Here is a 43,775-nt window from a genome sequence, read left to right on the forward strand (position 1 = left end):
CGATCGGCAGCGCGTCCATGTCGGCGCGCAGCCCGATGGTCTTTCCCGAGCCGTTCTTGCGGCCGCGGATCACGCCGACCACGCCGGTGCGCCCGATCCCCGTCACCACCTCGTCGCAACCGAACTCGCGCAGTCTGTCGGCGACGATGCCGGCGGTGCGGTGGACCTCGTAGAGCAATTCGGGGTTCTCGTGGAAGTCATGGCGCCAGGCGGCCATTTCATCCGAGAGGGCGGCAACGCGATTGACGATGGGCATGGGGAGCGTCCGTTTCTTGTGAGCTTTGTAAGGCGGGTCAGCGTAGCGTAACCCGCCGCGATGTCACGCGGGAATGGCGGCCTCCCTCAGGCCTCCCCGAACACCCGCTTGAAGATCGTGTCGACATGCTTGAGGTGATAGCCGAGGTCGAACTTCTCCTCGATCTCGGCATCGCTCATGTACTTCTTCACGTCGGGGTCGTTCTTCAGCAGCGTCTGGAAGTCGCCTTCGCCGCGCCAGACCGGCATCGCGTTGCGCTGCACGAATTTGTAGGCGTCCTCGCGGCTGGCGCCCTTCTGGGTCAGCGCGATCAGCACGCGCTGCGAATGCACCAGGCCGCCGAGCCGGTCGAGGTTCTTCTGCATGTTCTGCGGATAGACCAAAAGCTTCTCGATCAAGCCGGCGAGCCGGACCAGCGCGAAGTCGAGCGTGACGGTGGCATCAGGGCCCATCATACGCTCGGCCGAGGAGTGCGAGATATCGCGCTCGTGCCAGAGCGCGACGTTCTCCAACGCCGGCGTCACATAAGCGCGCACCATGCGCGACAGGCCGGAGAGGTTTTCCGACAGCACCGGGTTGCGCTTGTGCGGCATCGCCGACGAGCCCTTCTGGCCCTCGGAGAAGAATTCCTCCGCTTCCAGCACTTCGGTGCGCTGCAGATGGCGCACCTCGACCGCGAGCCGTTCGACCGAGGCGGCGATCACGCCGAGCGTGGCAAAATACATCGCGTGGCGGTCGCGCGGGATCACCTGGGTCGAGACCGGCTCCGGCCGCAGGCCCATCGCTTTCGCGACGTGCTCTTCGACCCGCGGATCGATCTGCGCGAAGGTGCCGACCGCGCCCGAAATCGCGCAAGTCGAAATCTCGTCGCGCGCGGCGACCAGGCGGGCGCGGGCACGGGCGAATTCGGCATGGGCATAGGCGAGCTTGAGCCCGAAGGTGACCGGCTCGGCATGGATGCCGTGCGAGCGGCCGATGGTCGGCGTCATCTTGTGCTCGAAGGCGCGGGTCTTCAGCGCCGCCAGCACCCGGTCGAGATCGGCGATCAGGAGGTCGGCGGCGCGCTTGAGCTGGACGTTGAGGCAGGTGTCGAGCACGTCGGAGGAGGTCATGCCCTGGTGCACGAAGCGCGCCTCGGGGCCGACGATCTCGGCGAGATGGGTCAGGAAGGCGATGACGTCGTGCTTGGTCTCACGCTCGATTTCGTCGATCCGCGCGACGTCGAAGGTGGCATCCTTGCCCTTGGCCCAGATCGTCCTGGCGGCTTCCTTGGGGATCACGCCGAGCTCGGCCAGCGCGTCGGCGGCATGCGCCTCGATCTCGAACCAGATCTTGAAACGCGTCTGCGGCTCCCAGATGGAGGCCATTTCCGGGCGGGTATAACGGGGGATCATCGAGAACTCCGAATCGAGCGGGGCGGGGCGCGCAAAACGCGCTCCGGCCAATTTGTTTTTACGCTGCGCTTTAGCAAATCAGGCCGGGCGAAGCCACCCATTCGGGGCATTTGGCAGGGAAAACCGGGTGAAATCGGCGGTCCGGAGCCGGATGAGCAAGCCAATATCCGGGGTCTTGCGACCGGTCCCGGTGTCGCTCCGCTCACCCGGGCTACGCGGCTGGGAAGGCGGCGCCTACAGGTTCGCCAGGCCGCATTCGACGGCCAGGCGGACCAACTGGGCGTCGGTCCGCATGCCGGTCTTGGCCTTGATCAGGTAGTGGTAGTTCTGCACGGTCTTGGTGCTGAGGTTGAGGTTGGCTGCGATCTGCTCCTTGGTGCTGCCGGCAGCGAACTGCCGGAGGATTTCGATCTCCCGCTCGCCGAGCTGGTCGAGCGCCGATTGGGTCGGCACCAGGCTCTCCAGCGCGAGCACCCGCGCGACGTCGTCGCTCATCGCATGCTCGCCGCGCGCCACCGAGCGGATCGCCGCGATCAGCTCTGCCGGCTCGCTGCCCTTGGTGACGAAGCCGGAGGCGCCGGCGCCGAACGCCGCCTTCACCTGGCCGGCCTCGCTGTGCATGCTGAAGACCAGGATGCGGGCGTCGGGATCGCGCGCGCGGATGTTGCGGATCGCCTCCAGCCCGCTGGCACCCGGCATCGAGATGTCCATCACCACCACATCTGGCCCGTGCGACTTGAAGGCCCGGTAGGCGTTGGCGGCGTTGTCGGCTTCGGCGACCACGCTGAAATCGTCCTGATGCTCGAGCACGCGCCGATAGCCCTGGCGGACGACCGGATGATCGTCCACCAGCAGGATCGAGATTCCCCGAGTCTTCACTGCTGTCATCTTCACGGCTGTCATCTTCGCGGTCGTCATCTCAGGCGGCGAGCGGGATCGTTGCGGCGACGGAGAGGCCGCGGCTGGCGCGCGCGATCGACAGCGAACCGCCAAGCGCGGCGACGCGCTCGCTGACGCCGGTGAGGCCGAAGCCCGCCGACTGCGCCACCTTGGCGGCATCGCCGCCGCCGTCATCCTCGACCCGCACCAGCAGCGCGTTCTCGGTTCCACTGCGCCGTTCGATCCGCAGCACGATCTCGCGCGCCGAGCTGTGGCGCAGCGCGTTGGTCAGGCATTCCTGCGCGACCCGATAGGCCGTTACCGCAACCGTGCCGCTGATGTCGGCGAGGTCGCCCTGCAAATCGAGCTGGATCATCGGCTGCGTCGTGCGCGACCGCCAGCTGGCGACGAGGTCGACCAGGCTTGCCTCAAGCCCGAGCTCCTCGGCCGGCGGATGGCGCAGCCGGTTCAACGTGTCGCGCAGGCAGGCGATGATGCGGCGCGTGGCCTGCGAGATCATCCGTGCGTCCTGCGCAATTTCGGTCCCGGCGGCGTATTTGTCGCCGGCGCTCGCCTCGATCGTGTTGGCGAAGGCCAGGATCGCGGTGAGATTCTGGCCGAACTCGTCATGCAGCTCGCGAGCCAGCGCGCGGCGTTCGTCGCTGCGGATTTCGAGCAGGCGCCGCGTCAGCGTCGTGCGTTCCTCCTCGGCCTGTGCGAGGCGATCGCCGAGATCGCCGACGGCGCGTCCGATCATGGCAAGCTCCATCGAGCGCACGCGCGGCAATGGCGTGCGGTACTCGCCGTCGGCCATGCGGCGCAGCGCCGACACGATCGAGTGGGCGGGCGCCAGCGTATGTGCGATCGCAAGCGAAGCGAGCAGCGCGATGGCGAGCGCCATCAGCAGCGCGACATGGATGTTGTTCAGAATGTGCTGCCAGGCGAGCGCAATCGCGGCGTCCGGATCGGCGATGGCGCGGACGGTTCCCGCGGTCGCGGCGCGGGCGCTGATTGGCCGCTCGACGGTGGCGTGCTCGCCGAGCACCGCCTGCACGGTGGCCGCGAACCAGCGCGGCGGCGCCTTGCCGATCCCCTTGCTCTGGCCGCAGAGCGGCTTCTCGAAGGCGCCGGCGGGTTCGAACTGCACGCAGATCCCCGGCGCGATCAGGCCCATGGTTTCGATGGTGCGCCAGTCCGGCGCCGGCAGCAGTTGCTCGCGCATCCGGTTGCTGCGCAGCAGCAATTCGCGCCAATACAGCGCCTCGAGCGACTGCGAGACCCGCGCAGCGGAGGCATCGGTGGCGCGATCGACGCTGCGATAGGCGTCGATCGTGGCCCAAACGGTGGCTGCGCCAAGGCATAGCGCGACGATGACGAGCAGGCGGGCGACCAGTTGAAGCACGAGGCGCATGCGATCACTCCACGGCCGGAGCATGAGCCGAACGAGCGTGATGCGGCTTCATGCTGAAACGGGCGACGTGATGGTAACAGCGCCGCTGTTCCCCGCCAATCGCAAGCGTGCCAGGCTATGCAGGTCGGGAAAATTGCCCGACGAAACTTGGGCAGAAGTCTTTGGACGGCGCCCGCCGGCTCTGCTCTAACCATCAGCGAGGTTCTCACGCAGGCCTCGCGGAACAACCGTTACAGGGAGCTAGCGCAGCATGGACGCCAAGGTCGAGGCTGCGGCCGCACCGGCCGGCACGGACGCGGCGGAGCGCAGCGTCCTGCTGCTCTGGATGATCTTCACCGGCCTTTCGATCTTCGCTGCCTTCCTGCTGTGGCGCTACGGGCTGATCCGCCTGATGGTCAGTTCCGACCGCACCTACATTTCCAGCGTCATCGCCGTGCTCTACATCGTCACCTGCATCCATTGCTTCTGGCGGACGCGGGCGATCGCGCGGGAAGGCGAGGTGGCGCGGTCCTGCCGCACCATCCTCGCCGCTCCCGATGGCGCCAAGGCGCTCGCTGCTGATGCGCGCGGCCTGCCGCGTGGTCTCGTCACCGATCACATCAAGAGCCTGGTGCAGAAGGCCGACGCGCAGGCCAAGGGCCGCATCGACCAGACCCTGCTGTTGCGGACGCTAGCCGACCGGCTGCGCGGCTCGAACGGTTTCGGCGCCTTCGTCTCCGACACGCTGATGAAGCTCGGCCTGCTCGGCACCATCATCGGCTTCATCATCATGCTGGCGCCGATCGCCTCGCTCGATGCCGCCGACAAGGTCGCGATGAAATCGTCGATGGGCCTGATGAGCGACGGCATGGCGGTTGCGATGTATACGACGCTGGCCGGGTTGATCGGGTCGATCCTGGTCCGCATCCAGTATTACATGCTGGATTCCGCGACCCAGCGGGTGTTCTCCGATGCGGTCGTGCTGACCGAGACGCACGTCACGCCGGCCCTCGAACGTCGCCTTGATACGTCCCTTGGTACGCCGCCATGATGGACGAGTTCGGGCTCTATCCGCGCGAGGAACCGTTCGATCCGCTCGGCGTCATGCTGTTCAAGGCGCTGCAGGTGATCGCCTTCCTGTTCTTCCTGGCGCTGCTTGCGGTGTCGCCGGACTCCAAGGACGGCAAGATCGAATCCAAGGCGGAGTTCATCATCACGATGGACTGGCCCGACAACCACCCCGACGATCTCGACCTGTTCGTGCAGGACCCGGCCGGTAATATCGCCTGGTACCGGCATCGCGAGGCCGGTTTCCTGACGCTCGACCGCGACGATCGCGGCGGCGCCAACGACTTCATCGTGGTCAACGGCAAGAAGATTGCATCGCCGATCCGCGAGGAGATCGTCACCTTGCGCGGCGTCGTCGCCGGCGAATACACCGTCAACGTCTCGCACTTCCAGGCGACGACCGGCGAGCCGGTGCAGGCGAACGTCAAGGTGCAGAAGCTCAATCCGACGGCGCAGGTGATCTTCGACGACAAGCTGACCGTCGATCACACCGGCGACGAGAAGACCGCGGTCCGGTTTCGTCTCGACGCCGAGGGCAAGGTGATCAACGTCGACCGGCGGCCGAAATCGCTGCTCGAGACCTTCCGCAGCAGCTGGCGCAACGGCGCCGACCTCGATCCGAACACCGGCGTTCCGAGATCCGGCGTCAGGGTGCTCCGCAATGATTAGCTTGCAGTCAGTGATCCTCACCATTGCGGTCGCCTACGCAGTGATGGGTGCGCTGCTCTTGATCGTGCTGGTCTATGCGCGGCTGCACTGGTCGTTGAAGGCGGTCGTCATCGTCGTGACCAGCGCCTTCTATTTCGTCAGCTTCGGCGGGATGCGCGGCCTGCTCGGCTGGGCCTCCGCGGAGAAGCTGCCGGCGAATTTCAAGCTGCTGTCGACGCGGATCGTGGAGCCGCATTCGCTGGAGGGCGATCCGGGTTCGATCTATCTCTGGGTCGAGGAGCTCGACGAGGACAACCGGCCGAGCGCCGTGCCGCGCGCCTTCCGCATTCCCTACAGCGACGCCTTGGCCGAGCAGACCCACACCGCCGACAACGAGATCAAGGCCGGGCATCCGCAAGGTGGGCGGGCGGCGGATTTCGGCGGCGGCGACGGCACCATCATGGATTTCGTCAGGGAGTACATCACGCCGAAGACGATCGTGGAGACATCAGGCGGCGATTCCACCACGGGGACGTTCGTGGCCCCGCCGGCGGGCGCGCAGGGATCGGTCTTCACGCCGCTGCCGCCGCCCCGGATGCCGCCCAAGGACGAGCAACAGTAAGACGGGGCGCACCGACCAGAGGATGGCATAAAAATAGGGATCGCCAATAATCAGTCAGCGGGGTGGACAGTAGTGATCCGGAATCCCGCCAACCGTCAGCTCGGTGTAATCTAACTCCTAACCGGGGCTAGATTTTATCCCGAAGCCATTTTCCCGGCAAAGGGGCCGCTGCGTGAAGCGGCCCCTTTCGATTCCGGCGCCGCGTTCCGGCGCTGCCAAGCGATCCTCACACCGACAGGAATGCGATCGCGACAACCATCAGCCATCCGACAATGACGAGCGAGGCCGCCGCGCCGGCGGTGATCTTGGCGATCTCCTTGAAGGTGATTGGGCGGTCCATGCAAACCTCTCCTGGCAACCTTTTTTTGGGCTGGTCTCGGGCTGGCTTTGGGCTGGCCGTATCGAGACATATGCACGCCCCGGCGGATCGCCCCGCTGCTCACGGAACGGTGTAGGGCCCCGACGTCGGGGGGCGGGGCCGGTCCGGTCCCCGGCTGTCATTTCACAAAATATTGTCTGACAGATATTGAAATCTGTCAGCGAGATGGTGTATATACTCACTAGCCCAAGGGAGGAGGGCGCCCAGTGGCTGTTCCGGCGTTTTGGCCGGGGGAGCCGAACCTGATTTGATTACCTCGAAGGACTACCTCCATGACGATAGAAATCTTCCAATTGACCGCCCAGATTCAACAGTGGCTCAACCTTCGCGTCGCCCGCCACTTGGCAGCCCAGGCCGCCAAGTTCAGCCGCGGGCAGGACAGCGATAACCAGACGGTAAACGCATGAACGAGGCGGTGGTTTTGACACCCGAGCGGATCCTTGAGGCGACTGAGGATGTCTTGAGGCGCTTTGGGCTTTCCAAGGCCACCGTTGTCGACGTTGCCCGTGCGCTCGATGTCAGCCACGGCAGCGTCTACCGTCACTTCCCCAGCAAGGCCTCGCTGCGCGACGCGGTCGCCAAGCGCTGGCTCGACCGCGCCAACGAGCCGCTGTGCAGGATCGCAGCCGGCTCGGGCCCGGCGCCGGAACGGCTGGAGAAATGGCTGCGCACCGCCTTCTCGATCAAGCAGAAGAAGGTCTGCGACGATCCGGAGATGTTCGCGACCTACCTCGCGCTGGCGCAGGACGCGCGCGAGGTGGTGGAAGCCTACAAGGACAAGCAGGTCGATCTGATCGCGAAAATCCTGTCCGACGGTGTCGCGCAGGGTGTGTTCGAGATCGACAACGTCAAGGCGACGGCGCGGGCCGTGTTCGACGCAACCGTCCGCTACCATCACCCGGCGCATGCCGAGGAATGGGCCAAGCCGGAATGCCCGTCGCGGATCGACGCCCTGATCGCCCTGCTGCTGCGCGGCGTGCGGGTGTGCAAGCCCTAAGCCGGTCTTTCTTCCAGCAACCCTGATCGATTGATGCCTTTGGCCCGATTGCGAGCCCGGGGCTGCGTGTGCTTGATATCGTCTAGGGATCAGCGGCGCGGACCACGATGCGGCTTGCACTCTTTGCCGATATTCATGCCAACCGGCAGGCCTTCGCCGCCTGCCTCGATGCCGCGCGTGCGCGCGGCGCGGAGCGGCTGATCTGCCTCGGCGACATCGTCGGCTATGGCGCCGATCCCGAATGGGCCGTCGACACGGTGATGGATCTCGTCGCCAAGGGCGCGATCGCGGTGCGCGGCAATCATGACAATGCGATCGGCGAGCCCAGCGACAGTATGAACGCCGATGCGCAGGCCGCCATCGACTGGACCCGCAGCCGGCTCAGCGGCGAGCAGAAGGCCTTCCTCGCGGGCCTGCCGATCCTGCACGAGGAGGACAACCGTCTCTACGTGCATTCCGAGGCCTCGGATCCGGCGAAGTGGCGCTATGTCCGCGACACGTTGGATGCCGCGCGCAGCATGATGGCGACCGAATTGCAGATCACCTTCTGCGGCCACATCCACCGTCCCGGCCTCTACTCGATGTCCTCGACGGCGAAGATGACGAGCTTCGTCCCGACCGCGGGCGTCGCGGTGCAGTTGCTGACCGGGCGGCGCTGGCTTGCGGTGCTCGGCTCGGTCGGCCAGCCGCGCGATGGCGATCCCGCGGCCTCGTTCGCGATGTTCGACACAGTGAGCCGCGAGATCACCTATCACCGCGTGCCCTACGACGTCGCGACCGCCGCGGCGCGGATCAAGGCGAACGGCCTGCCGCTCTGGCTCGCTGATCGCCTGCCGCTCGGCAGGTGACTGACATGGCGGCGCTGACGATGCAGGCCGGCGCCGAAATCGATGGCTTCACCATCGGCGAGCGCGTGCACCGCGGCGGCATGGCGACGCTGTGGAGCGTTACCCACCCGGGCATCGACGTGCCGCTCTTGATGAAGGTGCCGCTCACCTCGGAGGGCGAGGATCCGGCCGCGATCGTCAGCTTCGAGATGGAGCAGATGATCCTGCCGCGGCTGTCGGGGCCGCACGTGCCGGCCTGTTTCGGCACCGGCGATTTCGAGCGCCAGGCCTATGTGGTGATGGAGCGCATCCCGGGCCAAACCCTCTACAAGCAGATCGACAATCTGCCGTTGCCGTATGACGAGGTGAGGGTGATCGGCGGCAAGGTCGCCACAGCGCTCGCCAGCCTGCATCGGCAGAACGTCATCCATCACGACATCAAGCCGAGCAGCATCATGTTCCGCGAGCGCGGCGAGGCGCTGCTGATCGACTACGGCCTCTCGCATCACCAGCATCTGCCCGACCTGCTGCAGGAGGAGTTTCGGCTGCCTTACGGAACCGCGCCCTACATGGCGCCGGAGCGCCTCAACGGCGTGCGCGACGATCCGCGCAGCGACCTGTTTTCGCTCGGCGTGCTGCTCTATTTCTTCACCACTGGCGTCCGCCCGTTCGGCGAGACCGAGACGCTGCGCGGCATGCGCCGGCGGCTGTGGCGCGACCCGTATCCGCCGCGCAAGCTCAAGCCCGACTATCCGCCTTGGCTGCAGGAGATCGTGCTGCGGTGTCTCGAGATCGATCCGGCCGCGCGCTATCCGACCGCGGCGCAGCTGGCGTTCGATCTCGGCCATCCCGAACAGGTCAAGCTGACGGCGCGGGCGCAGCGGCTCGATCGCGACCCGCTCGGCACGGTCTGGCGCCGCCGCTTCAATCTCGGTGCGGTGCCGCCGCAGCCGAAATCTGATGTCGCGGCCCAGCTCGCATCGAGCCCGATCGTTGCCGTTGCACTCGATCTTGGCGAGGGCACCGAGGCGCTGAGCGAGACCATCCGCGTCACCGCCGAGCAGGTGCTATCGACCTCGCCATCCGCGCGGCTCGCCTGCGTGAATGTGCTGAAGCTCAATCGGCTGGCGATCGACCGCAGCCATGACGAGCAGGGCCAGAACAAGCATGTCGACCGCCTGGTCGCGCTGCAGCACTGGGCGCGGCCGTTCCGGCTCGAGGAGGGACGGCTGACCGTGCATGTCCTGGAGGCGATCGATCCGGCAGCGGCCATTCTGGAATTCGCCGCGGTCAACCTGGTCGACCACATCATCATCGGCGCGCGGCAGAACTCGATGCGGCGCGCGCTGCTCGGCAGCGTGTCCGCCAAGGTCGCCGGGGAAGCGCCGTGCACGGTGACCGTGGTGCGGCCGTCGCGGCTCACGCCGCAAGCCGACGACGATCAGGCGGCGGGCCAGGCGGCCAATGCCCCGGTCACGCCGCCCGGGTTGTTTTGAACGGCTAACCGATCAGATCGCTTCGCCGCGCGCGTCGGCCGCGGCATTGCGGATCGCGGCGATGTTGGTCTTGTAGGCATCGAGCGTGCCGCCCTTGAACACCGCGGAGCCCGCGACGAAGGCGTTGGCGCCGGCGGCGGCGAGCTGGCCTGCGACGTCGGGCGCAACGCCGCCGTCGACCTCGATGTCGATCGGGCGGCCCGCGACCATCGCCCTGACGTCAGAGATCTTGCCGATCGCCGAGCGGATGAAGGCCTGGCCGCCGAAGCCGGGATTGACCGACATGACCAGCACGAGGTCGATCAGGTCGAGCACATATTCGATCGCGCTCGCCGGCGTCGCCGGATTGATCGAGACGCCGGCCTTCTTGCCGAGCGCGCGGATCGCCTGCAGTGAGCGATGCAAATGCGGGCCGGCCTCGGCATGCACCGTGATGTGGTCGCAGCCCGCCTTGGCGAAGGATTCGAGATAGAGGTCGCAGGGCGAGATCATCAGATGCGCGTCGAAGATCTTCTTGGTGTGCGGCCGCATCGCCTTGATGACATCAGGGCCGTACGAGATGTTGGGCACAAAGTGCCCGTCCATCACGTCGAGATGGATCCAGTCGGCGCCGGCCTGGTCGACGGCGCGGACCTCCTCGCCGAGCTTTGAGAAATCCGACGCCAGGATCGACGGAGCAATAACGAGGGGACGCGGGGTGAATGACTGAGTCATAGCGCAGTTCCGAAAGACTTCAGGGGGCGACGGGTGTTCCCGCCTAACATGCGGACGCGTGGCGGGCAATGCGAGCGGACGGCGGCCGGAAGCCGGAAGATTCTGCCGCCGGCGGCAGGTCTTGCCGGGTGCGTGGAACCGGTCTGGATGCGCCAAGGCCTGGTTTTATTGGGTTTTTGCCATGGCACGCCGCTTGCTGCGCCTTTGGCAAGCGTTTGAGCCGCCTGGCGCGGCCTTGTTGGAGTATTGCCATGTTATTTGCCATTGGCGCTGCGTCATCCGCCGTCGATCTTTTGAGCTCGCTGATGTCGTCGAAATCGACGACGCAGACCGGCAGCTCCACGCAGGGAAATCAGACCACCGGGCTGTTCGACCTCTCGACCGCGACATCGACGTCGAGCAGCACCAGCGCCGGGTCGGGCGGCAGCACCCCGCAGATTTCGCCGCAGACCATGAGCGCGCTGCTCGACGCGCAGAGCCAGACCACGGCTTCAACCAACTCGGCTTCAACCAGCACAACGCCGACCAGCCGGTCGGACGCGCTTAAGGACCTGTTCTCGCTGATCGATGCCGACGGCAACGGCCAGATCACCAAGACCGAATTCGAGAACGCGCTCGGCGCCGGCGGCACCAACATCGCGCAGGCCGACGATGTGTTCTCCAAGCTCGATAAGAATGGCGACGGCAGCGTCAGCCTCGGCGAGATGTCGCAGGCCTTGCGGGGCCACAAGGGCGGCGGCCATCATCACCACCACATGGAGAGCGGCGCGACCGATGGATCCGGCTCCAGCAACGGCTCGGGCGGATCGAGCTCCGATCCCCTGATGCAGGCGCTTGATGGCGCGACCTCGACCTCGGTGACCAACAGCGACGGCTCGACCACGACGACCACGACCTATGCCGACGGCTCCAAGGTGTCGATGACGACGCCGGCCACGGCCTCAGCCAGCAGCAGCACGAATTCGTCCTCCGCCGGCAACAACGCCACCTCGTCCTACAATTTCATCGAGCAGCTGATCCAGCGCCAGTCGCAGGCGATCTCGGCGAAGGCCTCGTCGTCGCTGTCGGTCAGCGCCTAGCCGAACCGGTCCTGCCAGCTCGGCAGCGCGCCGGGGAAGGGCAGCGCGGTCGCTGAATGGACGCCGCGGGCGATCGCGCGCGCCACCGTGTTGGCTGCGATGGCGCCGAGCTGGGTCAGGCCGAACAGCGGATCGACCGGCTTGGCGCCGGTCGCGGCGGCAAACACGACATCGCCATCGAGCGGGGCGTGCACCGGATAGATCGCGCGCGCCATGCCGGTCTGCGCGATCATCGCAAGCCGCCGCGCCTGCGGTTTTGTCAATTGCGCATCGGTCACGACCACGACCAGCGTCGTGTTCTCGGCGGCGGTGGCGTCCGCGCCGCCCTTCAGCCGCGGCTTCAGCATGTCCTGGGTGAACGCGGGCGGCAGGCCGCGCCCGCCGAATTCGCCGTTCACCTCGAACGGCGCCGCCCAGAACCAGGGGCCGCCGCCGACCGTGACGCTGCCGACCGCGTTGACCACCGCAAGCGCTGCGACCTTGATGCCGTCGTCGGTCACGGCGGACGCCGAGCCGAGGCCGCCCTTGAGATTGGCGGTGGTCGCGCCCATGCCGGCGCCGACGCTGCCGAGTTCAAAGTCATCGGAGGCGGCATTCGCCGCGGCATAGCCGAGATCGCGATAGGGCGGAAAGCGGCCCCACGCCTTGTTGCCGCCGTTGAGCAGGTCGAAGCAGATCGCGCCGGGAACGATCGGGATCACCGCATCGCGGATGCGAAAGCCACGGCCGCGCTCGGCGAGCCAGGCCTGCACGCCGCCGGCGGAATCGAGCCCGAGCGCGGAGCCACCGGACAGCGTGATGGCGTCGATCGCCTCGACGACGTTGTGCGGGGCAAGCAGCGCGTCCTCGCGGGTGCCGGGGCCGCCGCCGCGGACATCGATCGAGGCCACCGCCGGCCGCTCGAACAGGATCGCGGTGACGCCCGAGGCGATCACCGCGTCGTCGGCGTGGCCGACGGCAACGCCGGCAATATCGGTGAGAAGGTTTTTCACGATGCGTCCGTCCCTGCTGTCCGATCGATCCGGTATAGCAGCCGTGGTGTCAAAGCAAAACGCCCCGGCTGACCGGGGCGGTTTGTAACTCTATCGACGTCATTGCGAGCGAAGCGAAGCAATCCATTTCACCGTTCGCGGAGACGTGGATTGCTTCGTCGCTTCGCTTCTCGCAATGACGGAAGGGGTCTCTCAGGAGCCCTTTGGGTTGATCTCGGTGTAGTTGCCCTTGGCGTCCCACTTGTAGACGACGTAGTCGATCGCCTTGATGTCGCCCTTGGCGTCGAAGCCCATCTTGCCGAGCACGGTGTCCCAGTCGCCGGCCTTGATGGTGGCCATCACCTTCTTGGCGTCGGTGGTGCCCGCCTTGGCGACGGCCTGCGTCCACACCTGCATCGCGGCGTAGGTGTAGAGCGTGTAGCCTTCGGGATCGATGTTCTTCGCCTTGAACTTCTCGACGATCGCCTTCGCGGTCGGCTTGTTGCGCGGATCGGGGCCGAAGGTGAACAGCGTGCCCTCGGCGGCCGGGCCGGTAATCGAGGCGAATTCCTTGTCGTTCATGGCATCGCCCGCCATCAGAATGGTCTGCAGGCCCTGATCGCGCATCTGGCGCAGGATCAGGCCGGCTTCCTGATGGTAGCCGCCGACATAGACCAGATCGATGTTGTCGCGCTTCAGGCGCGAGACGATCGAGTTGAAGTCCTTGTCGCCCTTGTTGTAGGACTCGAACATCTTCTCCTGGAAGCCGGCCTTGTTCAGCGCCTTCTTGGTCTCGTCGGCGAGGCCTTTGCCGTAGGTGGTCTTGTCGTTCAGGATCGCGACGTTCTTGCCCTTGAAGTTCTTCATGATGTAGTCGGCGGCGACCAGGCCCTGCTGGTCGTCACGGCCGCAGACGCGCGCCACGTTCCAGAGCTTGCGCTCGGTGAACAGCGGGTTGGTCGAGGCCGGGGTGATCTGCAGCACGTTGGCGTCGGCATAGGCCTCGGAGGCCGGGATCGACGACGACGAGCAGAAATGGCCGGCCACGAACGGGATCTTCGACGAGCCGATCTTTTCCGCGATCGAGCGCGCCTGCTTCGGATCGCAGGCATCGTCGTCGGCTTCCAGCGCGAGCTTCTTGCCGAGCACGCCGCCGGCGGCGTTGATGTCGGCGATTGCCTGCTCGGCGCCGTTCTTCATCTGCCGGCCGAAAGCGGATTCGGAGCCCGTCATCGGGCCCGCGACTGCGATGGTGATATCTTGCGCGAATGCGCTCGCCGAGAATGCGAACGAAGCGCCCAATGCCAGGCCGATCAGCTTCAGTGATTTCATGAGACGTCCCTCGTGGTCGTTGCCTCTTGCGGAAGGGCCCGGCACGCCGGGCCCCAAAACCGCGGGCATTCTCGGCTGGTTTCGCGGCGAAGTCACCGGCAATTTTCAGGCAATTCGACGCTGCATCAGCCTGCATCCTGCTGCAGGCGCGGCACGAAACGTGCAGCTACCCGCGGCGGCCGCCTTCCAGATAGGCGGCGCGGATTTCCGGGCGCTGCAGCAAATCGGCGCCGGTTCCGGCCAGCGTGATCAGGCCGTTGACCATGACGTAGCCGCGATGAGCGAGCTTCAGCGCATGGTTGGCGTTCTGCTCGACGATCAGCACGGTGAGGCCGTCCTGCCGGTTCAGCGTGCGGATGGCGTCGAAGATCTGGCGCGCGATCAGCGGCGCAAGGCCGAGCGAGGGCTCGTCCAGCATCAACAGGCGGGGCCGGCTCATCAGGGCACGGCCGATCGCGAGCATCTGCTGCTCGCCGCCCGACAGCGTGCCGCCGCGTTGTGCGACGCGTTCCTTCAGCCGCGGGAACAGCGCGAACACGCGCTCCAGCCCGGCCTCGCGTTCGGCTTCGCTGCATTCGGTGGAGTCGGCGCCCATCTGCAGGTTTTCCGCGACGCTCATGCGCGGAAAGATCCGCCGGCCTTCGGGCGATTGTGCGATGCGCAGCCGCGCGATCTCGTGGGTCGGCACGCCGGTGATGTCATTCCCGTCGAATTCGATCCGGCCGGCGCGGGCGCGCGGCCTGCCGAAGATCGTCATCATCAGCGTCGACTTGCCGGCGCCGTTGGCGCCGATCAGGGCGACGATCTCCCCTCGATTGATCTCGATGTCGACGCCTTTCAGCGCCTCGATCTTGCCATACGCCGCACGCACGCCGCGCACCGCGAGCAGGGGTGTGGTTGCCGCTAGCGCGCTCACGTGCCGCTCTCCATCACGGCGATCGCCTCTTCCTCGTCGGCGCCGAGATAGGCGGCGATCACCTTGGGGTCGTCGCGCACGGCCTGCGGCGTGCCTTCGGCGATCTTGACGCCATAGTCCATCACCACGACGTGGTCGGAGATCTCCATCACGACCGACATGTCATGCTCGATCAGCAGGATCGAGGTGCCCTGTTCGTTGCGGATCGACAGCAGCAGCTCGTTGAGCCCGCCGCTCTCGCGCGCGTTGAGGCCAGCCGCCGGCTCGTCGAGACAGAGCAGCGCAGGCTCGGTGCACATCGCGCGCGCGATCTCGAGCCGCCGCTGGTCGCCATAGGGCAGATTGCCCGCGGCATCGTCGGCACGGTCGAGCAGGCCGACGCGGTCGAGCCAGGTCCGCGCCAGCTCGATGGCGCGCTGTTCGGCCTCGCGCCAGGACGGCAGGCCGAGCAGCCCGAGCAGGGTTAGGCCCGAGGCGCGCATCAGCGCGTTGTGCTGGGCGACCATCAGATTCTCCAGCGCGGTCATGCCGGGAAACAGCCGGATGTTCTGGAAGGTGCGCGCCACTTTGGCCTGCTTGGAGATACGGAAATCGTTCAGCCGCTCGAGCTGGATGCTGCGGCCGTCGTCATGGGCGAGGCGGATCGCGCCGCCGCTCGGCCGGTAGAAGCCGGTGATGCAGTTGAACACGGTGGTCTTGCCGGCGCCGTTCGGTCCGATCAGCGCGGTGATCTTGCGCCGCTCGGCCGCGAACGAGAGCTCGTTGACCGCGACGATACCGCCGAAGCGCATCATCAGGCGGTCGACGGTGAGGATGGGATCGCCGCTCATCCGTGGCCCTCCTTGACGAGGTCGGACGAGATCGCCTGGTTGCGCTCCAGGAACACGGTCGGCGCGCGATGGCCGATCAGCCCGCGCGGCCGCCAGATCATCAACAGCACCATCGCGATGCCGAACACCAGCATGCGGTACTGATCGAAACCGCGGAACAATTCGAAGCCGCCGATCATGGTGAGCGCGGCAAGCGCGACGCCGAGCTGCGAGCCCATGCCGCCGAGCACGACGATCGCCAGCACCAGCGCCGATTCCTGGAAGGTGAAGGATTCCGGACTGATGAAGCCCTGCCGCGTCGCGAAGAAGGCGCCCGCGAGGCCGCCGAACATCGCACCCGTCGCGAACGCGGTGAGCTTGGTCGTGGTGACGTTGATGCCGAGCGCGCGGCAGGCCACCTCGTCCTCGCGCAGCGCTTCCCAGGCGCGGCCGATCGGCAGCCGGCGCAACCGGATCGTCACCCAGTTGGTGAGCAGCGCCATCGCCAGGATCAGGTAGAACAGGAACACGATGCGATGGGTCGGCGAGAACTCGATGCCGAGTTTGGCGGCAAGCCCGTCATCGCTGTTGTCGAGCGGAATGCCGAACAGGGTCGGGCGCGGGATGCCGGAGACGCCGTTGGGTCCGCCGGTCAGGCTTTGCCAGTTGATGATCACGAGGCGGATGATCTCGCCGAAGGCGAGCGTGACGATCGCGAGATAATCGCCGCGCAGCCGCAGCACCGGGAAGCCGAGCAGCACGCCCCAAAACGCCGCCAGGATGCCGGCGAGCGGCAGGCAGACCCAGAACGACAATCCGAAATTGGTGGCAAGCAGCGCGTAGGAATAGGCGCCGACCGCATAGAAGGCGACATAGCCGAGGTCGAGCAGGCCGGCGAGCCCGACCACGACGTTCAAGCCCCATCCCAGCATCACATAGGTCAGCACCAGGATCGACAGATCGAGAATATAGCGCTGGTTGTAGAAGATCACCGGCACCAGGAAGGCGAACACCAGGAGCGCCGGTGCCAGCCAACGCCCGGCGAACGACATCGCGGCCTGCACCGGCTTTGGGACGATGCGGTCCTTGTCGACCGGTCCCCACCATTGCCGCAGCAGCTCGATGATGATGCTGCCGCCGAACACGGTGCCGACCATGGCGGCGAGGTCGCCGAACCGCGTCCAGTAGATCAGGCCGCCCTGCGGCCCGGCCTCGGTGCGGACGCCGATCATCAGCGAGAACAGCACCAGCGCGACGGCGGCGCTGATCAGGGCTTTCTTGAGAATGAAGGCGCTGCCCGAAGGCTGCGCAGCGTGCGAGGGGCGGGCTGAGGTCGCGCTCACGAAGTGCCTGTCAGACTTTTTCGACTTCGGGACGGCCAAGCAGGCCGGTCGGCATGAAGATCAGCACCACGATCAGGATCGAGAACGCGGCGACGTCCTTGTACTCCACCGAGAAATAGGCCGACCAGAACGTCTCGATCAGGCCGATCGCGAGCCCGCCGAGCATCGCGCCAGGCAGCGAGCCGATGCCGCCGAGCACCGCGGCGGTGAACGCCTTGATGCCGGCGACGAAGCCCATGAAGAAATCGACCAGGCCGTAATAGAGCAGGTACATCATGCCGGCGACGGCGGCGAGCGCGGCACCGATCACGAAGGTCATCGAGATGGTGCGGTCGACATCGACGCCGAGCAGTGAGGCCATCGTCTGGTCCTGCTCGCAGGCGCGCATGTCGCGCCCGAGCCGGGTGCGCGAGACCAGCCAGGTGAACACCGCGAGCAGCACGATGGTCGCGAGCACGACCACGATCTGGATGTTGGAGAGCTGCACGGCGAAGCCTTCGGAGCCCTCATGCAGCGTGTAGCCGCCGGTGATGATCGGCGGCACCGGCTTGACCCGCGCGCCCTGCGACACCTGCGAGAAATTGGTCAGCACGAACGACATGCCGATCGCCGACAGCATCGGCGCGAGGCGGAACGAGTGGCGCAGCGGCCGGTAGGCGATGCGTTCGATGGTCCAGCCATAGAGCGCCGTGATCACCATCGAGACCAGCAGCACGATCAGCAGGATCAGCGGGATCGCGGTGAGGCCGAGCGACACCAGCACCAGGAACGAGATCATCGCGATGAAGCCGCCGATCATGAAGATGTCGCCATGGGCGAAGTTGATCATGCCGACGATGCCGTAGACCATCGTGTAGCCGATGGCGATCAGGCCATAGATCGAACCGAGCACGAGGCCGTTGATCAATTGCTGGGCGAAATAATCCATGCGCTGCCGTCAGAGCCTGTTCGGTTGAGAACCGAACGGGCTCTCGGTTTGATTTGGACGCGGCGTCTTCACGCGAACCGGTCTCCACTTCGCTCGAAACGCTACGTCGCGGGTGACGCGGCGAGGGCCCCCGGCAGCCTGGTCCGTCGCGTCGCGGTATTTTCTAACAGCGGAACCCCGGCGGCGGCAACAGCATGGCAGCAGCAGAAAGGGCCTTGTACATAACTACTTTGGCGGGTGCGCTTCCGATGTCACAGGGACCGAGACCCCGTTGCCTTGCAATGATCGCGCCGGAACCCGTGTTCCCCGAGCAACTGCGGTCCCGATGCGCGCGTTGTCCCCAGCTTGACGAGAGAATGACCAACCGGAGCCCAGATCGGAAGCTCAGCGCCGCAGGATCCGGGCCGATGTGATGCCGGGCAATTGAGCAGTTGCAACAAAAAGGGTCTCGCCGCGTTGCGAGGCCCTTTGTCAGTCGATTTGTTTCTGCCGCTGTTATTCAGGCCAATTGATCGGCGAAGCGGCCGCGGAAGGCGTATGAGCCGAAATGCGTCAGCTCGCTGCGCAGGTCGAGCCAGATCTCGCCGCCGAGGTCGATCCAGCGCCGGCAGAATGCGTAGTCTTCGGACAGATACTCGCCGGTGGTCTTGTCGATCATGCATTCGAACAGCGACACGCGGTCGAGGTCGGCGCGAACCAGATTGCCGGTGTTCAGATCGTTGGTCTTGTGGTTCGCCCGGTATTTCAGTTCGGGATGGGCATCGCACAGCCTGACGAGCGCGGATCGTTTCATCATCAGGAAGCCGGTTCCGGCATATCGGACTTTGGCAAAGCCATCGCCGCGCGCAGTGATCTGGTCGCCGGCCCATGTGACGACATAGTCCAGCGAGGATGAGGCGAGGTTCTTGCGCTTGGCGTCCGCGGCCCGCTGCACCTTTTCCCAGTCGATGTGCTTGAGCGGATAGGCCGCGGCCGAGACATCGGCGCCGCACTCGAGCAGCCGGAACACGGACTCGGGCTCGAACCCGATATCGGCATCGATGAACAGGAGATGGCTGGCGCCGGAGGCGAGGAATTGGTGGGCCAGCTCGTTCCGGGCGCGCACGATCAGCGATTCGTTTCCGATCAGATGGAACACGATGTCGATGCCCCGGGTCGTCGCCGCAGCCTGAAGCTTCAAGGCTGACAACACATAGGCCATCTTCAGATCGCCGCCGTAGCAGGGCGTTGCGACGAAAACGCGGGTTCTTTCGGTCATTTTACCCCCTTTATCCTTGGCTGGCGTGGATTCTGGCCGAGCCCGATCGCATCGATCCGGAACCATCGCACCGCGCTTAACCTTAACAAAGGGTTTAAATTGCTGCCGGCAATCGATCGGCGTTACCTCGCACGCTGAACCGTCGCCAATCCAAACGGCGCTGGAACCACGGGAAGCGGCAATGTCGAATAACTGGCGGATCAGCTCCTTCAACGGCGCGCTGCTTGCGGCCTATTTCATTCCGGTCTGGACCATCATCGCCTTCAGCATCATGGTGTCGCCGATCCACGGCCTCTATGAGCGGCCTAGCGTATCAATCGCGCTGTATGCGAGCGACTATCTGCACCTCGGCAAGATGGCGACGGTGCGGCTCGCATGGCTGTTGGCGCTGGCGCGGATCACGGTGGTGGCGTTCTTCGCGGTGTTCCTCGCGATGGCCGCGTTCTCGCCGCTCCGCAGAAACAGCAGTGGCGCCGACGAGGCGCTTTCGGTCGCGCTCTGCCTCGGCAGCGTGCTGAGCTTTGCCAGCATGATGATGGCGTCCAAGGTCGGCGAGGTCGAAGCGATGCGCATGCATGCATCCGAGCTTCTGATGCTGCTCGGCACCGCGATCGTGATGCTGTTCGAGACCTCGCCGAAGCGAGCTGCCGTTGCCCCAGCCGTTGAGGCGGGTGCGCCGGCGAGTGGGCTATCCCTTCAGCAGCCCTAGATCGGCAATGATTGCGCCGGCTTCCTTGACGGCGTGATTGGCCGCGGGCACGCCGCAATAGATCGCCTGCTGCAGCAGGATCTCCTTGATGTCGTCCGGCGTGAAGGCGCCTTCGCTGAGCGCGGCGCGCACATGCAGGCGGAACTCGTCCCACTGGCCGAGCGCGACCATGGTGCCGATGACGAGCACGCGGCGCGTGCGGTGGTCGAAATGCGGCCGCGTCCAGATATCGCCCCACGCATAGCGCGTGATCAGGTCCTGGAAGTCGGTGTTGAACGCGTTGCGGTTCTTGATCGACTTGTCGACCCATTCATTGCCGAGCACCTTGCGGCGCTGCGTCATTCCGTCGTCGCGGCGCTGATTGTCGTCCATTGATGTCTCCTCCCGTCATTGCGAGCGAAGCGAAGCAATCCATTTAGCCGCCTGCGGAGACATGGATTGCTTCGTCGCTTCGCTCCTCGCAATGACGCTCTTTCTGGTTATCGTTGCGTCAGGAAGCCGACCACAGCTTCGGTGAAGGCGTGGGATTGCTCGACATTGGAAATATGCGCGGCATCGAGCAGCGTCATGCTGGCGCCGGGAATGCCGCTGCGGATCATCTCACCCGCCGACACCGGCGTTGCCATGTCCTGCTTTCCTGCGATCACCAGCGTCGGGCTTTTGATCTTCGGCAGCAGCGCGCGCTGGTCGAGCGTCGACAGCGCCTCGCAGCAGGCGAGATAGCCCTCGACGGGCGAAGCCTGCAGCATCGCCTTCATGCGCGCGGTGGTCTCCGGCTCGCGCTCGCGGAAGTCGGCGGTCAGCCAGCCCGCGATCACGGTGTCGGCGACGGCGGCGATGCCGCCTTCCTTGACGACCTTGATGCGGTTCAGCCAGTTGGTCGGATCGGGATAGTAGCAGGCGGTGTTGGCGAGGATGATCTTGCCGAATCTTTCAGGGGCGTTGGCGCCGAGCCATTGCCCGACCATGCCGCCCATCGACAGGCCGCACCAGTGCACCTTCTCGATGTTGAGGTCGTCGAGGATCGCCAGCACGTCGCGACCGAACCGCTCCATGGAGTAGGGGCCGGCCGGCACGCCGGACTTGCCGTGACCCCGGCGGTCATAGCGGATGACGCGGAACATCTGCGTCAGCGCCTTCATCTGCGGCTCCCACATCTGCAGGGTGCAGCCGAGCGAGTTCGACAGCATCAAGGTCGGTCCGCCGTCGCGGCCATCGACCTGGACGTTGAGCAGGCATCCGTCGGCGTTGATCATCGGCATCTTTTTTCCCTCGTCTTGCGCGGCGAAGCGTCGTTCGTTCTCACCGCCGCTACTTTTCATCCAGTGAAGCGAGCAATCGGTCGATCAGCGCCTGCGAGGCGCCCTGATACGCCATCGGCTCGAACAGTTCTGCGATTCTCTTCGCGTCGAGATGCGCGGTGACCTTGGCATCCGCCGACAGCACGTCGCGCAGATGCTTCTGCTCGGCGACCGCTTTCTTGCTGGCGGCCTCGATCAGATGATGGGCGTCGCTCTTGCCGATCTTTTCGGCCAGCGCAAACGTCACGGCTTCCGCCATGATCAACCCATGCGTCGCGTCGAGATTGGCGCGCATCCGCGCCGCATCGACCTCGAGCCCTTCGGCGAGGTCGACGATCGCGGCGAGCGCGCCCGAGGTCACCAGCATCAGGCCCGGCAAGGTCGGCCATTCCGCATGCCATGGGCCGGCGCTGCGCTCATGGTCCTGCACCTGCGCGGCGAAGATCGTCGCCGCGAGGTTCGGTGCCATGGTCGCGGCGCCCAGCGCGCTCGCAGCGGCGACGGGGTTGCGCTTGTGCGGCATGGTCGAGGAGCCGCCGCGGCCGGCGCCGGCGGGCTCGAAGGCCTCGCCGACATCGGTCTGCATCATCAGCGAAATGTCGCGCGCGATCTTGCCGCAGCTGCCGGCGAGGATGGCGAACACCGACGCCGCCTCCGCGATGCAGTCGCGGTGGGTGTGCCAGGGCGCATCGGGCAAGGGCAGGTCGAGCTCTTTCGCCAGCGCTGCGGCGACCGCGAGGCCCTTGTCGCCAAGCGCGGCGAGCGTGCCGGCGGCGCCGCCGAATTGCAGCGCCAGCGTCTCATGGCGCAGGCGCAGCAAGCGCTTGCGGGAGCGCTGCAGGGCTGCTGCATATTCGGCGAGCTTGAGGCCGAACGGCATCGGCAGCGCGTGCTGTAGCCAGGTCCGCGCCACCACTGCGGTGTCGCGATGGGCGTGGGCAAGCTTAGCAAAACCCGCGACGGCGCGGTCGAGATCGGCGAGCAACGCATCGATGCCGGCACGCAGCGACAGCATGGTCGCGGTGTCGATGACGTCCTGGCTGGTGGCACCCCAATGCACATAGCGCGCCGCCTCGGCATCCGCCTTGGCGACATCAGCGGTCAGGGCCTTGACCAGCGGGATCGCGAGATTGCCTGATCGCGTCGCGGCGTCGGCCAGCGCGACGAGGTCGAATGATTCGGCTTTGCAGGCCGCGGCGATCGGTCCGGCGCTGGCTGCGGGAATCACGCCGCAGGCCACCTCGGCGCGGGCCAGCGCGGCCTCGAAATCCAGCATGTTCTGCAGGGTGGCGGCATCGTCGCACACCGCGCGCATCGCCGCGCTCGACAGCATCGGCGCAAGCAGGGGGGAAAGGGCTGTGCTCATGGCGCGCGACCTAACCACTCCCGGGCGTCGCTGCCAATGCCCCTGCGCTGCCGTCATATCCGGCAAGCGGACCGCGCGATTTCGTGAACGATGCGCTTGGCTTGCTGCGGTTGCGAATATGCATCGCTCATCCTCCCAAGGTGGCCTTTCCTTTGCGCCCGGGCTGCTTTACTTGGGGAAAAGGTTTTTGCGATCGAGGAGGTCCTCCCATGGCCATGACAATGACCGGCGAAGTCCAGCTTGCAGCGCCGCGCCAGGCTGTGTGGGACAAGCTCAACGACCCCGAAGTGCTCAAGGCCTGCATCCCCGGCTGCGAAGAGCTGGAGAAGACCGACGAGGGCGGCTTCCGTGCCACCGCCAAGATGAAGGTCGGCCCGGTCTCCGCCCGCTTCAAGGGCAAGGTGACCTTGAGCGATCTCGATCCGCCGAACGGCTACAAGATCTCGGGCGAAGGCGAGGGCGGGGTCGCCGGCTTCGCCAAGGGCGGCGCTACCGTCGGCCTTGCCGACAAGGACGGCGGCACGCTTCTGAGCTACAACGTGGAGGCGCAGATCGGCGGCAAGCTCGCCCAGCTCGGCCAGCGCCTGATCAACGGCGCCGCCAAGAAGCTGGCCGATGAATTCTTTGCAAATTTCGCCAAGGCGGTGCAGGGTTAGAGCGTTTTCGAGCGAAGTGGACACCCGGTTCGCGTGAAGAAAACGCGTCAAAACTAGAGTCTATCCCGCACGCGGGCCGGATCATTCAGGCCCCGCCAAGCCTTCCCGATATGTCCTGGATGGGTGGCTCCAAAGGTTGCCCATCGCGGGGCGCGCCCATATTATGCCGTCTGGAATGATTTTAAACCGCCTGCTTCGCCGATATGCGGTGGCGCAGATAAGAGAGTGCTGATGGCCAAGATTTCAATGATCGTGAACGGCAACCCCGTTAACGCGAACGTCGACCCCCGTACCCTTCTGGTCCAGTTTCTGCGCGAAAACCTGCGGCTGACAGGCACCCATGTCGGCTGCGACACCTCGCAGTGCGGCGCCTGCGTCGTGCACCTGGACGGCAAGGCGGTGAAGTCCTGCACGACGCTCGCGGTGATGGCCGACGGTCATGAGGTCAAGACCATCGAGGGGCTGGCGGCCGATGGCGCGCCGCTGCATCCGATGCAGGAGGCCTTCCGCGAGCATCACGGCCTGCAGTGCGGCTTCTGCACGCCGGGCATGATCATGACCGCCGTCGACCTGGTCCATCGCAAGGGCCACGAGCTCTCCGACGAGGTGATCCGCGAGGAGCTGGAAGGCAATCTGTGCCGCTGCACCGGATACCAGAACATCGTGGCCTCGATCGCCGCCGGCGCCAAGGCGATGGCCAAATCGGACTTGGCTTAAACAAGTCGGACCTCGCTTAATCAGCAATTCGTCGCGATCGCGATCAGGACATTCCAATGTACGAATTCAAATATCATCGTCCCGGCACCGTGCGGCAGGCCGCCAACCTCCTGGTGAAGAACGAGGACGCCAAGCTGATCGCCGGCGGTCACACGCTGGTGCCGGTCATGAAGCAGCGGCTCGCGAGCCCGCCGCATCTGGTCGACCTCTCCCATATCGAAGGTCTCGACACGATCGAGATGAAGGGCCGCTCGCTGGTGATCGGCGCCACCGCCAAGCACGCCGACGTCGCGAACTCTGCTGTTGTCGGCGAGGCGATCCCGGCGCTGGCCGAACTGGCCGGGCTGATCGGCGATCCCGCGGTGCGCCACCGCGGCACCATCGGCGCTCGCTCGCCAACAACGACCCGACCGCGGACTATCCGGCGGCGGTGCTCGCGCTGGGCGCGACCATCGTCACCAACAAGCGCCGCCTGAAGGCCGAGGAGTATTTCCAGGGCCTGTTCTCGACCGCGCTGGAGGCCGACGAGATCATCACCAAGGTGATGTTCCCGCTGCCGAAGAAGGCGGCCTACATCAAGTTCCGCAACCAGGCCTCGCGCTATGCGTTGGTCGGTGTGTTCGTGGCCAAGCGTCCGTCCGACGTGCGCGTCGCGGTCACCGGCGCGGGCTCGGACGGCGTGTTCCGCGCCACCGCGTTCGAGGAGGCCTTGAAGAAGCGCTTCTCGCACAAGGTACTCGACGGCATCGCGGTTCCGGCCGAAGGGCTGAACAGCGACCTGCACGGCAGTGCCGAATACCGCGCCCATCTGATCGGCGTTTTGACGCGCCGGGCGGTGGAAGCCGCCAACGCCAAGGACTAGCTAAGGACTAGATCCAAGGGACTAGATCCAAACCGGATCCCAAGGACTAGATCTGACGCGTGATTTTGCTAACCCCTGTTCGAAGACTGGCAGTTCCATGAGTGCATCGGCGTTACCCACTTCCGTCGATGCGCTCGAGGAGCTCTTGACCTCGCGCGGCTATCTCGCCGAGCGGTCGCTCGCGACCGTGACTTATCTGGCGCTGCGCATGGGCCGGCCGCTGTTCCTCGAAGGCGAGGCCGGCGTCGGCAAGACCGAGATCGCCAAGGTGCTTTCGGCGGCGCTCGGGCGCAAGCTGATCCGCCTGCAATGCTATGAAGGCCTCGACGTCGCCTCCGCGGTCTATGAGTGGAGCAGTGCGGCGCAGATGATCGCGATCCGGCTGGCGGAAGCCTCCGGCGACACCGATCGCGACCAGCTCGCGAGCGACATCTTCGCCGAGCGCTTCCTGATCAAGCGGCCGCTGTTGCAGGCGCTCGAGCCCGACGTTGCCGGCCCGCCGGTGCTCTTGATCGACGAACTCGACCGCGCCGACGAGGCGTTCGAGGCGTATCTGTTGGAAATCCTCAGCGACTTCCAGGTCACGATCCCCGAGCTCGGCACCGTGAAGGCGCCGGCGCCGCCGATCGTGATCATCACCTCGAACCGCACCCGCGAGATTCATGACGCGCTGAAGCGGCGCTGCCTCTATCACTGGGTGGATTATCCCTCGGCCGAGCGCGAGCTCGCGATCGTCAAGTCGCGGGTGCCGAACATCTCCGCAAAACTGTCGCAGCAGGTCGTGCGCTTCGTGCAGGCGCTGCGCAGCCAGGATTTCTACAAGTCGCCCGGTGTCGCCGAGACCATCGACTGGGCCACCGCGCTGTCCGAGCTCGACGCCCGCTCGCTGACGCCGCAGGTGGTCGGCGACACGCTGGGCGCGCTGCTCAAGTACCAGGACGACATCGCGCGCATGCAGGGCGATGCGTTGCAGAAGACATTGAAGGAAGCGACGAGCGAGACGTAAGTCGCGCGTCGCAATAGCATTCGTCATTCCGGGGCGATGCGAAGCATAGAACCCGGAATCTCGAGGTTCCGGGTTCGCCCGCTCCGCGTGCGCCCCGGAACGACGGGAAATGGATTCCAATGGCGATCAACCACCTCGCGCCTCCGACCGGCCACATGGCCGACAACGTGATCGGCTTTGCCCGCGCGCTGCGGGCGGCCGGGCTTCCGGTCGGGCCAGGCTCGGTGATCGATGCGCTCGACGCGCTGCAGCTGATCGAGGTCGGCAACCGCTCGGATTTCTACGCCACGCTGGAGGCGATCTTCGTCAAGCGCCATGAGCATGCGCTGATCTTCCGCCAGGCCTTCATGCTGTTCTTCCGCGCCGCCGAGGAGTGGAAGAGCATGCTGGATTCGGTGCCACTGCCCGACCACGCCAAGAAGAAGCCACCGCCGGCCTCGCGCCGGGTCCAGGAGGCAATGGCGCAGCCGGCGCGGAGCGAGGAGCGGCCGCAGGCCCAGGAGCAGGAGCTGAAGCTCTCGGTCTCCGACAAGGAGGTGCTGCAGAAGAAGGATTTTGCGCAGATGACCGCGGCCGAGATCGCCGAGGTGACGCGCGAGATCGCCAAGATGCGGCTGCCGCAGGCCGAGCTCGTCACCCGCCGCTACCAGCCGGACGCGCGCGGACTGCGGCTCGACATGCGCCGCACCGTGCGCAACTCGCTGCGCACCGGCGGCGAGATCATCGATATCCGCAAGCTCGGCCGGATCGAGAAGCCGGCGCCGATCGTAGCGCTGCTCGATATCTCCGGCTCGATGAGCGAATACACCCGCCTGTTCCTGCACTTCCTGCATGCCATCACCGACTACCGCAAGCGGGTCTCGGTGTTCCTGTTCGGCACCCGCCTGACCAATGTGACGCGCGCGTTACGGGCGCGTGACCCCGACGAGGCGCTGGCGAGCTGCTCGTCCTCGGTCGAGGACTGGGCCGGGGGGGACGCGGATCGCGACCTCGCTGCACACCTTCAACCAGCTGTGGGCCCGCCGGGTGCTCGGGCAGGGCGCCATCGTCCTCCTTATATCGGATGGACTAGAACGGGAGGCCGATGCCAAACTGGCCTTCGAGATGGACCGTTTGCACCGCTCCTGCCGCCGCCTGATCTGGCTCAACCCGTTGCTGCGCTATTCGGGCTTCGAGGCCAAGGCGCAGGGCATCAAAATGATGCTGCCCCACGTTGACGAATTTCGCCCGGTGCATAACTTGACGTCCATCAAGGGCTTGATCGGGGCGCTGTCATCCCCGCCGCCGGCGCACCACCGCAGCCTGATCCGTTCTGTTGCCTAAGAAGCCTGACCCCATAGCAGGAGGCCACCATGCTGAACCGCGACGAAGACATTCTTCAGGCCGCCGAGACCTGGCAGAAGCAGGGCCATGGCGTAGCGCTCGCCACCGTGGTCGAGACCTGGGGTTCGGCGCCGCGCCCGGCCGGCTCGAGCCTCGTCATCAATGACGACGGCACGTTTCTCGGCTCGGTCTCCGGCGGCTGCGTCGAGGGCGCCGTCGTCACGGAAGCGCTCGACGTGATCGCGAGCGGCCAGCCCAAGATGCTCGAATTCGGCGTCGCCGACGAGACCGCCTGGAATGTCGGCCTGTCCTGCGGCGGCACCATCCGCGTGTTCGTCGAGAAGGTCGGTTAGCCGTGAAGCTCGAGATCCTCAAAGAGCTGAACGCCGAGCGCGCCGCGCGGCGCCCGGTGATCATCGTCACCGACACCGCCAATGGCGATCAGCGCCTGGTCAAGGCCGCGGACATCGCTGCCGATCCGCTGCGTGCCGAGCTTTCAAAGCAGCTGCGGATGGGCAAGAGCGGCAATGTCGAGGTATCCGGCAAAAAGCTGTTCCTCAACGTCTACGCGCCGACCGCAAAGCTCGTGATCATCGGCGCGGTGCATATCAGCCAGGCTCTGGCGCCGCTGGCGCGCTCGCTCGACTATGACGTCACGGTGGTCGATCCGCGCACCGCGTTTGCGAGCCCGGAGCGTTTCCCCGACGTGCCCTTGGTCGCCGAATGGCCCGACGTCGCGCTGCCGCCGCTCAATGTCGATCACTACACCGCGTTCGTCGCGGTGACGCATGATCCCAAGATCGACGATCCGGCGCTGCTGCACGCCTTCGACCGCGGGTGCTTCTATATCGGCGCACTCGGCTCGCGGAAGACCCACGCCAAGCGCGCCGAGCGGCTGCGCGCGCAGGGCGCGAAAGACAGCGACATCGCGCGCATCCACGCGCCGATCGGTCTCGACATCGGCGCGGTGTCGCCGTCGGAGATCGCGGTCGCGATCATGGCCGAGATCACCGCGCAGCTGCGTCTGCCCCCCAAACAAAAAGAAGAAGCGGCATGAAGTTCGGTCCCGCCAGTCCAGCCGACGCGATTGGCGGCGTCACCGTGCATACGCTCCGCCAGGGCGCGCTGGTGCTCAAGAAGGGCACCACGATCGGCCCGGCTGAGGTCGAGGCGCTGACCAAGGCCGGCGTCAAGGACGTCGTCGTGGTGCGGCTGGAGGAGGGCGACGTCTCCGAGGATGTCGCTGCCGCCAGCATCGCGCAGGCGGTGGCGGGCGAGGGCGTCAATGTCGAGCGCGCCTTCACCGGCCGCGCCAATCTGTTCGCGGCGCGCCCCGGCGTGCTGGTGGTCGACCGTGCCGCGGTCGACCGCATCAACGGCGTCGACGAGGCGATCACCTTCGCGACGCTCGCGGCCTACAAGCCGGTGGTCGAAGGCGAGATGATCGCGACCGTCAAGCTGATCCCGTTCGGCGTCGAGGGGCGCTTGCGCGATGCCGCCGTCGCAGTCGCGGGGAAGGACACGCTGCGGATCGCGCCCTACGTGATCAAGAAGGTCGGCGTGGTCTCGACCCTGTTGCCGGGCCTTGCGCCGAAGGTGATCGACAAGACGCTGCGCGTCACCGCCGAGCGGCTGGCCCCGGCCGGCGCCATAATCATTGCAGAGCGCCGCGTGCCGCATGACGAGACCGTGCTCGCCGCCTCGATCAAGGAATTGCTCGGCTTGGGGGCCGAACTCGTCATCGTGTTCGGCGCATCCGCAATCGCCGACCGCCGCGACGTCATCCCGGCCGCAATCACCGAGATCGGCGGCGCGGTCGAGCATTTCGGCATGCCGGTCGATCCCGGCAATCTGCTGCTGATCGGCAGCGCCGGCGGCGTGCCGGTGCTGGGCGCGCCGGGCTGCGCGCGCTCGCCGGTCGAGAACGGTTTCGACTGGGTGCTGATGCGGCTGCTCGCCGGCATCAAGGTGACGCGGTCGGACCTCACCGGCATGGGCGTCGGCGGTCTTCTCATGGAGATCGTGACGCGGCCGCAGCCGCGCACCGTGCCGGACACCGAGGGCAACCGCAACGTCGCGGCGATCGTGCTTGCCGCCGGCCGCTCGACCCGGATGGGCGGTCCGAACAAGCTGCTCGCCGAACTCGACGGCAAGAAGCTCGCGCGCATCGTCGCCGAGCAGGCCCTGGCCTCGAAGGCTTCGGAGGTGATCGTCGTCACCGGGCATCAGGGCGACCTGGTCGAGCAGGCACTTGACGGGCTCAAGGTCAAGTTCGTGCGCAACCCGGATTTCGCCGGCGGCATTGCGAGCTCGGTGAAGGCTGGTATCTCGGCGGTCTCCGACTCTGCCGACGGCGCGATCGTCTGCCTCGGCGACATGCCGCTGATCGATGCGCAGCTGATCGATCGGTTGATCGAAACCTTCGCGCCTGACCGCGGCCATCTGATCGCAGTGCCGGTCAGCGAAGGCCGTCGCGGCAATCCGGTGCTGTGGTCGCGGCGCTTCTTCAAGGAATTGATGACGCTCGACGGCGACATCGGCGCCCGTCATCTGATCGCCAAGCATGCCGAGGTGGTCGCCGAGGTCCCGGTCGAAGGCAACAGCGCCTTCCTCGACATCGACACGCCGCAGGCGCTGGAAGCGGCGAGGCGGAGCTAATCTATCCGCGTCGTCCCGGCTTTCGCCGGGACGACGAGTGGATGGAGCACCATCGTCCATCAACCCGTCATTCACCATCTGGAAACGACCCCCGCGTACAGTCCGCGCCGGACTTTGGGGGATTTCCACTTGATCATTTCGACCGCCGCCGCGCAGCGCCGCGCGCTGACGATACTTGTCCTGACGTTGCTGCTCGGTGCCACGCGTTTCTCCGTGGAAAACTTCATCCCCAAGGCCCGCGCGGCGGGCGCTTTCGCGGTCGGCAAGTGCGGGGCGTATGGCCAGGCCTACGACTATCCCGCAGAAGGCGCGGCGCGCGCCGCGGCGCTGAAGCAGTGCAAGGGCGATTGCACCACCGTCACCATGAAGCGCGCCTGCGCCGCGCTGTCGATCGACATGAAGAATCCCTGCGGCGCCCATGGCTACGCGGTGGCGCCGAAGATCTCGAGCTCGCTCAATGCCGCCACCAGGAAGTGCTACGAATACGGCGGCAAGGAATGCGTGATCCGCGCCTGGGCCTGCGACGCCAAGGGCTAGCCGCGCGCGGGTTCGCAACGTCCACCGCGCTGGACGAAGCCGAAATGTGCTGATGACCTCGAGCCGGGACGTTCGGCAGAAGCTCAGACCGCGCCATAGAAGTGGCGATATTGCCAGGCGGCATCGCTCTGCAATTGGGCTTCAGACCACGACTGGTCCGTGAACCGCGTGACCGACATCGGCGATAGGTCGACCGGCGGCTGGCCGTCGACGATCCAGGCCGCGAGCGCCTCGCCGACAGCCGGCGAGATCGAGAGACCGGCGACGTTGCACCCGCTTGCGAAATAGAAGCCTGTCGCGCCGGGCGCTGGGCCAAGAATGTGATGGCCGTCGGCGGTCATGGTCGGAATGCCGCCGCGAAATTCCCGTACCTTGGCGGTTTGCAGGAACGGGAGCTGATCCTTCACCGCATCGGCGGCTGCATGAAGCACGTCGATGTCGAGCGGCATGTCCTTGACGTCGAAGCCGGGCCCGAGCTTCTCCATATCGAAGAAGCGCGGCGTTTCCTCGTAGACACCCCAAAGGAAACCGCCCTGACACGGCCGCGTATACACCGCGGCATCCATGATGCGGATCATCGGCAAGTCGGCACGCACACCGTCCAAAGGCTCGGTCACGATCAATTGCTGTCGGGTTGGCACCAGCGGCACGCGAATTCCGCTTGCCTCCGCGACCTGCCGCGTCCATGCACCGGCCGCATCGACAACAACGGGACATTCAATGACGCCGTTCGCCGTGGTCACGCCGATCACGTTGCCGCCGACGATGTTCACGGCGCGTACGTCGGTCTTCGGCAGCAAGGTTGCGCCCTGGGCCGCCGCGGCCCTGGCGAAACCGACGGCAACCTGTGCCGGGTCGAAATACCGGTCGTCGCCGATCCGCATCGCCGCGACGACGCCCGTCGGCTGCAAAAACGGATTGAGACGGCTCGCTTGCTCCGGAGAGATCAGTTCGACATCGAGACCCATGCGGTGCCCGCGCTCGAAATCGGTCTCGATCACTTCGGCATCCTGCGGCCGACGCGCAATCTTCAAGCTGCCCGAGTGGACCCAGTCGAGCGGCTGGCCGGTTTCTTCCGTGAATGTTTCGATCTTGCGGCAAGCGTCCTGGATGAGGCCAACCATCAAGTCGCTCGTGCGGGCGCAACTCACCATGCCTGCCGCGCGGGGCGAGGTTTGCGATCCGATCTCATGCTTGTCGACAAGCGCGACGCTGAGACTTCCACGCTTGCTCAGGTAGTAGGCTGTGGCCGCGCCCAATCCGCCCGAACCAATGACAACTACATCGGCCTTGCTGATCATGATGCAATGCTCGAAATATGTTGATCGTAATCGAATTCCCGAAGAATACTACGCGGCGCAGGAGCTGACCATTGTTATCCTGCCAGCCCGCGCCTGGACCTGTGACGCCAAGGGCCAGGGCAGGGGTTAGCTTGTAGCCCGCATGAGCCCGCGGTCCCCGGAGGCCTTGCAGGAAACGAACGCCGGCGTCTGACGGGCAGGCGAGAGATGCATCGTCAGGGCTGGTGTTGGCCATCAGCCTGCGGATAGATTTGTCGTCATGCAGTTCGACACCAAGATCGCGGTCGTGATCCGCACTGACCTGGAAGTCTGGCAGAAGCTCAACGTGGCGTCGTTTCTCGCCGGTGGCATTGCCGCCTCCTTTCCCGAATGTATCGGCGAGAATTACGAGGACGGCTCGGGGACGAGATATCTCTCCCTGATCGGCCAGCCGATCCTGATCTACGGCGCCGACGGGCCTGCGCTCTCGCGGGCGCTGGACCGCGCGCTGGCGCGCGACGTGAAGCCGGCGCTCTACACCGAGGACATGTTCAAGACCACGCATGACGCCGCCAACCGCGAGGTGGTGAGGGCGGTGGCGCGCACCGACCTCAATCTGGTCGGCCTCGCCATCCGCGCCGAGCGCAAGGTGGTCGACAAGATCCTCGATGGGCTGAAGTTTCACGCGTAGCCGGGCCAACTCTCTCCGTCGTCATTCCGGGGCGTGCGGAGCGCGAGCGCGGAATCTATTCCACCACATGTACTGTGGTTTGATGGATTCCGGGGCTCGCGCTACGCGCGCCCCGGAATGACGAAGGGGTGCGGGCATCGATGCCGTCAAAGCACGCGCGCATGCCTGGTGACGGGCGTTATCCAGCGCGGTGATTTGATCACGCTCAAGCCAGCGAACAGCAACCTTTTGTAAGGGAACGCGTTACCCTCCATTGAATTGACAATGACTGACTAGTCAGTCATAATTGTTGCCATGACAAAGCGCATCGAACGGACGACCCGCACCCTGCCTGCCGCCCGCCGGACCGCGATCCGCGCCGCCGCGGCGAGGACCCCGAAGGTGGCCTCGGCCAAACTGCCTGAGGTGAAGCCCGCCTCGAACCGCGCCGAGAAATCGGCGGAGCGGCGGGCTGCGATCATCGAGGCGGCGATGGATGAGTTCATCGCGCGCGGCTATGCCGCGACGCGGCTCGACGACGTCGCCAAGCGGGCCGGCGTCGCCAAGGGCACGCTCTATCTCTATTTCAAGGACAAGGAGTCGATGTTCGAGGAACTGATCCGCACCGCGCTGGTGCCGCTGATCAGCCGCATGACGGCGCAGCCTCCCATCACCGGTCCGGTGCGGGACGCGGTGGAGAAATTTGCCGAGACCTTCATCCGCGAGATCGTGTCCACCCGGCGCGGCGACATCATCCGCCTGATTGTCTCCGAGGGGCCGCGCTTTCCGGCGATCGCCGATTTCTATTTCCGCGAGGTGGTGTCGAAGGGAATGGCCGCAATGCGCGCGCTGGTCCAGCTCGCAATCACGCGCGGCGAGATCAGGCATCGGGAGCTCGGGGAATTCCCGCAGCTGGTCGTGGCGCCCGCGATCGTCGCAGTGATCTGGCAGAGCCTGTTTGCCCGCCACGCGCCGCTCGACGGGCTCGCGATGTTCAAAATTCATCTCGATCTGATCTTCGGCGAACGGAGGAAGACATGACCGCGTCGCGCGTGATGAAGCTCGTGACGGTCGTCGCGCTGGCGGCAGCGCTGGCCGAGTGCCAGGAGAAGCGCGATCCCGGCTTCCAGGGCTGGGTCGAGGCCGACATGATCTTCGTCAGCCCGGACGAATCCGGCCGCGTCACCAAGCTCAATGTGCGTGAGGGCGACGAGGTCAAGCCCGGCGATCTGCTCTATACGGTCGACGACGATCTGCAGCGCGCCGATCTCAACCAGAACAACGCGACGCTGGCGAATGCGCGGCAAAGCTACGACCGCGCCGCCTCGCTGCGCGGCACCGGCGCCGGCACCCAGGCCAATCTCGATTCCGCCGTCTCGGCGCTGCGCGTCGCGGAGGCGCGCGTCAACACCTCGCAGACGCGGCTCGACCGCCGCAAGGGTTTTGCGCCGATCGCGGGCTCGATCCAGCAGATCTATTTCCGCGAGGGCGAGATGGTGCAGGCGCAGCGGCCGGTGCTGTCGATCATGCCGCCCGGCAACATGAAGCTGCGCTTCTTCGTGCCGGAGACCGAACTGCCGAAGCTCGCGCTCGGCGACGAGGTGCGGGTGACTTGCGACAATTGCGCGGCCGATCTCACCGCCAAGATCTACTTCATCGCCACCACCGCGGAGTACACGCCACCCGTCATCTACAGCCTCGATGAGCGCAACAAGCTGGTCTATCTGATCCAGGCCCGGCCGAGCCGGCCCGATGTGCTGAGAGTCGGTCAGCCGATCAGCGTCTACCTCAACCCCAAGACCAACTCAAAGACGCCGGTGGCGGAGCGCAGATGAACGGCGGCCCCACCAGCACGCAGCCCAGCGCATCCTCCATCGCGATCGATGTGAAGGGCCTGACCAAGTCGTTTGGCGGACGCGAGGTGGTCCACGATTTGTCGATGCAGGTCAAGCGCGGCGAAATCTACGGCTTCCTCGGCCCCAACGGCAGCGGCAAAACCACCACCATCCGCATCCTGTGCGGCCTGCTGACACCCGACAGTGGCGAGGGCACCTGCCTCGGCTACGACATCCGGCGCGATGCCGACAAGATCAAGCGCAAGGTCGGCTACATGACGCAGCGCTTCAGCCTCTACCAGGACCTGTCGGTGCGCGAGAATCTGGAGTTCGTCGCGCGGCTCTATGGCATGCCGGACGCGCGCGGCGCCGCAGCCGATATGATCGCGCGGATCGGACTGAAGGGCCGCGAGGAACAGCTCGCCGGCGAGCTGTCTGGCGGCTGGAAGCAGCGGCTCGCGCTGGGCGCCTGCACGCTGCCCAATCCGCAATTGCTGCTGCTCGACGAGCCGACTGCCGGCGTCGATCCCAAGGCGCGGCGCGATTTCTGGAACGAGATCCACGCGCTTGCCGCCGACGGCCTCACCGTGCTGGTCTCGACCCACTACATGGACGAGGCCGAGCGCTGTCACGAGATCGCCTACATCGCCTACGGCCATCTCCTGGCGCATGGCACCGTGGACGAGGTGATCGCGAAGTCCGGGCTGTCGACCTGGACGGTCACCGGCGAGGATTTCAACGGCCTGATGGCCGAGCTGACCGGCAAGCCCGGCGTCGACATGGTGGCGCCGTTCGGCACCAGCCTGCACGTCTCCGGCCGCGACAAGGCGGCGCTCGAAGCCGCGATTACGCCCTATCGCGACAATTCGAAGTGGCGCTGGCAGCCGAGCGAGCCGTCGCTCGAGGATGTTTTCATCGATCTGATGGGGCGCTCCAAGGACAATTTCCAAGGATAATCGTCAGGGATAAGTGCCATGAGTGCGACGGATACGATCCGGAATGGCGAAGAGAGGGAGCCGGCGTTCGGCTTCTGGCGCCGCAGCTACGCGATGCTGGTCAAGGAGTTCATCCAGCTTCGCCGCGACCGCGTGTCGTTCGCCATGATCATCATCATTCCGGTCATGCAGCTCCTGTTGTTCGGCTTCGCCATCAACACCACGCCGCGGCATCTGCCGACTGCGGTGCTGCTACAGGAAGATTCCGACCTCGGACGCTCGATCCTGAAGGCTATGGAGAACACCGCCTATTTCCGCTTCACACGCGAGGTGCACACCGTCGAGCAGCTCGACGAGCTGCTGCAGTCCGGCAAGGTGCTGTTCGGCGTCGAGATCCCGCGCGGCTTCGAGCGCGCGGTGCGGCGCGGCGACAAGCCGGCGCTCCTGGTCGCGGCCGATGCCACCGACCCGGTCGCGGCGGGCTCGGCGCTTGGCGCGCTCGGGCCACTGGTGCAGGGCGCGCTGGCACACGACCTGCACATCGGTGATCCGCCCGAAATGCCGTTCGAGATCCGCGCCCATGCCCGCTACAACCCGGCGGCGGAATCGCGCCTCAACATCGTGCCCGGCCTGGTCGGGACCATTCTCACCATGACTATGTTGATCTTCACCGCGCTGTCGGTGACACGCGAGATCGAGCGCGGCACCATGGAAAGCCTGCTGTCGATGCCGATCAAGCCGGTCGAGGTGATGTTCGGCAAGATCATCCCCTACGTGATGGTCGGCTTCATCCAGGCCGGGCTGATCATCGGCATCGGCGTGCTGCTGTTCGGCGTACCGGTGCTCGGCAGCCTCACATTGCTGGGGCTGCTGACCACGCTGTTCATCACCACCAATCTGTCGATCGGCTATACATTCTCGACCATCGTGCAGAACCAGCTGCAGGCGATGCAGCTCTCGATGATGTTCTTCCTGCCGAGCATCCTGCTCTCCGGCTTCATGTTTCCGTTCGCCGGCATGCCGGTCTGGGCGCAATATATCGGCGAGGTCCTGCCGCTGACCCATTTCATCCGCATCGTCCGTGCCATCATGCTGAAGGGGGCGGCGATGCCGAACCTGCAATATGACACGATTGCGCTTGCTGCCCTGATGCTGTTCGCCATGACCGTCGCCGTGACGCGCTTCCGCCGCACGCTCGATTGAGGCTAGTATGAGCAAGGAGTCATTCTGGTATGGTGACCGGGGCGATGACGATGGCTGGCTGGCGGGGCGGCGATAAGACGACGCAGGACACGACGGTCTCCGCCGACTTCCATCACGCCCTGATGCAGGAGGTGATGACCACCGAGCTGCTTCGCATCAAGGTGCTGATCGGCATTGCCCTGGCATTCTCGGTGCTCACATCCGCGATCTACTTCACGGCTCCGGACGCGCTGGTCCGGGTGTGGCACGGCAATTTCAAGCCGTCCTATCTCTATTCCGTCATTACGCCGTTCATCCTGTTCGAATTGTGGGTGCATGGCGCAATCAGCTGGTACAGGAGGCAGGGACGCGACCTGCCGATCATCAGGCGGTATGTCGGCGCGCTGATCGAGACGTCGATGCCCACCGTCGCACTCGCCCTGCATATCGACAGTATGGGCCCGGTTGCAGCACTCGGCTGGGTCGCGCCGCTGGTCTATTTCATTTTTATCATCGCCTCGACCCTGCGACTGGACTTCTGGCTGTCGACCTTCACCGGCTTCGTGGCGGCCTCGGAACTGTTCTGGATGGCGATGTATTATCGCCCCGAGGGGACGCTCGACCCCGAGCCGGATTTTTTCTACCACTGCGCGCGCAGCGCCGTGATCCTGATCGCCGGCGTGCTTGCGGGGACTGTCGGCATGCAGTTGCGGCGGCAGTTCGCGGCCAGCATCGCGGCCGCTACCGCGCGCGACCGCATCACCAATCTGTTCGGCCAGCACGTCTCGCCGCAGGTGGTCGAACGCCTGATGACCGAGGGGGCCGGCACCGGGAGCGACATCCGCCGCGTCGCGGTGATGTTCGTCGATTTCCGCAGCTTCACCGCGGGGGCGAGTACGCGCTCGCCCCAGGAGGTGGTGGACCGGCTCGACGGCGCTTTCGCCGTGCTGGTCGATATCCTCGATCGTCACGGCGGCATTGTGAACAAGTTCCTGGGCGACGGCTTCCTCGCGCTGTTCGGTGCGCCGTTCGAGGCCGGCGACGCCGCGCATCAGGCGGTCGCCGCCGCACGCGAGATGCTGGCCGCCAATGAGCGCACCAACGCGACGTCGAGCTGGCCGCTCCGCATCGGCATCGGCATTCATGTCGGCGAGGTCGTCGCCGGCAATATCGGCTCGCCGCGGCGCAAGGAGTACACCGTGATCGGCGACACCGTGAACTTTGCCGCCCGGCTCGAGGCGCTCAACAAGGAGCTCGGCTCGCAATTCCTGATCTCCGCCGCGGTGCGCGACGCGCTCGGCGACGAATGCAGGGATGCTGTCTCGCGCGGCGATATCCCGGTGCGCGGCTACGAGCACCCCGTGGCGGTCTGGCAACTGGGGTAGGCCGCAGCTCCTAGCAATTAGAGGTATTTTAGTAGTGATTGACGCAATGTCATATACTCATATAGATGACTAGATGAATTCGGCCCTCGACGACCGCCTGCCGCGCTATCAGCGTCTCCGCGACGATCTCGCAGCGCGCATCAATCGCAATGAATGGCGTCCCGGAGACCTGATCCCGTCGGAGGCCGAGCTCGGCGCGCATTACGGCGTCGCGATCGGCACCGTGCGCAAGGCGATCGATCAGCTCGTCAGCGACGGCGTGCTGGAGCGCCAACAAGGGCGCGGCACCTTCGTGCGCCGCGCCCGATTCAATTCCTCGCTGTTCCGCTTCTTCCGCTTCCAGTCCGAGACCGGCGAGCGCCGCGTCCCGCAAAGCCGCATCGTGCGGCGCAAGGCGATGCCGGCGACGACGGCCGTTGCGTCGGCACTGCGCATCGGCGTCGGCGAGCCCGTCATCAGCCTGTCGCGCCTGCGGCTGATCGACGACGTGCCGCTGCTCGCCGAGGAGATCTGGCTCGAGCGGTCGCGCTTCGAGGCGATCCTGGCGCTCGACACCGCCGAGTTCGGCGATCTCTTGTATCCGCTCTACGAGGACCGCTGCGGCCAGGTCGTGGTCTCCGCCGATGAAATCCTCACCGTCGAGATCGCAACCGAGATGCAGTCGCGCCTGCTGCGGCTGGAAGCCAACGCGCCGCTGATCGTGATCGAGCGTCTGGCCTTCGATCTGGAGCGGCGGCCGATCGAATGGCGCCGCTCGCGCGGGCCGGCGGATCGCTTCCGCTACCACGCCGAGATCAGATGAGCGCGGCAAGCAAATAAACAACACAAGACATTTCAGGGAGGAATGATGGCAAACTGGTACAGCGAATGCTCGCCGCTCGAACGGCGCACCTTCTGGGCAAGCTTTGGCGGCTGGGGGCTCGATGCGCTCGACGTCCAGATGTTCAGCCTCGCCATTCCGGCGCTGATCACCGCGTTCGGGATCAGCAAGGCCGATGCGGGTCTGCTCGGCTCGGTCACGCTGTTCTTCGGCGCGTTCGGCGGCTGGCTCGGCGGCGCGCTCGGCGACCGCTTCGGACGGGTGAAGGCGCTGCAGATCACGGTGGCGACCTTTGCGCTGGCGACCTTCGCCTGCGCGTTTGCGATGAACTACACCCAGCTGCTGGTGCTGAAGGCGATCCAGGGCGTCGGCTTCGGCGCCGAATGGGCCTGCGGCGCGGTGCTGATGGCGGAGATCATTCGCGCCGAGCATCGCGGCAAGGCGCTGGGCGCCGTGCAGAGCGCCTGGGCGGTCGGCTGGGGCGCCGCGGTGCTGCTCTCGGCTCTGGTGTTTACCTATGCGCCGGCCGATATCGCCTGGCGCATCCTGTTTGCGGTCGGCCTGATTCCGGCGCTCTTGATCCTCTACATCCGCCGCGGGCTGAAGGAGCCGCCGCGGGCCGCATCGCGCCAAGCCGAGCCGCCGTTCTTCGCAACGCTTGCCGGAATTTTCCACCGCGACGTGCTGCGCTCGACCTTGATCGGCGGGCTGTTCGGCATCGGCGCCCATGGCGGCTATGCCGCGCTGACGACGTTCCTGCCGACTTACTTGCGCGAAGTGCGGCATCTCTCGGTGCTCGGCTCCAGCGCCTATCTCGCGGTCATCATCGTTGCCTTCTTCTGCGGCTGCGTGGCCTCGGGAATCATCAGCGACCGGATCGGCCGGCGCGCCAATGTGACACTGTTCGCAGCGGCCTGCGTCGTGACGGTGCTGGTCTACATCTTCGCGCCGCTCTCCAATTCGCAGATGCTGGTGCTCGGCTTCCCGCTCGGCTTCTTCTCGGCGGGCATTCCGGCCAGCATGGCCGCGCTGTTCAGCGAGCTCTATCCGGCCGGCGTCCGCGGTACCGGCGTCGGCTTCTGCTACAATTTCGGCCGCATCGTCTCCGCCGCGTTTCCCTTCCTGGTCGGCTATCTCAGCGATCACATCGGCCTTGGGGCTGCGATCGGGATCGACGCGGCGTTCGCCTATTCGCTGGTGCTGGTCGCGGTGCTGATGCTGCCGGAAACCCGCGGCAAGGTTTTCGAGCAGGCCACCGCTGCGCGCGCGTGATGATGAGGAATGATCATGACATCGTACGAACATGGCTTGACGCGGCGCCGGTTTGCCGCGGGGATGGTTGCCGCGCTATCGGCAGGCGGATTGGCGCGCAAAGTGAGGGCTGAGGTGCCGCAACCGGCGATCGATACCCACGCCCACGTCTTTCATCGCGGGCTGAAGCTCGCGCCGGGACGCCGCTATGCGCCAGACTACGACGCACCGCTCGCGCTCTATCTGCAGCAGCTCGATCAGAACGGCATCACCAATGGCGTGCTGGTGCAACCGAGCTTTCTCGGCACCGACAATTCCTATCTGGTCGAATGCCTGAAGGCGACCAATGGCCGCCTGCGCGGCATCGCGGTGGTCGATCCCACGGTCGCGACGGACGAGCTTCGCGCGCTCGATCGCGCCGGCGTCGCCGGCATCCGTCTCAATCTGGTCGGCCAGCAGCTGCCCGACCTGACGTCGGCGGAGTGGACGGCGCTGCTGGCGCAGATCAGGACGCTCGACTGGCAGGTCGAGATCCAGCGCAACGCCAGCGATCTTGCTGTTCTCGCGCCACGGCTGCTCGACCAGGGCGTGAAGGTCGTGCTCGATCACTTCGCCTTGCCCGATCCGAAGCTCGGCGTCGACGATCCCGGATTCCAGGCCGTGCTCAAGCTTGGCGCGACACGCAATGTCTGGGTCAAGACCTCGGCGCCATACCGCAATGGTCCCAACGGAGAGGCATTCGCGAAGCAGGCGTATCCGCTGCTGCGCAATGCTTATGGCGTCGATCGGCTGTTATGGGGCAGCGACTGGCCGCACACTCAATTCGAATCGACGCAGAACTATGCGAAGAACCGCAAATTCCTCGATGAGCTCGTCACCGACGCCGATGAGCGGGCGCGTGTGCTCGCATCGCCGCGTGCGCTGTTTCGCTTCTAGCTCGCGGGCGATTGTACCGAGTGCTCTGACGGGCGTCGTTGCAGCCGTGCTACGATGACGCCATCGGTCGCGGATGACCGGAGCACAAGGACACGCAAGATGCAGCGGCGCTATATCACTGTCGACGTTTTCACCGACCGCGCCTTCGGCGGCAACCCGCTCGCCGTGGTGCTCGACGCCCAGGGGCTGTCGACCGCGCAGATGCAGGCGATCGCGACCGAGTTCAACTATTCGGAGACGACCTTCGTGCTGCCGCCGCAGGACAAGGCCAACGACGCCAACGTTCGCATCTTCACGCCGGTCAGGGAGCTGCCGTTCGCCGGGCATCCCAATGTCGGGACCGCCTTCGTGCTGGCGCAGCTTGCGAAGGAGCCGAAGCCGCGTCTGGTGTTCGAGGAGAAGGCGGGGCTGGTGCCGGTCGATATCACGCGAGACGGCGGCAGAGTCGTTGCTACCGAACTGACCGCGCCGCAGCCGCTGTCGCGCCTGTCGCAATTCTCCGCCGGCGAGGTCGCGAGCCTGATCTCGCTCACGGCAGACGACGTCAGGACGGATCGTCAGACACCGCAGGTGGTTGGTGTCGGAACACCATTCCTGGTCTTCGAGGTCGCATCGCGCGATGCGGTGCGGCGGGCTAAGCCGGATGCGGCGGCGTTCGGCCGTTTCTTCCCGCGCGACGGCGCATTCTCCGCGTATTTCTACACGCGCGATGTCCCCGCCGCGGAAGCGCCTTGCGATCTGCAGGCGCGGATGTTCTTTCCGGGAGCAAGCGGCCTGATCGAGGACCCGGCGACGGGCAGCGCCACGGTCGCCGCGGCCGCGCTGCTGGCCGCGCTCGATCCGCTGCGTGACGGCACCGTGAAGCTGACGATCGGGCAGGGCTTTGACATGGGCCGGCCGAGCCTGCTGTTGACCCGCGTCCGCAAGCAGGACGGTGCAAACATATCGGCGCATGTCGGCGGCGCCTGTGTGCAGATGATGCAGGGGACGTTGCGCGTGCCCAGCGAGGCCGGCTAGACCACCTGCGGCGCGGCGAGGTTCTCGATCCTGACCCCGTCGCGTTCCTCGATGATCTCGGCGATCCAGCGGCGGTGGCAGTGCTCGTGGTCGCGCTCGTAGCAGAGGATGCACACCGGGCCGGACTTCTTGACCAGCGCCGACAGCTCGTCGAGTTCCTCCTTGGCCTGCACCGTCTTGAGGTGCGCTGAGTAGATCTTGTGCAGCAGCGCATATTGCCCGCTGCGCGCTGCTTCCCGTCCGCTCTTCGGCGTGCCGAGGCCGCGGAGGTGGACGTAGCCGATGCCGCGCTCGTCGAGGCCGGCGGCGAGCTGGGTCTTGGAGAAGCCGGGCCGGCGCGAGGAGGCGACCGCACGGACGTCGACCAGGAGCTTCACGCCGGCATGCGCGAGCTCGTCGAGCACGGCTTTCGACGGCGTCTGCTCGTAGCCGATGGTGAACAGCCGCTTCGCCTTCGCCATCGCTTCGCCTTCACTTCACCCGTTCGATCAATTCCATCGCGCCGGCGGGCGCGCGGATCTTGCCCTCGTGGATCACGTAGGCGAACACGTCGCGCGGCGCCTTCTTCGGCGCCGTCTTGTCGACCTTCGGCAGATCGTCGGGCTCGCCACCGCCGGCCCAGTCCTGAAAGCGCTTGGCCCAGGCGTCGAGCTGCTTCGGCGGATAGCAGGTCTTCAATTCGTCATTGCCCTTCTGCAGCCGCGCATAGACGAAGTCGCTGGCGACGTCGGCGATCGCCGGATATTTGCCGTGCTCGGCGAACACCACCGGCACTTCGTGCTCGCGTATGAGGGCGATGAATTCGGGCACGCAAAAGCTGTCATGGCGCACCTCGACGACATGGCGCAGCGCGCGGCCGTCGAGCTTGCGCGGCAGCAATTCGAGGAACTTGCCGAAATCGGCGCTGTCGAACTTCTTGGTCGGCGCGAACTGCCAGAGCACCGGGCCGAGCCGGTCCCTCAGCTCCAGCACGCCCGAATCATAGAACCGCTTCACGGAATCGCCGGCTTCTGCGAGCACGCGGCGGTTGGTGGCGAAGCGCGGCCCCTTCAGCGAGAAGATGAAGCCGTCGGGCACTTCGCTGGCCCATTTGCGAAAGCTCTCCGGCTTCTGCGATCCGTAATAGGTGCCGTTGATCTCGATCGAGGTCAGCTTCGAGGCGGCGTAGGACAGCTCCTTCGCCTGCGTGAGTTTCTCCGGATAGAACACCCCGCGCCACGGCTCGAAGGTCCAGCCGCCGACGCCGATATAGATATTGCCTGCGTCCGTCTTGGTCTTCTTGGCGTCGGTCTTGGTCGCCTTGGTGGGAGCTTTGGCCACGATTGCACTCATCGTGAGGGAGGGAACAGGGGTCGAGAGTAGTCAAAATAATCGTGATTGGCCAGTTTGCCAGATTGGCGCGGGGATGCTTATCGTTGCTGTCGCTCTTCGCTACGATGCGCCAAAACGGAGAACAACACATGCGCATGCTGGTTGCGGCCGCTCTGCTGATCACGTCCTCCGCTGCCATATCGTTCGCTGCAATGGCCGACGAGGTCGACGATGCGCACAAGCTCGCGATCACCGGCCGCGACGCCTACTGGAATTGTCTCGCCCGCGAATATCCCCGTGACAGCAACAAGGCGATGTCCGACCAGGAGTTCACCTCGCTGATCGCCAATGTCTGTCCCTCAGAGCGGCAGAACTTCCGGGTGTCGCTGATCGACTTCCTGTCGCTGCAGTTTCCCAAGCAGGATGCCGACGCGAATCTGACCACCGCCAACCGCGCGATCGAGCTGGCGCAGAAGGACATCGTGACCGCCTTCACCCGGCGCAAGGCCGCCGCGAAATAGGTTCCCAAATCCTGTTGCGGCCGGCCGATTTTTGATATCAATCCGCGCAGGCGAGGGGATGATCGGCATGCGCTCACAATCGACGGCAGGGTTCTTGGGCGCGTTGGTCGCAGCCATCGCGCTGGCGGCAGCGTTCATCTACGGGCCGTCGCCGAGCCAGCTCCGTAACCCGACCCAGCCCGCAGCGGCGC

45 protein-coding genes and 2 pseudogenes (1 of these 47 running past the window's edge) are annotated in these 43,775 nt (G+C 65.7%); 29 read left to right on the forward strand and 18 right to left on the reverse strand.

Annotation, left to right across the window (positions count from 1 at the left end):
- The 4 genes from AC628_RS17990 to AC628_RS18005 form a co-directional block, all read right to left on the reverse strand.
- Positions 1 to 256, reverse strand: partial view of a M20 aminoacylase family protein gene (locus tag AC628_RS17990; RefSeq protein WP_074128101.1) — the 5' end (the start) only. 917 nt of this gene lie to the left of the window's left edge; 256 of the gene's 1,173 nt are visible here — the first part of the coding sequence; its start codon is at positions 254 to 256; the stop codon falls past the left edge of the window.
- An 86-nt stretch (positions 257 to 342) separates the two neighbouring features.
- Positions 343 to 1,650, reverse strand: coding sequence for an adenylosuccinate lyase (gene purB / locus AC628_RS17995; protein ID WP_050423634.1), 1,308 nt, complete (start codon positions 1,648 to 1,650; stop codon positions 343 to 345).
- 234 nt (positions 1,651 to 1,884) lie between these two features.
- Positions 1,885 to 2,538 (reverse strand): response regulator, encoded by a 654-nt coding sequence (locus AC628_RS18000; RefSeq protein WP_074128145.1) that lies wholly within the window; start codon positions 2,536 to 2,538, stop codon positions 1,885 to 1,887.
- A 31-nt stretch (positions 2,539 to 2,569) separates the two neighbouring features.
- Complete coding sequence (locus AC628_RS18005) at positions 2,570 to 3,940, reverse strand: sensor histidine kinase (RefSeq protein ID WP_074128102.1); 1,371 nt, start codon at positions 3,938 to 3,940, stop codon at positions 2,570 to 2,572.
- A gap of 250 nt (positions 3,941 to 4,190) precedes the next feature.
- Between AC628_RS18005 and AC628_RS18010 the strand changes: the two genes are divergently transcribed.
- The 7 genes from AC628_RS18010 to AC628_RS18035 all read left to right on the forward strand — a co-directional run bounded on the left by AC628_RS18010 (position 4,191) and on the right by AC628_RS18035 (position 9,956).
- Positions 4,191 to 4,970, forward strand: coding sequence for a MotA/TolQ/ExbB proton channel family protein (locus AC628_RS18010; protein WP_074128103.1), 780 nt, complete (start codon positions 4,191 to 4,193; stop codon positions 4,968 to 4,970).
- Complete coding sequence (locus AC628_RS18015; protein WP_074128104.1) at positions 4,967 to 5,656, forward strand: DUF2135 domain-containing protein; 690 nt, start codon at positions 4,967 to 4,969, stop codon at positions 5,654 to 5,656. Before AC628_RS18010 ends, AC628_RS18015 begins: the two co-directional genes overlap by 4 nt.
- A complete protein-coding gene (locus AC628_RS18020; RefSeq protein ID WP_074128105.1) occupies positions 5,649 to 6,257 on the forward strand; it encodes a hypothetical protein in 609 nt (202 codons plus the stop codon). The genes AC628_RS18015 and AC628_RS18020 overlap by 8 nt, the downstream gene beginning before the upstream one ends.
- Before the next feature lie 651 nt (positions 6,258 to 6,908).
- Positions 6,909 to 7,043 (forward strand): hypothetical protein, encoded by a 135-nt coding sequence (locus AC628_RS45825; RefSeq protein WP_256375171.1) that lies wholly within the window; start codon positions 6,909 to 6,911, stop codon positions 7,041 to 7,043.
- Positions 7,040 to 7,633, forward strand: coding sequence for a TetR/AcrR family transcriptional regulator (locus tag AC628_RS18025; RefSeq protein WP_074128106.1), 594 nt, complete (start codon positions 7,040 to 7,042; stop codon positions 7,631 to 7,633). The genes AC628_RS45825 and AC628_RS18025 overlap by 4 nt, the downstream gene beginning before the upstream one ends.
- Before the next feature lie 107 nt (positions 7,634 to 7,740).
- Positions 7,741 to 8,481, forward strand: coding sequence for a metallophosphoesterase family protein (locus AC628_RS18030; RefSeq protein WP_074128107.1), 741 nt, complete (start codon positions 7,741 to 7,743; stop codon positions 8,479 to 8,481).
- Between the two features lie 5 nt (positions 8,482 to 8,486).
- A complete protein-coding gene (locus tag AC628_RS18035; RefSeq protein WP_074128108.1) occupies positions 8,487 to 9,956 on the forward strand; it encodes a serine/threonine protein kinase in 1,470 nt (489 codons plus the stop codon).
- A 12-nt stretch (positions 9,957 to 9,968) separates the two neighbouring features.
- Here AC628_RS18035 and rpe read toward each other — a convergent pair whose 3' ends face one another.
- Positions 9,969 to 10,670 (reverse strand): ribulose-phosphate 3-epimerase, encoded by a 702-nt coding sequence (gene rpe, locus AC628_RS18040; RefSeq protein ID WP_074128109.1) that lies wholly within the window; start codon positions 10,668 to 10,670, stop codon positions 9,969 to 9,971.
- A gap of 251 nt (positions 10,671 to 10,921) precedes the next feature.
- Between rpe and AC628_RS18045 the strand changes: the two genes are divergently transcribed.
- Positions 10,922 to 11,749 carry an EF-hand domain-containing protein gene (locus tag AC628_RS18045; RefSeq protein WP_074128110.1) on the forward strand — a complete coding sequence of 276 codons (828 nt, stop codon included), beginning with the start codon at positions 10,922 to 10,924 and terminating at the stop codon, positions 11,747 to 11,749.
- Here AC628_RS18045 and AC628_RS18050 read toward each other — a convergent pair.
- From AC628_RS18050 to AC628_RS18080, 7 genes are all read right to left on the reverse strand, one after another.
- Positions 11,746 to 12,741, reverse strand: a complete 996-nt coding sequence (locus AC628_RS18050) for a P1 family peptidase (RefSeq protein ID WP_074128111.1) — start codon at positions 12,739 to 12,741, stop codon at positions 11,746 to 11,748. The genes AC628_RS18045 and AC628_RS18050 overlap by 4 nt on opposite strands.
- A gap of 192 nt (positions 12,742 to 12,933) precedes the next feature.
- Positions 12,934 to 14,052 (reverse strand): branched-chain amino acid ABC transporter substrate-binding protein, encoded by a 1,119-nt coding sequence (locus tag AC628_RS18055; RefSeq protein ID WP_074128112.1) that lies wholly within the window; start codon positions 14,050 to 14,052, stop codon positions 12,934 to 12,936.
- 166 nt (positions 14,053 to 14,218) lie between these two features.
- On the reverse strand, positions 14,219 to 14,968 hold the full coding sequence (locus tag AC628_RS18060; protein ID WP_074128113.1) for an ABC transporter ATP-binding protein: 750 nt from the start codon (positions 14,966 to 14,968) through the stop codon (positions 14,219 to 14,221).
- Positions 14,965 to 15,798 carry an ABC transporter ATP-binding protein gene (locus AC628_RS18065; RefSeq protein WP_074128114.1) on the reverse strand — a complete coding sequence of 278 codons (834 nt, stop codon included), beginning with the start codon at positions 15,796 to 15,798 and terminating at the stop codon, positions 14,965 to 14,967. The genes AC628_RS18060 and AC628_RS18065 overlap by 4 nt, the downstream gene beginning before the upstream one ends.
- Positions 15,795 to 17,120, reverse strand: a complete 1,326-nt coding sequence (gene livM, locus AC628_RS18070) for a high-affinity branched-chain amino acid ABC transporter permease LivM (RefSeq protein WP_074128115.1) — start codon at positions 17,118 to 17,120, stop codon at positions 15,795 to 15,797. The genes AC628_RS18065 and livM overlap by 4 nt, the downstream gene beginning before the upstream one ends.
- 10 nt (positions 17,121 to 17,130) lie before the next feature.
- Positions 17,131 to 18,048, reverse strand: coding sequence for an ABC transporter permease subunit (locus tag AC628_RS18075; RefSeq protein ID WP_074128116.1), 918 nt, complete (start codon positions 18,046 to 18,048; stop codon positions 17,131 to 17,133).
- A 499-nt stretch (positions 18,049 to 18,547) separates the two neighbouring features.
- Positions 18,548 to 19,519: a hypothetical protein gene (locus AC628_RS18080; RefSeq protein ID WP_245321216.1), complete on the reverse strand. Its 972-nt coding sequence runs from the start codon at positions 19,517 to 19,519 to the stop codon at positions 18,548 to 18,550.
- Between AC628_RS18080 and AC628_RS18085 the strand changes: the two genes are divergently transcribed.
- Entirely contained in the window at positions 19,488 to 20,015 is a 528-nt protein-coding gene (locus AC628_RS18085; RefSeq protein ID WP_074128118.1) for a hypothetical protein, read from the forward strand. The two genes, AC628_RS18080 and AC628_RS18085, sit on opposite strands and share 32 nt — an antisense overlap.
- Here AC628_RS18085 and AC628_RS18090 read toward each other — a convergent pair.
- From AC628_RS18090 to AC628_RS18100, 3 genes are all read right to left on the reverse strand, one after another.
- Positions 19,995 to 20,387 (reverse strand): carboxymuconolactone decarboxylase family protein, encoded by a 393-nt coding sequence (locus tag AC628_RS18090; RefSeq protein ID WP_074128119.1) that lies wholly within the window; start codon positions 20,385 to 20,387, stop codon positions 19,995 to 19,997. The genes AC628_RS18085 and AC628_RS18090 overlap by 21 nt on opposite strands.
- Before the next feature lie 107 nt (positions 20,388 to 20,494).
- Positions 20,495 to 21,277 (reverse strand): 3-oxoadipate enol-lactonase, encoded by a 783-nt coding sequence (gene pcaD, locus AC628_RS18095; RefSeq protein ID WP_074128146.1) that lies wholly within the window; start codon positions 21,275 to 21,277, stop codon positions 20,495 to 20,497.
- Positions 21,278 to 21,326: 49 nt separating this feature from the next.
- Positions 21,327 to 22,682, reverse strand: a complete 1,356-nt coding sequence (locus AC628_RS18100; protein ID WP_074128120.1) for a 3-carboxy-cis,cis-muconate cycloisomerase — start codon at positions 22,680 to 22,682, stop codon at positions 21,327 to 21,329.
- A gap of 209 nt (positions 22,683 to 22,891) precedes the next feature.
- Between AC628_RS18100 and AC628_RS18105 the strand changes: the two genes are divergently transcribed.
- The 9 genes and pseudogenes from AC628_RS18105 to AC628_RS18145 all read left to right on the forward strand — a co-directional run bounded on the left by AC628_RS18105 (position 22,892) and on the right by AC628_RS18145 (position 30,441).
- The gene (locus AC628_RS18105) at positions 22,892 to 23,338 is read left to right on the forward strand and encodes an SRPBCC family protein (protein WP_016840413.1); all 447 of its coding nucleotides are present in this window, start codon (positions 22,892 to 22,894) and stop codon (positions 23,336 to 23,338) included.
- Between the two features lie 231 nt (positions 23,339 to 23,569).
- The gene (locus AC628_RS18110; RefSeq protein WP_016840414.1) at positions 23,570 to 24,055 is read left to right on the forward strand and encodes a (2Fe-2S)-binding protein; all 486 of its coding nucleotides are present in this window, start codon (positions 23,570 to 23,572) and stop codon (positions 24,053 to 24,055) included.
- A gap of 56 nt (positions 24,056 to 24,111) precedes the next feature.
- Positions 24,112 to 24,917: pseudogene (locus AC628_RS18115) on the forward strand (FAD binding domain-containing protein).
- A gap of 97 nt (positions 24,918 to 25,014) precedes the next feature.
- Positions 25,015 to 25,923, forward strand: a complete 909-nt coding sequence (locus AC628_RS18120; RefSeq protein WP_074128121.1) for an AAA family ATPase — start codon at positions 25,015 to 25,017, stop codon at positions 25,921 to 25,923.
- Between the two features lie 119 nt (positions 25,924 to 26,042).
- Positions 26,043 to 27,246, forward strand: a pseudogene (locus AC628_RS18125) (vWA domain-containing protein).
- A 29-nt stretch (positions 27,247 to 27,275) separates the two neighbouring features.
- Positions 27,276 to 27,599: an XdhC family protein gene (locus tag AC628_RS18130; RefSeq protein WP_021077800.1), complete on the forward strand. Its 324-nt coding sequence runs from the start codon at positions 27,276 to 27,278 to the stop codon at positions 27,597 to 27,599.
- A gap of 2 nt (positions 27,600 to 27,601) precedes the next feature.
- Entirely contained in the window at positions 27,602 to 28,303 is a 702-nt protein-coding gene (locus tag AC628_RS18135; RefSeq protein WP_074128122.1) for an XdhC family protein, read from the forward strand.
- Positions 28,300 to 29,904: an NTP transferase domain-containing protein gene (locus AC628_RS18140; RefSeq protein ID WP_074128123.1), complete on the forward strand. Its 1,605-nt coding sequence runs from the start codon at positions 28,300 to 28,302 to the stop codon at positions 29,902 to 29,904. Before AC628_RS18135 ends, AC628_RS18140 begins: the two co-directional genes overlap by 4 nt.
- 186 nt (positions 29,905 to 30,090) lie before the next feature.
- Positions 30,091 to 30,441, forward strand: coding sequence for a DUF4189 domain-containing protein (locus AC628_RS18145; RefSeq protein ID WP_502689747.1), 351 nt, complete (start codon positions 30,091 to 30,093; stop codon positions 30,439 to 30,441).
- A gap of 83 nt (positions 30,442 to 30,524) precedes the next feature.
- Here the strand turns inward: AC628_RS18145 and AC628_RS18150 are convergent, their stop codons facing one another.
- The gene (locus AC628_RS18150; protein WP_074128124.1) at positions 30,525 to 31,742 is read right to left on the reverse strand and encodes an NAD(P)/FAD-dependent oxidoreductase; all 1,218 of its coding nucleotides are present in this window, start codon (positions 31,740 to 31,742) and stop codon (positions 30,525 to 30,527) included.
- 259 nt (positions 31,743 to 32,001) lie between these two features.
- Here AC628_RS18150 and AC628_RS18155 point away from each other — a divergent pair, with 259 nt between their 5' ends.
- The 10 genes from AC628_RS18155 (at position 32,002) to AC628_RS18200 (ending at position 41,752) form a co-directional block, all read left to right on the forward strand.
- Positions 32,002 to 32,412: a DUF2000 family protein gene (locus tag AC628_RS18155; RefSeq protein ID WP_074128125.1), complete on the forward strand. Its 411-nt coding sequence runs from the start codon at positions 32,002 to 32,004 to the stop codon at positions 32,410 to 32,412.
- A 294-nt stretch (positions 32,413 to 32,706) separates the two neighbouring features.
- The gene (locus tag AC628_RS18160) at positions 32,707 to 33,432 is read left to right on the forward strand and encodes a TetR/AcrR family transcriptional regulator (protein WP_074128126.1); all 726 of its coding nucleotides are present in this window, start codon (positions 32,707 to 32,709) and stop codon (positions 33,430 to 33,432) included.
- 14 nt (positions 33,433 to 33,446) lie between these two features.
- The gene (locus AC628_RS18165) at positions 33,447 to 34,226 is read left to right on the forward strand and encodes an HlyD family secretion protein (protein ID WP_168193397.1); all 780 of its coding nucleotides are present in this window, start codon (positions 33,447 to 33,449) and stop codon (positions 34,224 to 34,226) included.
- Positions 34,223 to 35,182: an ABC transporter ATP-binding protein gene (locus AC628_RS18170; RefSeq protein ID WP_074128128.1), complete on the forward strand. Its 960-nt coding sequence runs from the start codon at positions 34,223 to 34,225 to the stop codon at positions 35,180 to 35,182. The genes AC628_RS18165 and AC628_RS18170 overlap by 4 nt, the downstream gene beginning before the upstream one ends.
- A gap of 18 nt (positions 35,183 to 35,200) precedes the next feature.
- Positions 35,201 to 36,364, forward strand: coding sequence for an ABC transporter permease (locus AC628_RS18175; protein ID WP_050629209.1), 1,164 nt, complete (start codon positions 35,201 to 35,203; stop codon positions 36,362 to 36,364).
- Positions 36,365 to 36,408: 44 nt separating this feature from the next.
- The gene (locus tag AC628_RS18180; protein WP_502689746.1) at positions 36,409 to 37,728 is read left to right on the forward strand and encodes an adenylate/guanylate cyclase domain-containing protein; all 1,320 of its coding nucleotides are present in this window, start codon (positions 36,409 to 36,411) and stop codon (positions 37,726 to 37,728) included.
- A gap of 73 nt (positions 37,729 to 37,801) precedes the next feature.
- Positions 37,802 to 38,530: a GntR family transcriptional regulator gene (locus tag AC628_RS18185; RefSeq protein ID WP_074128129.1), complete on the forward strand. Its 729-nt coding sequence runs from the start codon at positions 37,802 to 37,804 to the stop codon at positions 38,528 to 38,530.
- A 45-nt stretch (positions 38,531 to 38,575) separates the two neighbouring features.
- Entirely contained in the window at positions 38,576 to 39,820 is a 1,245-nt protein-coding gene (locus AC628_RS18190; protein WP_074128149.1) for an MFS transporter, read from the forward strand.
- Positions 39,821 to 39,835: 15 nt separating this feature from the next.
- The gene (locus tag AC628_RS18195; RefSeq protein ID WP_074128150.1) at positions 39,836 to 40,735 is read left to right on the forward strand and encodes an amidohydrolase family protein; all 900 of its coding nucleotides are present in this window, start codon (positions 39,836 to 39,838) and stop codon (positions 40,733 to 40,735) included.
- A gap of 99 nt (positions 40,736 to 40,834) precedes the next feature.
- Positions 40,835 to 41,752: a PhzF family phenazine biosynthesis protein gene (locus AC628_RS18200; RefSeq protein WP_074128130.1), complete on the forward strand. Its 918-nt coding sequence runs from the start codon at positions 40,835 to 40,837 to the stop codon at positions 41,750 to 41,752.
- Here the strand turns inward: AC628_RS18200 and AC628_RS18205 are convergent.
- Both AC628_RS18205 and AC628_RS18210 read right to left on the reverse strand, forming a co-directional pair.
- Positions 41,749 to 42,213 carry a DUF488 domain-containing protein gene (locus tag AC628_RS18205; RefSeq protein WP_074128131.1) on the reverse strand — a complete coding sequence of 155 codons (465 nt, stop codon included), beginning with the start codon at positions 42,211 to 42,213 and terminating at the stop codon, positions 41,749 to 41,751. The two genes, AC628_RS18200 and AC628_RS18205, sit on opposite strands and share 4 nt — an antisense overlap.
- A 10-nt stretch (positions 42,214 to 42,223) precedes the next feature.
- Complete coding sequence (locus AC628_RS18210) at positions 42,224 to 43,072, reverse strand: DUF72 domain-containing protein (RefSeq protein ID WP_074128151.1); 849 nt, start codon at positions 43,070 to 43,072, stop codon at positions 42,224 to 42,226.
- Positions 43,073 to 43,212: 140 nt separating this feature from the next.
- Here AC628_RS18210 and AC628_RS18215 point away from each other — a divergent pair, with 140 nt between their 5' ends.
- Entirely contained in the window at positions 43,213 to 43,584 is a 372-nt protein-coding gene (locus AC628_RS18215; RefSeq protein ID WP_074128132.1) for a hypothetical protein, read from the forward strand.
- Positions 43,585 to 43,775 lie beyond the last annotated feature (191 nt).

It is taken from the genome of Bradyrhizobium sp. NAS96.2 (genome assembly GCF_001908235.1).
In the GTDB taxonomy this organism is placed as follows: domain Bacteria; phylum Pseudomonadota; class Alphaproteobacteria; order Rhizobiales; family Xanthobacteraceae; genus Bradyrhizobium.

Bases quoted from the DNA above. Each gene is read 5' to 3' on its own strand.
- AC628_RS18045 (WP_074128110.1), top strand. From the start codon at position 10,922: ATGTTATTTGCCATTGGCGCTGCGTCATCCGCCGTCGATCTTTTGAGC.
- AC628_RS18105 (WP_016840413.1), top strand. From the start codon at position 22,892: ATGGCCATGACAATGACCGGCGAAGTCCAGCTTGCAGCGCCGCGCCAG.
- AC628_RS18180 (WP_502689746.1), top strand. From the start codon at position 36,409: ATGACGATGGCTGGCTGGCGGGGCGGCGATAAGACGACGCAGGACACG.
- AC628_RS18090 (WP_074128119.1), bottom strand. From the start codon at position 20,387: ATGGACGACAATCAGCGCCGCGACGACGGAATGACGCAGCGCCGCAAG.
- AC628_RS18215 (WP_074128132.1), top strand. From the start codon at position 43,213: ATGCGCATGCTGGTTGCGGCCGCTCTGCTGATCACGTCCTCCGCTGCC.
- AC628_RS18055 (WP_074128112.1), bottom strand. From the start codon at position 14,052: ATGAAATCACTGAAGCTGATCGGCCTGGCATTGGGCGCTTCGTTCGCA.
- purB (WP_050423634.1), bottom strand. From the start codon at position 1,650: ATGATCCCCCGTTATACCCGCCCGGAAATGGCCTCCATCTGGGAGCCG.
- AC628_RS18185 (WP_074128129.1), top strand. From the start codon at position 37,802: ATGAATTCGGCCCTCGACGACCGCCTGCCGCGCTATCAGCGTCTCCGC.
- AC628_RS18205 (WP_074128131.1), bottom strand. From the start codon at position 42,213: ATGGCGAAGGCGAAGCGGCTGTTCACCATCGGCTACGAGCAGACGCCG.
- AC628_RS18175 (WP_050629209.1), top strand. From the start codon at position 35,201: ATGAGTGCGACGGATACGATCCGGAATGGCGAAGAGAGGGAGCCGGCG.
- AC628_RS18085 (WP_074128118.1), top strand. From the start codon at position 19,488: ATGTCGAATAACTGGCGGATCAGCTCCTTCAACGGCGCGCTGCTTGCG.
- AC628_RS18075 (WP_074128116.1), bottom strand. From the start codon at position 18,048: ATGGATTATTTCGCCCAGCAATTGATCAACGGCCTCGTGCTCGGTTCG.
- AC628_RS18100 (WP_074128120.1), bottom strand. From the start codon at position 22,682: ATGAGCACAGCCCTTTCCCCCCTGCTTGCGCCGATGCTGTCGAGCGCG.
- AC628_RS18130 (WP_021077800.1), top strand. From the start codon at position 27,276: ATGCTGAACCGCGACGAAGACATTCTTCAGGCCGCCGAGACCTGGCAG.
- AC628_RS18035 (WP_074128108.1), top strand. From the start codon at position 8,487: ATGGCGGCGCTGACGATGCAGGCCGGCGCCGAAATCGATGGCTTCACC.
- rpe (WP_074128109.1), bottom strand. From the start codon at position 10,670: ATGACTCAGTCATTCACCCCGCGTCCCCTCGTTATTGCTCCGTCGATC.
- AC628_RS18065 (WP_074128114.1), bottom strand. From the start codon at position 15,798: ATGAGCGGCGATCCCATCCTCACCGTCGACCGCCTGATGATGCGCTTC.
- AC628_RS18000 (WP_074128145.1), bottom strand. From the start codon at position 2,538: ATGACAGCAGTGAAGACTCGGGGAATCTCGATCCTGCTGGTGGACGAT.
- AC628_RS18165 (WP_168193397.1), top strand. From the start codon at position 33,447: ATGAAGCTCGTGACGGTCGTCGCGCTGGCGGCAGCGCTGGCCGAGTGC.
- AC628_RS18015 (WP_074128104.1), top strand. From the start codon at position 4,967: ATGATGGACGAGTTCGGGCTCTATCCGCGCGAGGAACCGTTCGATCCG.
- AC628_RS45825 (WP_256375171.1), top strand. From the start codon at position 6,909: ATGACGATAGAAATCTTCCAATTGACCGCCCAGATTCAACAGTGGCTC.
- AC628_RS18160 (WP_074128126.1), top strand. From the start codon at position 32,707: ATGACAAAGCGCATCGAACGGACGACCCGCACCCTGCCTGCCGCCCGC.
- AC628_RS18200 (WP_074128130.1), top strand. From the start codon at position 40,835: ATGCAGCGGCGCTATATCACTGTCGACGTTTTCACCGACCGCGCCTTC.
- pcaD (WP_074128146.1), bottom strand. From the start codon at position 21,277: ATGCCGATGATCAACGCCGACGGATGCCTGCTCAACGTCCAGGTCGAT.
- AC628_RS18150 (WP_074128124.1), bottom strand. From the start codon at position 31,742: ATGATCAGCAAGGCCGATGTAGTTGTCATTGGTTCGGGCGGATTGGGC.
- AC628_RS18110 (WP_016840414.1), top strand. From the start codon at position 23,570: ATGGCCAAGATTTCAATGATCGTGAACGGCAACCCCGTTAACGCGAAC.
- AC628_RS18120 (WP_074128121.1), top strand. From the start codon at position 25,015: ATGAGTGCATCGGCGTTACCCACTTCCGTCGATGCGCTCGAGGAGCTC.
- AC628_RS18140 (WP_074128123.1), top strand. From the start codon at position 28,300: ATGAAGTTCGGTCCCGCCAGTCCAGCCGACGCGATTGGCGGCGTCACC.
- AC628_RS18005 (WP_074128102.1), bottom strand. From the start codon at position 3,940: ATGCGCCTCGTGCTTCAACTGGTCGCCCGCCTGCTCGTCATCGTCGCG.
- AC628_RS18155 (WP_074128125.1), top strand. From the start codon at position 32,002: ATGCAGTTCGACACCAAGATCGCGGTCGTGATCCGCACTGACCTGGAA.
- AC628_RS18195 (WP_074128150.1), top strand. From the start codon at position 39,836: ATGACATCGTACGAACATGGCTTGACGCGGCGCCGGTTTGCCGCGGGG.
- AC628_RS18025 (WP_074128106.1), top strand. From the start codon at position 7,040: ATGAACGAGGCGGTGGTTTTGACACCCGAGCGGATCCTTGAGGCGACT.
- AC628_RS18010 (WP_074128103.1), top strand. From the start codon at position 4,191: ATGGACGCCAAGGTCGAGGCTGCGGCCGCACCGGCCGGCACGGACGCG.
- AC628_RS18020 (WP_074128105.1), top strand. From the start codon at position 5,649: ATGATTAGCTTGCAGTCAGTGATCCTCACCATTGCGGTCGCCTACGCA.
- AC628_RS18190 (WP_074128149.1), top strand. From the start codon at position 38,576: ATGGCAAACTGGTACAGCGAATGCTCGCCGCTCGAACGGCGCACCTTC.
- AC628_RS18030 (WP_074128107.1), top strand. From the start codon at position 7,741: ATGCGGCTTGCACTCTTTGCCGATATTCATGCCAACCGGCAGGCCTTC.
- AC628_RS18170 (WP_074128128.1), top strand. From the start codon at position 34,223: ATGAACGGCGGCCCCACCAGCACGCAGCCCAGCGCATCCTCCATCGCG.